This window comes from Pseudomonadota bacterium (genome assembly GCA_039193195.1).
Classification (GTDB): domain Bacteria; phylum Pseudomonadota; class Gammaproteobacteria; order Steroidobacterales; family JBCBZW01; genus JBCBZW01.
This window is the reverse complement of sequence record JBCCWS010000029.1, coordinates 1-57,671: the sequence shown is the minus strand read 5'-3', so window position 1 is coordinate 57,671 and position 57,671 is coordinate 1. Positions and strand designations below refer to the sequence as shown.

The 57,671-nt window shown below is 62.7% G+C and carries 52 protein-coding genes and 1 pseudogene (1 of these 53 running past the window's edge); 26 read left to right on the top strand and 27 right to left on the bottom strand.

What is annotated here, in order from left to right:
- Positions 1–870: the 5' portion of an alpha/beta hydrolase gene (locus AAGA68_19170; protein ID MEM9387192.1), read on the bottom strand. Its footprint begins 108 nt before the window's first position; only the first 870 of its 978 coding nucleotides appear in the window; its start codon is at positions 868–870; its stop codon lies off the left edge, out of view.
- 51 nt (positions 871–921) lie between these two features.
- Here AAGA68_19170 and AAGA68_19165 point away from each other — a divergent pair, with 51 nt between their 5' ends.
- The 4 genes from AAGA68_19165 (at position 922) to AAGA68_19150 (ending at position 4,194) form a co-directional block, all read left to right on the top strand.
- A complete protein-coding gene (locus AAGA68_19165) occupies positions 922–2,463 on the top strand; it encodes a gamma-glutamyltransferase (GenBank protein ID MEM9387191.1) in 1,542 nt (513 codons plus the stop codon).
- A 34-nt stretch (positions 2,464–2,497) separates the two neighbouring features.
- Positions 2,498–3,157 carry a pyridoxamine 5'-phosphate oxidase gene (gene pdxH / locus AAGA68_19160; GenBank protein MEM9387190.1) on the top strand — a complete coding sequence of 220 codons (660 nt, stop codon included), beginning with the start codon at positions 2,498–2,500 and terminating at the stop codon, positions 3,155–3,157.
- 18 nt (positions 3,158–3,175) lie between these two features.
- Positions 3,176–3,361: a CPXCG motif-containing cysteine-rich protein gene (locus AAGA68_19155; GenBank protein ID MEM9387189.1), complete on the top strand. Its 186-nt coding sequence runs from the start codon at positions 3,176–3,178 to the stop codon at positions 3,359–3,361.
- 281 nt (positions 3,362–3,642) lie between these two features.
- A complete protein-coding gene (locus AAGA68_19150) occupies positions 3,643–4,194 on the top strand; it encodes a cob(I)yrinic acid a,c-diamide adenosyltransferase (GenBank protein ID MEM9387188.1) in 552 nt (183 codons plus the stop codon).
- A 7-nt stretch (positions 4,195–4,201) separates the two neighbouring features.
- Here AAGA68_19150 and ampE read toward each other — a convergent pair whose 3' ends face one another.
- Together ampE and ampD are read right to left on the bottom strand one after the other, a co-directional pair.
- Entirely contained in the window at positions 4,202–5,131 is a 930-nt protein-coding gene (ampE, locus tag AAGA68_19145; protein ID MEM9387187.1) for a regulatory signaling modulator protein AmpE, read from the bottom strand.
- Positions 5,122–5,724 carry a 1,6-anhydro-N-acetylmuramyl-L-alanine amidase AmpD gene (gene ampD / locus AAGA68_19140; GenBank protein MEM9387186.1) on the bottom strand — a complete coding sequence of 201 codons (603 nt, stop codon included), beginning with the start codon at positions 5,722–5,724 and terminating at the stop codon, positions 5,122–5,124. Before ampD ends, ampE begins: the two co-directional genes overlap by 10 nt.
- A 121-nt stretch (positions 5,725–5,845) precedes the next feature.
- On the opposite strand from ampD, the gene AAGA68_19135 reads away from it, so the two are divergent.
- Positions 5,846–6,739, top strand: coding sequence for a 16S rRNA (uracil(1498)-N(3))-methyltransferase (locus AAGA68_19135; GenBank protein MEM9387185.1), 894 nt, complete (start codon positions 5,846–5,848; stop codon positions 6,737–6,739).
- A gap of 152 nt (positions 6,740–6,891) precedes the next feature.
- The gene (locus AAGA68_19130; GenBank protein ID MEM9387184.1) at positions 6,892–8,274 is read left to right on the top strand and encodes a sodium-dependent transporter; all 1,383 of its coding nucleotides are present in this window, start codon (positions 6,892–6,894) and stop codon (positions 8,272–8,274) included.
- Between the two features lie 19 nt (positions 8,275–8,293).
- On the opposite strand, the gene AAGA68_19125 is transcribed toward AAGA68_19130, so the two are convergent.
- From AAGA68_19125 to AAGA68_19100, 6 genes are read right to left on the bottom strand one after another with little or no spacing between them, the layout of a single operon-like run.
- Positions 8,294–8,782: a chemotaxis protein CheW gene (locus AAGA68_19125; GenBank protein MEM9387183.1), complete on the bottom strand. Its 489-nt coding sequence runs from the start codon at positions 8,780–8,782 to the stop codon at positions 8,294–8,296.
- A gap of 2 nt (positions 8,783–8,784) precedes the next feature.
- Positions 8,785–14,199, bottom strand: coding sequence for an Hpt domain-containing protein (locus AAGA68_19120; GenBank protein MEM9387182.1), 5,415 nt, complete (start codon positions 14,197–14,199; stop codon positions 8,785–8,787).
- Position 14,200: 1 nt separating this feature from the next.
- Entirely contained in the window at positions 14,201–16,273 is a 2,073-nt protein-coding gene (locus AAGA68_19115; GenBank protein MEM9387181.1) for a methyl-accepting chemotaxis protein, read from the bottom strand.
- Positions 16,274–16,327: 54 nt separating this feature from the next.
- Entirely contained in the window at positions 16,328–16,918 is a 591-nt protein-coding gene (locus AAGA68_19110) for a chemotaxis protein CheW (GenBank protein ID MEM9387180.1), read from the bottom strand.
- Positions 16,915–17,289 (bottom strand): response regulator, encoded by a 375-nt coding sequence (locus AAGA68_19105; protein MEM9387179.1) that lies wholly within the window; start codon positions 17,287–17,289, stop codon positions 16,915–16,917. The genes AAGA68_19110 and AAGA68_19105 overlap by 4 nt, the downstream gene beginning before the upstream one ends.
- A gap of 19 nt (positions 17,290–17,308) precedes the next feature.
- On the bottom strand, positions 17,309–17,731 hold the full coding sequence (locus tag AAGA68_19100) for a response regulator (GenBank protein MEM9387178.1): 423 nt from the start codon (positions 17,729–17,731) through the stop codon (positions 17,309–17,311).
- 251 nt (positions 17,732–17,982) lie between these two features.
- On the opposite strand from AAGA68_19100, the gene gshB reads away from it, so the two are divergent.
- The 5 genes from gshB to AAGA68_19075 are packed head-to-tail and all read left to right on the top strand — an operon-like array spanning position 17,983 to position 21,866.
- On the top strand, positions 17,983–18,954 hold the full coding sequence (gene gshB, locus AAGA68_19095) for a glutathione synthase (protein ID MEM9387177.1): 972 nt from the start codon (positions 17,983–17,985) through the stop codon (positions 18,952–18,954).
- Positions 18,951–19,820, top strand: a complete 870-nt coding sequence (locus AAGA68_19090; protein ID MEM9387176.1) for an energy transducer TonB — start codon at positions 18,951–18,953, stop codon at positions 19,818–19,820. Before gshB ends, AAGA68_19090 begins: the two co-directional genes overlap by 4 nt.
- 50 nt (positions 19,821–19,870) lie before the next feature.
- The gene (locus AAGA68_19085) at positions 19,871–20,443 is read left to right on the top strand and encodes a YqgE/AlgH family protein (GenBank protein MEM9387175.1); all 573 of its coding nucleotides are present in this window, start codon (positions 19,871–19,873) and stop codon (positions 20,441–20,443) included.
- Positions 20,444–20,448: 5 nt separating this feature from the next.
- Positions 20,449–20,895: a Holliday junction resolvase RuvX gene (ruvX, locus tag AAGA68_19080; protein ID MEM9387174.1), complete on the top strand. Its 447-nt coding sequence runs from the start codon at positions 20,449–20,451 to the stop codon at positions 20,893–20,895.
- Entirely contained in the window at positions 20,892–21,866 is a 975-nt protein-coding gene (locus AAGA68_19075; GenBank protein ID MEM9387173.1) for an aspartate carbamoyltransferase catalytic subunit, read from the top strand. The genes ruvX and AAGA68_19075 overlap by 4 nt, the downstream gene beginning before the upstream one ends.
- 9 nt (positions 21,867–21,875) lie before the next feature.
- Here the strand turns inward: AAGA68_19075 and AAGA68_19070 are convergent, their stop codons facing one another.
- From AAGA68_19070 to AAGA68_19060, 3 genes are read right to left on the bottom strand one after another with little or no spacing between them, the layout of a single operon-like run.
- Complete coding sequence (locus tag AAGA68_19070; protein ID MEM9387172.1) at positions 21,876–22,931, bottom strand: PilT/PilU family type 4a pilus ATPase; 1,056 nt, start codon at positions 22,929–22,931, stop codon at positions 21,876–21,878.
- A gap of 37 nt (positions 22,932–22,968) precedes the next feature.
- Positions 22,969–24,198 carry a PilT/PilU family type 4a pilus ATPase gene (locus tag AAGA68_19065; protein MEM9387171.1) on the bottom strand — a complete coding sequence of 410 codons (1,230 nt, stop codon included), beginning with the start codon at positions 24,196–24,198 and terminating at the stop codon, positions 22,969–22,971.
- Between the two features lie 59 nt (positions 24,199–24,257).
- Positions 24,258–25,298: a type IV pilus twitching motility protein PilT gene (locus tag AAGA68_19060; protein ID MEM9387170.1), complete on the bottom strand. Its 1,041-nt coding sequence runs from the start codon at positions 25,296–25,298 to the stop codon at positions 24,258–24,260.
- A 103-nt stretch (positions 25,299–25,401) separates the two neighbouring features.
- Here AAGA68_19060 and AAGA68_19055 point away from each other — a divergent pair, with 103 nt between their 5' ends.
- The 4 genes from AAGA68_19055 (at position 25,402) to AAGA68_19040 (ending at position 27,940) form a co-directional block, all read left to right on the top strand.
- Positions 25,402–26,094, top strand: a complete 693-nt coding sequence (locus AAGA68_19055; protein ID MEM9387169.1) for a YggS family pyridoxal phosphate-dependent enzyme — start codon at positions 25,402–25,404, stop codon at positions 26,092–26,094.
- A gap of 80 nt (positions 26,095–26,174) precedes the next feature.
- A complete protein-coding gene (locus tag AAGA68_19050) occupies positions 26,175–26,720 on the top strand; it encodes a YggT family protein (GenBank protein ID MEM9387168.1) in 546 nt (181 codons plus the stop codon).
- 220 nt (positions 26,721–26,940) lie between these two features.
- The gene (locus AAGA68_19045) at positions 26,941–27,450 is read left to right on the top strand and encodes a DUF4426 domain-containing protein (protein MEM9387167.1); all 510 of its coding nucleotides are present in this window, start codon (positions 26,941–26,943) and stop codon (positions 27,448–27,450) included.
- Between the two features lie 139 nt (positions 27,451–27,589).
- Entirely contained in the window at positions 27,590–27,940 is a 351-nt protein-coding gene (locus AAGA68_19040) for an HU family DNA-binding protein (GenBank protein MEM9387166.1), read from the top strand.
- A gap of 55 nt (positions 27,941–27,995) precedes the next feature.
- On the opposite strand, the gene AAGA68_19035 is transcribed toward AAGA68_19040, so the two are convergent.
- From AAGA68_19035 to AAGA68_19025, 3 genes are read right to left on the bottom strand one after another with little or no spacing between them, the layout of a single operon-like run.
- Positions 27,996–28,457, bottom strand: coding sequence for a TerB family tellurite resistance protein (locus AAGA68_19035; protein MEM9387165.1), 462 nt, complete (start codon positions 28,455–28,457; stop codon positions 27,996–27,998).
- Positions 28,454–29,104: an alpha/beta hydrolase gene (locus tag AAGA68_19030; protein MEM9387164.1), complete on the bottom strand. Its 651-nt coding sequence runs from the start codon at positions 29,102–29,104 to the stop codon at positions 28,454–28,456. The genes AAGA68_19035 and AAGA68_19030 overlap by 4 nt, the downstream gene beginning before the upstream one ends.
- A gap of 20 nt (positions 29,105–29,124) precedes the next feature.
- Complete coding sequence (locus AAGA68_19025) at positions 29,125–30,972, bottom strand: cation:proton antiporter (protein ID MEM9387163.1); 1,848 nt, start codon at positions 30,970–30,972, stop codon at positions 29,125–29,127.
- A gap of 40 nt (positions 30,973–31,012) precedes the next feature.
- Between AAGA68_19025 and AAGA68_19020 the strand changes: the two genes are divergently transcribed.
- Complete coding sequence (locus tag AAGA68_19020; GenBank protein ID MEM9387162.1) at positions 31,013–32,227, top strand: BON domain-containing protein; 1,215 nt, start codon at positions 31,013–31,015, stop codon at positions 32,225–32,227.
- Between the two features lie 4 nt (positions 32,228–32,231).
- Positions 32,232–32,615, top strand: a complete 384-nt coding sequence (locus AAGA68_19015; GenBank protein MEM9387161.1) for a hypothetical protein — start codon at positions 32,232–32,234, stop codon at positions 32,613–32,615.
- Between the two features lies 1 nt (position 32,616).
- Here the strand turns inward: AAGA68_19015 and AAGA68_19010 are convergent, their stop codons facing one another.
- The gene (locus AAGA68_19010) at positions 32,617–33,372 is read right to left on the bottom strand and encodes a hypothetical protein (protein MEM9387160.1); all 756 of its coding nucleotides are present in this window, start codon (positions 33,370–33,372) and stop codon (positions 32,617–32,619) included.
- Between the two features lie 198 nt (positions 33,373–33,570).
- Between AAGA68_19010 and AAGA68_19005 the strand changes: the two genes are divergently transcribed.
- Positions 33,571–33,717, top strand: a complete 147-nt coding sequence (locus AAGA68_19005; protein MEM9387159.1) for a hypothetical protein — start codon at positions 33,571–33,573, stop codon at positions 33,715–33,717.
- A gap of 8 nt (positions 33,718–33,725) precedes the next feature.
- Here the strand turns inward: AAGA68_19005 and AAGA68_19000 are convergent, their stop codons facing one another.
- From AAGA68_19000 to AAGA68_18960, 9 genes are all read right to left on the bottom strand, one after another.
- Positions 33,726–33,863: a hypothetical protein gene (locus AAGA68_19000; protein ID MEM9387158.1), complete on the bottom strand. Its 138-nt coding sequence runs from the start codon at positions 33,861–33,863 to the stop codon at positions 33,726–33,728.
- A complete protein-coding gene (locus AAGA68_18995) occupies positions 33,857–34,243 on the bottom strand; it encodes a hypothetical protein (GenBank protein ID MEM9387157.1) in 387 nt (128 codons plus the stop codon). The genes AAGA68_19000 and AAGA68_18995 overlap by 7 nt, the downstream gene beginning before the upstream one ends.
- On the bottom strand, positions 34,240–34,443 hold the full coding sequence (locus AAGA68_18990) for a hypothetical protein (protein ID MEM9387156.1): 204 nt from the start codon (positions 34,441–34,443) through the stop codon (positions 34,240–34,242). Before AAGA68_18990 ends, AAGA68_18995 begins: the two co-directional genes overlap by 4 nt.
- Positions 34,409–34,753 carry a hypothetical protein gene (locus tag AAGA68_18985; protein ID MEM9387155.1) on the bottom strand — a complete coding sequence of 115 codons (345 nt, stop codon included), beginning with the start codon at positions 34,751–34,753 and terminating at the stop codon, positions 34,409–34,411. Before AAGA68_18985 ends, AAGA68_18990 begins: the two co-directional genes overlap by 35 nt.
- A 73-nt stretch (positions 34,754–34,826) precedes the next feature.
- The gene (locus AAGA68_18980) at positions 34,827–35,345 is read right to left on the bottom strand and encodes a DUF2505 domain-containing protein (protein ID MEM9387154.1); all 519 of its coding nucleotides are present in this window, start codon (positions 35,343–35,345) and stop codon (positions 34,827–34,829) included.
- A gap of 71 nt (positions 35,346–35,416) precedes the next feature.
- Complete coding sequence (locus AAGA68_18975) at positions 35,417–36,325, bottom strand: alpha/beta hydrolase (GenBank protein MEM9387153.1); 909 nt, start codon at positions 36,323–36,325, stop codon at positions 35,417–35,419.
- Between the two features lie 16 nt (positions 36,326–36,341).
- Complete coding sequence (locus AAGA68_18970; GenBank protein ID MEM9387152.1) at positions 36,342–36,608, bottom strand: hypothetical protein; 267 nt, start codon at positions 36,606–36,608, stop codon at positions 36,342–36,344.
- 30 nt (positions 36,609–36,638) lie between these two features.
- Positions 36,639–37,043 carry a DUF4332 domain-containing protein gene (locus AAGA68_18965; protein ID MEM9387151.1) on the bottom strand — a complete coding sequence of 135 codons (405 nt, stop codon included), beginning with the start codon at positions 37,041–37,043 and terminating at the stop codon, positions 36,639–36,641.
- Positions 37,044–37,111: 68 nt separating this feature from the next.
- Entirely contained in the window at positions 37,112–37,687 is a 576-nt protein-coding gene (locus AAGA68_18960; protein MEM9387150.1) for a hypothetical protein, read from the bottom strand.
- A 331-nt stretch (positions 37,688–38,018) separates the two neighbouring features.
- On the opposite strand from AAGA68_18960, the gene AAGA68_18955 reads away from it, so the two are divergent.
- From AAGA68_18955 to AAGA68_18925, 7 genes are all read left to right on the top strand, one after another.
- Positions 38,019–39,941 carry a PrkA family serine protein kinase gene (locus AAGA68_18955; protein MEM9387149.1) on the top strand — a complete coding sequence of 641 codons (1,923 nt, stop codon included), beginning with the start codon at positions 38,019–38,021 and terminating at the stop codon, positions 39,939–39,941.
- Positions 39,942–39,950: 9 nt separating this feature from the next.
- The gene (locus AAGA68_18950) at positions 39,951–41,213 is read left to right on the top strand and encodes a YeaH/YhbH family protein (protein ID MEM9387148.1); all 1,263 of its coding nucleotides are present in this window, start codon (positions 39,951–39,953) and stop codon (positions 41,211–41,213) included.
- Positions 41,210–42,709 carry a SpoVR family protein gene (locus tag AAGA68_18945; GenBank protein ID MEM9387147.1) on the top strand — a complete coding sequence of 500 codons (1,500 nt, stop codon included), beginning with the start codon at positions 41,210–41,212 and terminating at the stop codon, positions 42,707–42,709. The genes AAGA68_18950 and AAGA68_18945 overlap by 4 nt, the downstream gene beginning before the upstream one ends.
- A gap of 140 nt (positions 42,710–42,849) precedes the next feature.
- A complete protein-coding gene (locus AAGA68_18940; protein MEM9387146.1) occupies positions 42,850–43,377 on the top strand; it encodes a hypothetical protein in 528 nt (175 codons plus the stop codon).
- 149 nt (positions 43,378–43,526) lie between these two features.
- The gene (locus AAGA68_18935; protein MEM9387145.1) at positions 43,527–44,153 is read left to right on the top strand and encodes a sigma-70 family RNA polymerase sigma factor; all 627 of its coding nucleotides are present in this window, start codon (positions 43,527–43,529) and stop codon (positions 44,151–44,153) included.
- Positions 44,154–44,156: 3 nt separating this feature from the next.
- The gene (locus AAGA68_18930) at positions 44,157–44,639 is read left to right on the top strand and encodes a cupin domain-containing protein (GenBank protein ID MEM9387144.1); all 483 of its coding nucleotides are present in this window, start codon (positions 44,157–44,159) and stop codon (positions 44,637–44,639) included.
- Positions 44,640–44,722: 83 nt separating this feature from the next.
- The gene (locus AAGA68_18925) at positions 44,723–45,958 is read left to right on the top strand and encodes an IS256 family transposase (GenBank protein ID MEM9387143.1); all 1,236 of its coding nucleotides are present in this window, start codon (positions 44,723–44,725) and stop codon (positions 45,956–45,958) included.
- 1,244 nt (positions 45,959–47,202) lie between these two features.
- Here the strand turns inward: AAGA68_18925 and AAGA68_18920 are convergent.
- Together AAGA68_18920 and AAGA68_18915 are read right to left on the bottom strand one after the other, a co-directional pair.
- Positions 47,203–53,850, bottom strand: a complete 6,648-nt coding sequence (locus AAGA68_18920; GenBank protein MEM9387142.1) for an RHS repeat-associated core domain-containing protein — start codon at positions 53,848–53,850, stop codon at positions 47,203–47,205.
- A 1,030-nt stretch (positions 53,851–54,880) separates the two neighbouring features.
- Positions 54,881–56,362: a sulfotransferase gene (locus AAGA68_18915; GenBank protein MEM9387141.1), complete on the bottom strand. Its 1,482-nt coding sequence runs from the start codon at positions 56,360–56,362 to the stop codon at positions 54,881–54,883.
- A gap of 386 nt (positions 56,363–56,748) precedes the next feature.
- Between AAGA68_18915 and AAGA68_18910 the strand changes: the two are divergent.
- Positions 56,749–57,395: pseudogene (locus AAGA68_18910) on the top strand (helix-turn-helix domain-containing protein).
- Positions 57,396–57,671: the final 276 nt, after the last annotated feature.

The window sequence follows — 57,671 nt, the reverse complement described above, 5'->3', positions numbered from 1 at the left end:
TAGCGCCTGCGGGTCGCGCAGAAACGACAACACCAGATCGTTAAAGACGCGCGGCTGATCGTAGGGAGTCGCGTGGCGGCTGTCTCTGACCAGTTCGAAGTGCGCGTTGCGCAGCTGACGAACCATGTCGATGCGCTCCTCGGGTGGCACGAAGTCCTGATCACCGCTCACCACGAGCACAGGCATCTGCAGCTCGCGTAGACGCGGCACCACGGACCAGCCCGCCAGAGCCTGGATCGCGGCAAGATAACTCGGCTTGTGATTACGCAGGTGTCGACGCGACATCTCCTCGCGAAGCGCGCGCTGCTGTGGAGCCGGAAAACAGTGGCGATTGAGCAGCTTGGTCATGCGCTGGAGGCCCCGTTCACTGCCCATGCCAATCCGGTAGAGCTTCATCAGCTGCTCACGCCAACGCTCGATCTCGAAAGAGGCTTGGGCGTTGACCAGGGTCACAGAGGCCGCGCGCTCAGGTCGCTCTACGGCAAGTTGGAGCGCGACGGCGCCCCCCATCGAGTGGCCGAGTACGTGAGCGCGCCGCACCTGAAGCTCATCGAGCAGTCCCAGCACGTCCTGCGCGAAAGCTGGCACCGTGTAGCAACCGGATGGCTTGTCTGACCGGCCGAAGCCGCGCAGACAGGGCATGATCAAGCGATGGTGCGGGGAGAATGCTGGCACCTGCAGGTCCCAATCCTCGCTAGAACACCCCAGCCCGTGAAGCATGAGCACGGGCGCCTCTTCAGGATCACGGTCCCGACCGAGGTAACGATAATGCAGGCGGATGCCGTTGACGGCTGCGTAAGGCATACCAAATGGAAGCACGACGCGGCACACGTTGCGCTCTGCTAGATCACACGCGCGCAAGTCCAACATCCCGGGCCGCCAAGGAGCTCGTGGTGACAGCACTGCTGTTAACATGCCGCCATGACAGAAGTCGCAGTCGCATCCAGTTCACAGCTCTCGGCGCAGGCCGGCAAGCGTATCGCGGACGAGGGCGGCAACGCCGTCGACGCTGCCATCGCGGCATCGCTCGTCTCCATGACGACCGAACCCGGGGTTTGCTCCCTCGGCGGGGGCGGCTTCGTGACGGTCAGCGCGCCAGGCGAGGCGCCGATAACCATCGACGGCAGCATCGCCATGCCAGGGCGCGGACTACGTCCCGAGGAGCTTGGTAAGGGTGTGCACGATGCGGTCATGGGATACGGCGGTGGCCTTCGCACCATCGTCGGCCATGGGAGCGTGGGCGTCCCCGGCGCCCTCGCCGCACTCGGTCTAGCCTCAGAGCGTTTTGGTCGCTTACCGTGGCACGCGTTGGTGCAGCCTGCCTACGAACTCGGGCGTGATGGCTTCCCGCTACCGCAACCGGCCCACGACTACCTGGTTCACTCTCACGAGGTGGTGTTCGGCTGGCATCCCCTGAGCCAAAGGGCGCTGCATCACGCTGATGGTAGCCTGAAGGGCCGCGGTGAGCTGATCGTGGTGGATGACCTCGGCGACAGCCTGGAGCGGATCGCGAGGCTCGGCGTAGGTGACTTCTATCGCGGCGAGATCGCCGCGCGCATCGCCAGTGATAGCCGCGCCCACGAGGGCATGCTGTCGGCGGAAGATCTAGCTACGTATGAACCCGTGGTACGCACGCCCCTGGCCGTCTCTTTGGGCGATTGGGACATCGCCACCAACCCACCACCGGCGATCGGTGGCACCACGTTATCGGCGATGCTGCTCGCGGTGCGCCGAGCCAAACTTCAAGGCACAGACGCCGAGTCTATCTCCCAGCTGGTCGACATCCAGCGCGCCGTGTTCGCCTTTCGCCGCCACACACTCGATCTCAGCGACCAGGTCGACGAAGACGCCCGTGCCTTGCTGGAAACGGCCAGTGACGGCGCTCTGCAGCCCAACGCACCGTCATCGTCCACGGTGCACGCCTCGGCAGTCGACGATCATCGGGGTGCATGCGCCATCACCATGTCTGCAGGCTACAGCGCCGGCGTAATTCCCCCAGGCACCGGAATCTGGATGAACAATTGCCTGGGTGAGATCGAACTCAATCGTCGCGGACTGATCGCTGGCCCGCCCGGCACCCGCATCTCCTCGAACATGGCCCCCACCGTCGCCACCCACCGCGCAGGCCACGTGCTCTCGATCGGGTCGCCCGGTGCTGATCGCATCACTAGCGCGATCCTGCAGACGCTCATCAACTTCGTGTATCGCGATATGAACTTACGCGATGCCATCAACGCACCGCGTTTGCACACAGAAGTGAGCGATTCGGGCGGTGAGAAGGTGGCGGTGGAGCCGGGCATCGACGCCTCGAGCGTGCGCATCCCCGTGCGCAGCTTCGACGAACAGTCAATGTACTTCGGGGGTGTCGGTGCCGCTCTGCTTCGCGCTGACGGCCGCCTCGAATCCGCAGCAGACCCGCGCCGCACCGGGGGAGCTGCCAAAGGGGGTACTCCCCAAGACTAGCAACGCCGCTAGGCGCGGCATCCTGGAAACCCCGATGACCACGAGCACACCGCTACTGCCAGACCCCCTCCCAGCCGAACCCTTCGCCACCTTCGAACGTTGGTTTATCGAAGCCATGGACGCCAGGGCGACGGCGAATCCAAACGCCATGTGCGTCGCCACGGTCGATGAGACCGGACGTCCGCGAGCCCGCATCGTCCTATGCAAGCTCATCGACAGCACAAGCGGCCACGTAGTGTTCTTCACCAACTACTCCTCTGCCAAGGGTCAGCAGCTCACCGCGACCCCGTGGGCCGAAGCCGTCCTACTGTTCGACGCGCAAGACAGGCAGGTGCGGCTGCAAGGCCCCGTCGTACGCTCGCCGTCAACCGAGAGCGACGCCTATTTCGCCTCACGCGACCGCGATAGCCGAATCGGCGCATGGGCGTCCCAACAAAGCCAACCGGTCGATTCGCGCGATGCGCTAATCGATCGATTCACAGCGACTGGCGATCGGTTCGCCAACGGCGACGACGTGCCACGACCGCCGCACTGGGGGGGCTGGCGCCTGTGGCCACAGCGCGTGGAGTTATGGGTATCCGGCCCTGCCCGCATTCACGACCGTGCCGTCTGGGAACGTCAGGTCACGCCTCACACGGACGAGCAGGGAAGCGCGGATACAGGACCCTGGACCGTGACTCGCCTGCAGCCCTGACGCTCGAGCACTTGCACGATGATGGACCTAGAACAGCTGGTGCAGTGTCCCGCGTGCTGGGAGACTCACTCGGTGCTGATCGACCCGATCGAAGGCGAGCAGGAATTCGTGGAGGACTGCGCCGTGTGCTGTCGTCCCATGAGTATCCGCGTGAGGGTAGAAGACGATGCCGTAGTCAGCGTCGAGGTAGAGGATGCCAACTAGGTGGGCTCGCACTAATGCGCTGGGTCGCGGGGCATCGTGACAAGGCGCATTTCGATTTCCGCCCCGGGGCCGCTGGCGCTCTTTCCAAGGTCCCCGTCTGCGGACCAAGCTTGGCCAATCGGCCCCGATCGCTTCGTGCTGCCGCCTAACGGCGCCGCACCTCAGGTAGAATCCCCACCCTTCTCCACGGCGCGCGATGCGACCCTCGCAGGTCACGGGTGCGCCGCGACTCATTCGCGTCGCCGCGATACGACGATGGCAACGGGAGCTTGCTGAGGTTTATGGGCAATCGACTCACGAAGATTTATACGCGAACCGGCGACAAGGGCACCACAGGCCTCGGCGATGGGTCTCGCGTGCCGAAGGACGATCCGCGGGTGGAGGCCTACGGCTGCGCCGATGAGCTGAACAGCCATGTAGGCGCATTGCTCGCCGTAACGAACTTGCCCGAACGCGTCGTCGAAACGCTCACGGACGTGCAGCACGACTTGTTCGACCTCGGCGGCGAGCTGTGCCTGCCCGGCTACACGGCTATGACCCAAGCCCATGTGGACCGCCTGGAGCACGTCCTCGATGATTTGAACGAGGAGCTGCCGCCTTTGAAGGACTTCATCCTGCCGGGCGGTGGCCCGGCCGCTGCTGCAGCGCATGTGGCGCGCACTGTGTGTCGACGCACGGAGCGACGCATTTGGACTTTGGCGCGGGATGCGGACGTCAACCCACTTCTCCTCACCTACCTGAATCGCCTGTCGGATCTGATGTTCGTCATCGCCCGCACCCTCGCCCGTCACGAGCGTGGCGGCGACGTGCTGTGGTGCCGGGATCGCACCTAGACGTCGTTCAGCGTACGGAGCCTGCCAGGGTCATCAAGGCGATGACGGTCAGCCACACCCACAGGGCCCTGTCGACCAGCGCCAGGGCGTGCTCGACGCTCTGCGCCAGATCCATCTGCTCGTCGTCCGCCTCAGCTCCTAGGGCGCCGCACCCTACGCGGGCGAGCAACGTCTCGTTGGCCACGTAGAACGACATCGCCGGTACGCGGCGATGCTCGCGCCAAGCTGCCAGGGCCCGATCGAAACTCCCCGCCAGCGCTAGCGCCAAGGCCAACAGGCGAATCGGCACCCAGGCCAACACGCCGTGCACGCGCCGAACGGCCTGCAAGAACGCCGGCAAGTCGTCACCGTCCGCACGTCGCCGATCTGCCTCGAAGGCCGCCCGCCGGCGCAGGAGATCGCTGATCCGGAATGCCCAAGCGGCGGCCGCGCCGAAGGGCCCAAACACGATGAACCAGAAAATCACTCCGAACAGGCGATTGTCCGCCTGCACGAATATCGCCTCCCGGAGCTGGCGGCGGGGCAAATCGCCTTCGTCCCCCTGCCCTGTGGATCGCACGTCGTGTTCGACCAGGCCCTTACCTAGGCGGCGCGCTTGCTCCGCCTCTCCTGTGCGCAGCGCCGTCGCATAGTCCTGTACGTCTTCAGCTAGATTCCTCGGCCCGAGGGCCACTAGCAACATCAGCACTGAAAACCCTACGTAAGGGGCGCCAAACAGCCAGTTCTGCGCCAGCAGGTGGCAAGTCCACGCCACGGGCGCCACCGGCAGGGCGACCACGGGAAGGGCCAGTAACAGCGCGACCCAACCCTGGCAGCGCGACAGCACACCGAGGGCAAGATCGAAGTAAGCGTCGAACCAGCGCAGCTCGCGAAGGGAGAACAGGCGCGTAAGGCGGTACTCGAGCACCAAACCGAGCAGCAGAGCGATTAGGTGCATGCTCGCCCCACCGAACAGTGTCCAGCAGCCACCATGTCGAGCGACGTCAGGCGAGTGAACAACCCCAGCCAGTCGAAGGCCTCGCCAGGGTCGGTCTTGCGCCCGGGGGCAATATCGCAGTGCCCCACGACGCGCTGCGTCCCGAGGGTGGCCGGCCAGGCAGCGAAAATGGCGCGCAACGCGTGGACTAGCGTGTCGTACTGGGCCGAGGCGTAGGCCGTGTCGTCCGTACCTTCGAGCTCGATGCCGATCGAGAAATCGTTGCAGGCTCGGCGACCGAAGTAGCACGAAGGGCCTGCATGCCACGCCCGCGCGGTCAACGGAACGTACTGCAGCAGACGACCATCGCGCTCGATGAGCAGGTGCGTGGAGACACGGACCTCGGCCAGCTTGGCGATTTCCGGCTCAGGGTGGCCTGCCAGGCGATTGGTAAACAACGCCTCTACATCGCCAGTGCCGAATCTCCCTGGCGGAAGGCTGATCCCGTGCAGCACCACTAACGAGGGCACCATACCCTTAGGACGCAGGTCCTGATTCGGCGAGTGGCGCTGCTCCGCCCCTGCGACACGCCCGCTCTGCGGATCGACGTGCAAGCGGCCACCAGCGCCCTGGTGAGGAGTGGAATTCACCAGTCGATTCTAGCGGTTACGGTCACTGCGCGCTGCTTCGCAACTTGCGCCGGCGCAGCGTGCTCGCGAGAATCGATCGATTGCGATGATCGGACGGCCCGCGGATTGGACTGCGCCGACGGTCAGCCTCACCGTGGAGCCACTGCGACACCCCATGCGTATCCCTCGAGTGCTGGTGCAGGGGCCGATTAACGGACGCGAGTCTCTGGACCTCGAAGAGCCTATCGCTCACCACATACAGCGCGTGCTTCGCCTTCGCCCCGGCGAGCCGCTGGTGCTATTCGACGGTCGCGGCGGGGAGTACCAGGCCACGCTAGTGCAACGAAGCGGTCGCCTCGCCGCCGACATCCATCAACATCGAGAGGACGATCGAGATGCGGGGGGACTGGCGGTCACCCTTTGGCAGGCGGTGTGTCGCGGGGGCCGCATGGACACGGTGGTGGAGAAGGCCACTGAGCTCGGCGTGCACCGCATCGTCCCCTTGCTCACCCAGCGAGCCGTGGTGAAGCTGCAGGGCGAGCGAGGTGAGCAGCGTCGGGAACACTGGCAGCGTGTCGTACACGCGGCGTGCGAACAGTGCGGATTGAACCGCGTGCCAGAGGTGACCTCACCCACCGCGCTCGAACAGGCTGTGCGCGCGCTCGATCAAGCGCCACAGCCAGGCGCCCCCTATCGCTGGTGGCTGGATCCGCGCGCCGGGCAGCATCTAGGCCAGCGCGCTGCCTCGCTGCGCACGGCCCCTGGCACGATCATCTTGCTGGTCGGCCCGGAGGGCGGCTTCGATCATCGCGAAGACAAGCTCCTCGATGGCGCCCACTTCGAACGCTTGTCGCTTGGCCCCCGGGTGCTGCGGGCAGATACGGCAGGGCTCGCCGCCCTGGCCATGCTCCATGGCGCCGTGGCCAACGCTACCAATGGCACCTCCCTGCCCGCCGTCGACGAGTCGCCACCGCCCCTATCAGAGGATCGCGCCGAATGAGCAATGCGGTACCCGGCGCGCTGGCCGGCCTTTGCCCAGGATGGCGATGAGAATCCCCGGCAGCATCGGCGGTTTGCTAATGTCCCCCCTCGAGCCGCCACGCGGGCGTTGAGCGAGCACCCGCCAAGCCACCTGCACTCACGGACGAATACATGTCAGCGACCGCCACCAGCAGCGCCCCAGCCCACGAGCATTTTAGTTCCCGCCTCGCCTTTTTGCTGGCAGCCATCGGCACCGCCGTGGGCCTCGGCAACCTGTGGAAGTTCCCGTACACGCTTGGGCAGAGCGGCGGCGCTGCTTTCGTCGTTATCTACCTAGTCGCAATCGTGCTCATCGCCACACCGATCATGTTGAGCGAGATGATCATCGGCCGACGCACCGGACTGTCACCGCCACAAGCCCTGCGCCAGCTGGCTGGGGACCGTGGCGGCAGCGTCTGGGCAATGCTCGGCTGGGCTGGGATCATCGCCGTGTTCATCGTCCTGAGCTTCTTCAGCGTGGTGGCCGGATGGTCCCTCGCTTACCTAACTAAAGCAGTCACTGGTGCCTTCGTAGGCCTCTCCGCTCAGGGCGCAGGGCAGATGTTCGGCGACTTTCTCGCTCGCCCCGCAGAGCTCGTATTCTGGCATGCCCTGTTCATGGCGATCACCGGCTACACCGTATCGCGGGGCATCACCGGCGGCATCGAACGTGCCCTGAAGCTGCTCATGCCCGCCCTTTTTGTGCTGCTGATCTTCATGGTGATCTACGGCATGGTGGCAGGCGACTTTCCTAACGCTATCAACTACTTGTTCGTGCCCCGGCTGGAGCAAGTTAACTTCGATGTGGCCCTCGATGCACTTGGGCAAGCCTTCTTCTCCGTCAACGTTGGAATTGGGTCAGTGCTGGTCTACTCCGCGTACCTGCCCGCCAACGTGCACTTGCCTAAGGCAGCGCTTATCGTGGCCACGGGCGATACGCTGGTGGCCCTACTCGCGGGGCTTGCGATCTTTCCAATCGTCTTCCAGTACGGCATCGATCCCGCTGAGGGGCCGCAGCTCATCTTCGTTGCCTTATCTACGGCCTTCGGCCAGATGGCGGGCGGTTCGATCATTGGCGCACTGTTCTTCCTGCTGGTGTTCGTGGCGGCGCTCACCTCCGCTATCGGCATGCTCGAGCTCATGACCTCGCGGGCGGAAGAATCGCCCAGGCTCAATCGCCGAATGATGGCCCCGCTGCTGGCAGGGGCCGCCTTCCTATTCGGCTTGCTGACCGTGTTCTCCTTCAACCTACTAGGCAACTTCCACCCGTTAGCGTTCATCCCACGCTTCGAAGGACAGACGATATTCGGCCTACTAGACTTTTCGGTGACCAACGTGATCATGCCCCTGGGAGGCATGCTCTACGCGCTGTTCGCCGGCTGGTGGATCTCTAGTGCGGTGACTAGTGCAGAGCTCGAGTTGCCGCCGTTTTGGTACCGGCTCTGGCAACTGTTCACGCGCTTCGTCGCGCCGATCGCGATCGGGTTGGTCTTCGTCTTCAGCCTCGGGGGCTAGAGGCCTGGGGCGGCGGCGACTAGGCCGCCGTCTCGGCGAGCTGGTGCTCGAGCAGTTCGAGATCTGGAATCACCGGCGACTGTCCTACCATACGCAGCTGACACAGCACGGGCGCCGATGCGGGCCAGTTGCTCTGCTCATCCGCCACCAGCACTTCCGCGCTCACGCGCACGAGCTGGGGAAAACCAGCCGTCAGAATGCCGAAGTACCCCGGCGAGAAGGCATCCCCCAAGCAGCGCATGAGCACTACGCGGGCGCGGTGGGCGGGAGGCTCCACGTTGATGCCGCAAAGCCCCTCGAAAGAAATCACCGGCACTTCGACGTCACCCCACGGCAACTTGCCCATGAGCCAGGGGGTATGCGCGTCGCGTCGCGCATGGCGGGCAGCGTCCCAACCCACCACCTCGGCCACGCAGTCGCGCGGCACGATCAATCGCATCTGCTCTAAAGGGACGAGAAGGCTGTACAGGGCACCACTATCGATGGATAGCTTGTGGGCATCGCTCATGGCTAGGCTCCTCCACCCGCACCGGCACCGCCAACGCGGGATCGATTTAAGAAGGGCTCCAAGGCGGTGAGCAGCTGTGCCTCCTGGTAGGGCTTGCCCAGGTAGTCGTTCACTCCCAGGGCCAGCCCGTGGGCGCGGTGCTTCTCGCCAACCCGCGAGGTGATCATCACGATGGGGATGCCGCGCAGGCGATCCTGCTTGCGCATGTGGGCGACCAGCTCGTATCCGTCCATACGGGGCATCTCGATATCGAGCAGCAGCACATCCGGTAGGTGCTCTTCCATCACAGAGATCGCGTCGATGCCGTCGCGCGCCGTCAGCACTCTCACACTGTTGCGCTCAAGAAGACGGCTGGTGACGCGGCGTACGGTGATCGAGTCATCCACCACCAACGCCAGGGGCTTGTGGTGCTCGGCTGGCGGCAGCTCCTCCGCCTGGGCAGCGCGTACGGCCCCACCGCGCACAAGGGCACCCACATCGAGGATCAAGCGCAGGGCACCGTCGCCGAGCACGGTCGCGCCAGCGATGCCGCGGATCGCAGCGATCTGGGGGCCCGCCGTCTTCACGACGATCTCCCGGTTGCCGTTAAGAGCATCCACGACGAGGGCCGTGCTGCGCTCACCGGCGCGCACTAGAATCACTGGCGTGGTGGTGGTGTCCGGTAAGGTCGCCGTCTCATTGCCGAGGAGATTTCCAAGCAGCGAGAAGCGGTAGCGCGTACCGCTGTACTCGTAGACAGGGCCAGACTCCTCCAAGTGTCGCTCAACTTCGGGCGTCGGCAGCCGCAGTATGCCCTCCACCGCTGGCAGCGGAATGGCATAGCCTTCGCCTCCCGCCTCGACTAGCAAAGCCTGTGTGATGGCGAGGGTAAACGGCAGGCGCACTTCGAAGCGCGTGCCTTGGCCTTGCGAGGACTCGAAGTCGAGCGTACCGCCGAGCTTACGCACCTCACTGGCCACCACGTCCATGCCGACGCCGCGCCCGGCGGCCTGCGTCACCTCGGAGGCGGTACTGAAGCCTGGGCGGAAAATCAGCTGCATGAGATCGCGATCGCTGAGCTGATCATCGCTACTGATCAGGCCCTGGCGCAGGCCACGCTCTCGAATCGCCTCAACGTCCAGCCCTGCCCCATCGTCAGACACGCTAATCACCATCTCCGCGCCTTCGCGGCGCAAGCTGATCGTGATCTGCGCCTGTTCCGGTTTGCCGGCGTCGTGGCGCTCAGCGGGCGACTCGATACCGTGCACAACCGCGTTTCGCAGCATGTGTTCGAAGGGCGGCAGCATGCGCTCCAAGATGTGGCGGTCGAGTTCCCCTGCACCTCCGTCGATTCGTAGCGCCGTTAGCTTGCCTTGCTCATCCGCCGTTTGTCGCACGATGCGCGTTAGTCGCTGCGTATGCTTCGAGAAAGGCACCATGCGCGTTCGCATCAAGCCCGCCTGCAGATCGCCCGTGGCCCTAGCCTGCTGGACGAGTAGGTTCTCGGACTCGTTGTGCATGCTCGAGAGCATGTCGCGAAGGCTACCGAGATCGTTGACTGACTCAGCAAGCGCGCGGGAGAGCTGTTGAATCAGCGAGTAGCGATCGAGCTCAAGGGGATCGAAATTCGTGCGCTCGCGCGAGCTGTCGTCTTGGTGACGGAAGAGTATCTGCGCTTCGGTCTCCAGCTCCAGCTTGCGCAGCTGAGCGCGCAAGCGATCCACGGTCTGGCCAAACTCCGCGACGTTGAAACCCATCGAGGAGATCTGCTGCTCCATGCGGGAGCGGAAGATACTGATCTCACCGGCATCATTCAGAAGGGAGTCGAGCAGATCCGCGCCGACACGGATCGTCTCGCGACGCTTTGCCAGCTCGGCACCCGGAGGCACCGGTGTCGCCCGAGCAGCTACCGAAGCGGCTTCCGTGGCCGCACGCGCCAATCCCTGCTCGACAGCGCTCGCGCTCGATGCCGCATCGTCAGAGCCAAGCGGTTCCGCGGGTGCTGTGAATTCTGGCTCGTCTTCCGCTTCCAGACCACCGCCCGCGGCACTGCGAATTTTGCTGAGCGCGGCGGCCGAGCCGCGCAGAGGCTCGCGGGCGAGGAGTGCATCGCGCATCCCGTGCAGGCTGTCTACGGTGCTCTGCGCTAGGTCGAGAATTTGCTGATCGCCGGTCGTATCGTCTCCATCGCCCGCCCGGATTAGCAGGCTTTCGAGTTCATGGCTAACGTCACCGATAGGAGTGATTCCCGCCATGCGCGCACCGCCCTTGAGGGTGTGCAGGACTCGTTTAAGCTCAGCCACGGCAGCAGCGCTGTCGCCCCCCTTGTGGCGCCATTGCTGAAGACTGCTGTCCGCCGCCTCCAGCAACTCGCCGGCCTCTTCCGTAAAGATCTCGACGAGTGTGTCATCGTAGGCAGGCGCGTGGACCTCATCATCGGCCTCGCTCGGGACCGAGTCGTCCGCACGGGGCGCGGTGAAGTTGCCAGTCGCCACGCCCAGCTGATCTTCCGGTACTGCTTGCGGCGACGCGTCTGGTTCCGGTAAGTCGTACAGCTGTTCCAGCAGATCGTCTAGGGCATCGATCGAATCAGGCGCGTGCAGCTCAGCCCGATCTTCCATCCAGCGCTCAGCCGTGACCGCCGAGACGCCCAGTACCTCAGCGGCCGCATCGGGAAGGCAAAGGCCTTCGTAAGCTGCCGTCTCCAGGTAGCGCCAAACGCTCTCCGCCAGACGCTCCAACGGCTCCAGGCTGGCATCGCTCGCTAAGCGTTCCACGCATCGCCAGGCCTCCACTAACTGCGGATCGACGGCGGCAACGCCAACGCTCGTACACGCCCCGGTGGTGAGCGTGCCCACCTTGCCGACGGCCGCATCGATCGCCTCGCGAACCGCATCGTCGAGCTCGTGCACGGGCGCCACTACGAGGTCGGGGTTCGCCACTGACCCTGAGGTTGCCTCATCGCCGAGCTCCTCGTCCCCGGCCACATCGCGCAGCTCCAACAGCGTGGGCAGGCTCTCCGTGGGGTCGCGACGCGCATGCATCGCGTCGGCCGCCGCTTCCCACTCCCCGAGATGGGTGGTGGAGTCGGGGCGTTCCGAGTCCTCCTCTTCCGCGGCGATCTGCGCAAGCGGCGGCGCCTGCGCATCGAAACTCTCATCGCTCGTTGGCGCATCCTCTCGATGCGGCGGCGCGGCGGCTTCCGGTACCGCCAAGTTACCGAGCTCAGCTCCGCGGCGAATCAGTGCCTGCAGCGGCTCGTCGATCGCCGTCCCCTGCTCAAGGCAGACGACGAATCGAGGCAAGGCGCGCGCCGCGTCATCGATGTACTGACGTAGCTCGTTGGTGGCCGAGAAACGCTTGTTCAACAGACCGTTCAGCAGGTGCTCGACGCCCCAGGCGAAATCGCCGATCTCCATCGCGCCGACCATCCGCCCACTCCCCTTCAGCGTATGGAAGGAGCGACGCAGGGCCACGATCATCTCGGGGCTATCCGAGGCATCACGCCACGCCGGGAGGTAGGCATTGATCGACTCTATCTCCTCCCGCGCCTCCTCGAGGAACAGATCGAGCAACTCCGGATCTACATGAACGCCGGCACCCGTTAGCCGCACGGCCTCCACGTCCTCTGCACCACCCTCATCGCTTGCCGTAGGTTCCGAGGCGGGCTCCGGGAGTAGCTCCTCGGGTGCCAGCACGTCCAAACAGGTCGCGGCGTTGTCCAACATATAAGCTGGATCTGGCCGACCCGCGCCTATCGTCTCTAGGTAGTACTCGAGTCCGACAAGCGCGTCCGCTAAGCGATCCAAATCGCTGTCAGCAGGTGGTGATGAGCCGTTGAGGAGGGGACCCTCCACCACCGTAACGAGCCGGCGGGCGATCCTTGCGGCCTCATGCTTCTCGAGCATGTGTAAGGCCGCCGCCACGGTGCGCTGAAGCGGACCGAGGCGTTCGAAGTTCTGGCGGTCGCGCCGATCGCGCGAGTAGCGCGCGAGGATTTCCTTTATCTCGCCAAGGCTAACGTTGCACTCGCGGACGACTGCCGCGACTACCTTTTGAAATTCTTGGTTAACCCCGGTGGCCTCATCCTCCTCGCGACCGGAGGAGAGCGATTGGGATTCCAATGCATCATCTAGCGCATCTTCGATCTCGAGCAAGGCCGAAGCCACGCCGAGGAGAGCCTCGGCATCCACCCGGTCGGTCTCGATCAGCGCCTCTAGCGCATCGCGCTGTCCCTCGATGCGCAGTGACAGGTCGCCGAGACCGAGCACGCGCAGCGTGTCACCGATCTTCTTGAACTGCTCAACATTCCCTGCGAGGGCCGACGAGTCGGCGCTGTCGCCGCTGGCCAGATACTGCTCCAACAGCTCCTTGATACGCGAAAGATCACTCTTGATCGCCTCGCCCACGGTGCCCATGAGCTCCGCGCTGGGTCCGCCTAGATCGGCGCGGGCCGAGTCGAGCTCCTCGTTTTCAGGCAGTAGCTCGCGCAGCGCGAAGGCCTGCTTCACTGCACCGACCCGCTCACCCGTAGAGCCCGCTCGGGCCACGTAGTACAGCAGGTTGCTCAGGAGCTCCTCAGCCGGGGCGGCTTCGAAGTCCCCTTCGCCGGCGGTGACCACACGACGCAACTGACGCTCAACTTGGCCCATAAGACGCTTTATCGAGGCCCCGGTGGGCAAGCCACCGTCCTGGAGCGCCTCAATCACTGCACACACGACCCAGAACAGGCGGGCGAGGGAGGAGACGCGAGTCAGATCGATCACGCTCTCCGAGACCACGTTCATGCGGCTCAGACACCGCTCGGCGTCGCGTCCGCGCAACCAGCCGAGCAGGGACACCTGGAAGTGAGGGTGCAGCTTGCGCACGACCTGGGAGATGTCTTCGGCGGTCGCCTTGCCGCCAAACGTCTCCGGCATGGTCTCGGCGGGGATATTGAGGATAAACAGCGTACTCTCGGAGAGCAGCGGGCTACCGCGTACGGCACGCAGGTCATTTAGCAGAGGCAGCAGCAGGAGCGGGATATCGCGCTCGCCGGCCGCCACGCGCTCGACGTAGGCAGGCAGCTGCACAACCGAACGGGTGAGGGCGTCGAGGCCATCGTCAGCGCTGAGCAGCGTGCCCTGCTCGATGCCCTCAGCCACCACCTCCATCTCCTCGACGAGCAGGGTAGCGCCCTGGATATCCACCATGCGCAGGGCGCCGGCAGCGGTGTGCATCAGATTGGCGAAGCGGCGCATCAAATCGAGCGCCTCGCGATCCTCGGCGAAGCGCTCTAGAAGCGCTCGAGCATCAACAATACTGTTAGCTAACTCGCGTTTTACCCATTGCACGGTCTCGTGCGACCACGCCGCTCCAGCCCCGCGGCGTGCCGGCCGCGGACGGGTTCCGCTGCCGCCGGCGGCGCTCGCCGTGGGCCCTGCCGGAGGCTGCGTCATCTCAGGCTGCTCCCGCCGTGCGTTGCGCCGAGGCACTCGAGGATCTGCGGCCGCCATCACCGTCCGCCGCGCTCGATATATCGATCGCGCCAGTGTTGGTGCTCGGGCCGCTGCTGCCGCTCGCACGGTCAGGCAGGGTGAAGCCGGCAACAGACTTGCGCAGACCGCTCGCGAGCTTGGCAAGCTTGCCGATGGCGGTCGAGGTGGCCCCCGTTGACTCGGCGGTCTGCGCACTGATCTCCTGCAGCACGGCCATGTTGCGGGTCACACCGCCAGCGGCGGTGGCTTGCTGACGCGCAGTGGCGGATATGTTCTGCACCAAGGAGGCGATCTGGTTGGACACTTGTTCGATCTCATCGAGGGACGCGCCCGCATTCTCCGCCAAGGTAGCGCCGCTGACCACATCCGTGGTGCTCTGCTCCATGGAGATCACGGCCTCGTTGGTGTCGGCCTGAATCGTCCGTACCAACACTTCAATCTGCTTGGTCGCGTTAGCCGACTTCTCAGCCAGACGCTGCACCTCGTCTGCCACCACAGCGAAGCCGCGACCCGCCTCGCCGGCCATGGAGGCCTGAATCGATGCGTTCAGGGCGAGAATGTTGGTCTGGTCAGCGATATCATTGATTAGCTCAACGATGTTGCCGATCTCCTGCGAACTCTCTCCCAGACGCTTGATCCGCTTGGAGGTCTCCTGAATCGTCTCGCGGATCGTGTTCATGCCGTCGATCGTGCGCCGCACGGCCTCACCGCCCTTGTGCGCCACGTCCACCGAGTGGCGCGCCACGTCGGAGGAGCGCTCGGCGTTGCCGGAAACCTCTTCGATCTGCTTGGCGATGTTGGCGATCGATTCCGTCGCCGACGCAACGTGCCGCGACTGGTTCCCGCTGGCGGTAGCCAAGTGAGCCGCACTCGCCTTGGTCTGGCGCGCAGCAGCGTCGATTTGAATGGCGCTTGCATCGATGGTCTCTACCAGCCCACGCAGCGCTTCGACCGCGTAGTTGATGGAGTCGGCAATGGCACCGGTGATGTCCTCGGTGACGGTCGCCTGCACCGTCAGATCACCGTCGGCCAAGCTACCGAGCTCGTCGAGCAATCGCAGGATCGCCGTTTGGTTGCGCTCGTTTTGAGCGGCCTGAGCCTTGGCAAGACGCTGAGCGCTCGCCGCACCACGCTGCAGCACCAGCGTCACCAAGGCGAGCACGAGGGCCACCCCGAGGGCCACCGGCATCATCAGAGAGCTGAGACCGCCGGCCACGGTGGTGCCGGTCACGGCGGGCAGAGCCTTGAACCACTGCTCGGACGCAGCGGTCAGCAGGTCCGCTCGGCTCTGCATGAAGATCAGTCGGTCCGCCGCTCCCACGGCGATGCGCACCGCTCCGGCCAGCGTCTCGAAGGTGCTGGACACACGCGACAGCTGCGCGCGCGTCGCGCCGTTCGACACGTCGGGCACGCCGAGCGCGTTATTCTTCTCGCTCAGGCCTCGAATCATCTGTCCGAGGTACTCTTCGCCCGAGCTCATTCGCTCGACCACGAGCGCGATCGTGCCGAAGCCGCCATTGAGTGCCGCGGCGTCCTGCTGCATGCCTTTCGCGGTGAGTTCGAAACGCTCGATATGCGGTTCCAGCGTGGCCCGATCGGCCGAGGACAACATGCCGAGGAGATCGCCAAGCTGGTCGAACAGCTGATCGACCTGCGCGTCGATCTGCGTGGCCGCCTCACCTACCTCCTCCAGGGCTGAACGTGTCTCGAGCACGGCGCTCGCGTGCCGCGCGACCTTGTCGCGCGCATCGGCGATCGCGGAGGACTCGTTCGGCAGGGGTTGCGTCGACTTCAGCTCCGCTACCAGTGAGCCCAGCGCGTCGAAGGCCTCGGACTCGTGGCGCCGAGTGGCCCCAGCGGCAGCGATCAGCTGCTGCGAAAGCACTCCCTGCTGCTGCACCGCCGCTGCCAGACGTAAGCCGCCTGCCTCCTCTTGAACGCCGAGGAAGTGGCTCGCGGCGGCCACCGCCAAGGACGCCACCAGGGCGATTCCGAACAACGGAAGCAAACGTTCCGACAGGCTTTTTTCAGACATGATCGACTCTCATATGACTCCGCGCCAGTGCGCGGTCGGTAGGATCGCGAGGCGCTAAACCGCCGGATCCAGGAACTTATCGCTCTCAATCAGCGTGTGCAGGCGTACGGCAGGCCATACCTCGTCGTCCACCAGGAAGCCGCCCTCCACGCAGGGTCGGATGCGCGGTGGCAACCCGTCCAACTCCACCCGTCGCCGGCGCGTGTCCGGTATTCGCCGGAAGCCGTAGACCTCGTCCACGATCAGTCCCGCTGGGATCTGCCGATGACTGGACACCAACACACGAGTACCACTCAGGCCTACGGGCACTGGCGCGTCGAACAAATAAGCGCGCAAGTCCGTCAAGGGGATCAGCTGACCGCGCAGCTGGGTGATGCCACGCAGCCACGGCTGTGCGCCCGGCACGCGAGTGACCTCCGGCGGCATTAGGACTTCCATGATCTCCTCGCGCGGGGTGAGCAAGCGAAGGTCACCTACGCGCAGAGCGATACCGTTCCACTCCTGCCCTGGCGCGCCGTCCTCGCCAGGCCCTAGGCGCGCCTCGCGCGCTCGACGCTCCATCTCTAGCAGCAGCCGGTAGGGATCGTGGCGCAGGCTCAGGAGCGAGGACGGCTCGGCGGGCCCCGACGGCGGCTGCTCGCTCATGCGGTATGGCGCTCGAGAGCCGCGCGGGCCGTATCGAGTAGCTCGCGCTCGGATACGGGTTTCACCAGGTAGTCGACGGCGCCCTGGCGGATGCCCCACACCCGATCGCTCTCCTCGTCCTTTGTGGTCACCATGACAACGGGGATCGCTGCGGTTTCCGGGTGCCGAGATAGCTCGCGCGTCGCCTGAAATCCGTTCAGATGCGGCATGATCACGTCCATAAGAATCAAGTCTGGGTGCAGTTCCTGCGCCTTGCGTACGCCATCCTGGCCATTGACTGCTGTGGCGATATCGTAGCCGTGCTTCTCCAACGATGTACGCAGGGCGTGCGTTTGCGTTGGAGAATCGTCCACGATCAGAACCAGTGCCATGGCCATTGCTCCATCCGAGTTACCGTTCTACGTGCCGTTCGATTGCTTCAAGAAGTTCGTCCTTGGTGAAGGGTTTGGTCAGATACTCCTCGGAGCCGACAATGCGCCCGCGAGCGCGATCGAACAAACCGTCCTTGCTCGACAGCATGATCACCGGGATGCTGCGAAAGGCCCGGTTATTCTTGATCAGTGAACAAGTTTCATAGCCGTTGAGACGCGGCATCATGATATCGACAAAGACGATATCCGGTTCATGATCCGCTACCTTGGCCAGAGCGTCGAAGCCGTCTTCGGCGGTGACCACGTCACAGCCCTCGCGCTTCAACAGCGTTTCGGCCGTTCGGCGGATCGTCTTACTGTCGTCAATAACCAACACCTTCAAGCCCTCGAAGGATGAGGCGACGGCGTCGGACGTGGTGGCGCTGCTTTCGTTACTGCTCACGTGAGCCCCTCTTTCGGAAGGTCCAGAGGCAATCGGTGCGACCTTGTTATCATCGGACCTCCTGTCCTCGATATGGGAAATCCTTCCCTATTTCTGTATCCCGCAGCGGCTGTATACCACAGCTGCGGGCGAAATCGGGATGTGTCGGGCCGAGCGCCCCAAATCTGTGACGCTCCCGACGCTGGCGTCGGGGCCATTCCAGGGCCCTGCTATGATCCCGTTCCTTAGTCGCAACGGGGTCGAAATCGGTCATGTCGGTAGAGCCGCTACGGGTCGGAGTGATCATGGATCCCATCGAGGCCATCAAGCCGCAAAAGGACAGCACGCTGGCTATGTTGCTGGCGGCGGCTCGCCGTGGCTGGCGCCTCTACTACATGCAGCTGGACGATCTGCAGCTGCTGGACGGCCAGGCCAGCGCCACCGTGCGCCAACTGGAAGTCCAAGACGATACGCGTCGCTGGTGGTCACTCTCTGACCCAGATCACATTCCCTTGAACCAGCTCGATGTCATCCTCATGCGCAAGGATCCTCCCTTCGATATCGAGTACGTGTTCACAACTTACATCCTCGAACGCGCGGCGATTGACGGCGTGCTGGTGGTCAATGACCCGCGCAGCCTGCGCGATATCAGCGAAAAGGCATTCACTGCGTGGTTCCCCGAACTATGCCCAGCCACGATGATCAGCCGTGACATGAATCGCCTGCGCGAATTCGCCCTCCGTTACGATCGCGCCGTCGCCAAGCCTCTCGACGGGATGGGCGGCAAGTCGATCTTCGTGATGTCGCGTGAGGATCAAAACAACAGCGTCATCTTGGAAACACTCACTGACCACGGTAAACGCTTCACCGTGCTCCAGGAGTACATTGCGGCGATTGCGCAGGAGGGTGACACGCGCGTGCTCCTGATCGACGGCAAGGCGGTGCCCTACGGTCTCGCCCGCATCCCGGCGAAGGGCGAGCTGCGAGGCAACCTGGCGGCGGGAGGGCGTGGTGTGGGCCGGCCCCTCACCGACGCGGAGTTCGAGATCTGCGCGCGCGTGGGCCCCGAACTCAAGGCACGTGGCATCTTGTTTGCGGGACTGGACGTGATCGGCGGCAAGCTGACGGAGATCAACGTCACCAGCCCAACCTGTATCCGTGAACTCGACGCTCAATTCGGCCTGGATATCGCCGGCGATCTGATGCAGGTGATCGCCGACCGCCGCGGTCACGCCTCCTCGTGAGCAGCTTGAGTACTGGCGGCAGCGCCAGCAGCAGCGACGCGCTGGTCTGGGCGCTGTTCGTCGCGACGCTGCTGCACGGACTCATCATCCTCGGCATCACCTTCGACGACTCTAGCCCTGCGAGAAGCAGCAGCCAACCGCTCAAGGTGGTACTGAGCGATCCCCAAGCCGAGGAGCTCGACTACACCCCGGACGACGCCGTGTACGCGGCCGCCGCCAATCGCCTTGGCTCAGGCACTGAAAGGGCGCAGGACAGCGGCGGCATCGTCATGCCCGCGAACGCCATGGATGCACTCGGCGAGACCGACGGCGACGCGGACCAAGAGCAGGAGCAAGCCGCTGAGCAGGTTCCCCAGGATCAACTGGTGACGCCCAACGAGGCGCAACGCGAGATCAATGCGCCACCGGAGGCGGCGCCACAGCCGGCACCCGCACGCCTTAGCGCGCGTATCCAATTCGCCTCTCCGACGACGACCTTCCAGCGACGAGATCGCCTACAAGCCGAGGGTGAGATCCGCGAACTCGAGATCTCTGTGTCTACCCAGGCATCGGATGTAGCCGAGTACATGGCGCAGTGGAAGGACCGAGTGGAGGAAGTGGGCACGCTGTACTTCCCGGACGCTGCCCGCCAGCAGGGGTTATCCGGATCGCCGCTCGTGGAAGTCGCCATCAGTGCTGACGGAGGCCTGCGCAGCATTCAAGTGGTGCGCCCGTCTGATCACCCGCTGTTGGATCAGGCAGCGCTCAGAATCCTTCGCCTGGCGGCTCCGTTCGCTCCCTTCCCCGAGCACCTACGGCGCGACTACGACTCCCTTCGTTTCGTCTACGAATGGCGTTTCGCAGGTGGCCGGATCATCAGCCCCTGAACACTCAACAGCCCCAAGCGACGCCGCACGGTTGCGGGCCGTCCGCTACAATGGCGACAATGGGCACCACCTCCGACATGAGCAATCAGTTCCTGATCGCCATGCCAACGATGACTGACCCAAATTTTCGCCGCACAGTAACACTCATCTGTGAGCACAACGCCGATGGCGCCCTGGGCATCGTGATCAACCGCCCGCGCCAGATGCGCCTGCGAGAAGTGTTCGATCAGCTCTCGCTAGAGAACGCCGCGGAGGGCGTCAGCAACCGCGAGGTGCTCGACGGCGGCCCAGTCCAACCCGAGCGCGGCTTCGTGCTTCACGATGGGGCGAGCGAGTGGGAGTCCACCCTGAAGGTGGCGCCGGGCCTGTCGGTGACGACCTCGCGCGACGTGCTACAGGCGATGGCGGCTGGCGATGGCCCACACCACGCCCTCGTCGCCCTCGGCTACGCAGGATGGGATGCGGGCCAACTCGAAGATGAGATGGGCAACAACGCCTGGCTATCTGTGCCTGCGGACCAAGCCATCATCTTCAGCACACCCTTCGATCGACGCTGGGAGAGCGCCGCGCAGTTGCTCGGCGTGGACCTGTCCCTGCTTTCCTCCGACGTGGGGCACGCTTAGGCCACATGACGACGGAGCTATTGCTCGGCTTCGACTACGGCGCACGACGCATCGGCGTCGCTGTCGGACAGACCCTCACGGCCTCCGCTAGCGCCGCAGCCACCCTCCACGCTCACGGGGGCGAACCTGACTGGGCCGCCATCGACGCCCTGATCGCCCAGTGGTCCCCAACGCGGCTGCTCGTGGGGCGCCCGGCAAACATGGACGGCACGAACTCCGACATGACCGCTGCCGCCGAGACCTTCGCCGAAACCCTCGGCGAGCGCGCCGGCCTGCCCGTAGAACTGGTAGACGAGCGATTGACCTCCTTCGAAGCGCGCACGCAACTGCGCGAGCAACGTCGCTCCGGGGTGCGCAAGCGTCGCGTACGGCCAGGCGATCTCGATGCCCACGCCGCCCGCCTGATCGTCGAGACATGGCTGGCCAACACAGGAGATGATGACCGTTCATGAATGCCCAGTACGACGCCGACGGCAACCTGCGCCACCTACTGACCTTACAAGGTATGTCAGCACCCATGTTGCGCGAACTACTGGACCGAGCCGAGCAGTTCGCACCGGCCCGCAGCGAGCCGCTGCCGGAGTACCGACTTCTCGCCGGCGCGACGGTGGTAAACCTGATGTGTGAGCCCAGCACCCGCACCCGCGCATCCTTCGAGTTGGCGGCCCGGCGCCTCGGCGCTACCGTGCTCGATTTCGACGTAACCACTTCCTCCCAAAGCAAGGGCGAGACCCTGCTGGATACGGTGCTCACGCTGGAGGCAATGCGCTGCGATATCTTCATCATTCGCACCGGGGATAGGGGCATCCTGGCGCAGGTCGCCGAGCAGGTCGACCCACGCGTTGCCATCGTCAACGCTGGCGAGGGCAACCTCGCCCATCCGACGCAGGGCCTACTGGATGTGATGACCATTCGCCGCCATCACCCGGACATGGCATCACTGAAGGTGACCATCGTGGGTGATATCCGCCACTCACGCGTGGCACGCTCAGCGGTAGATGCGCTGCAAGTACTGGGCATTGCCGAGCTGCGTTTGTGCGGCCCTACGGCTATGCTGCCCGAGCCCGATCAGTTCACAAGCTGCCAACGGTACACAGACATCGACACGGCCATCGCCGGCGCCCACGTGGTGATGGGGCTGCGCATCCAGCGCGAGCGCATGCGCAGCGAAGAAATGCCCGAGCCGGACGAGTACTTTCGCGACTACGGCCTCACGTCCGCGCGCCTAGCACAGGCGGATGAGCGGGTGATCGTGATGCACCCGGGCCCGGTCAATCGCGGCCTGGAGATGGAGTCGAGCTTGGTCGAAGACCGGCGATCCACCGTGCGAGAGCAGGTAGCGAACGGCGTGGCCATTCGCATGGCTGTGCTCGAGCGCGTGTGGAAGACCCTACGCCTGGACCGCAGCGCGGTGCACGTCTAGGGCGCACACCTAAGAGAAATTGATGCGGGATTCGAGGTTGGAACGCGAGTCCGCGTTGGATAGCGCCTCTTCGAGACTGATGCGGTTTGCCGCGTAAAGGTCGTAGAGCGCGCTGTCGAAATTCTGCATTCCAGACTCGCGCCCCTCAGACAGGGCCTCCTTCACGGCGGTGATATCGCCCTTCTTGATCAGCTCACTCACGTAGGGCGTTACCAGAAGCACCTCAACGGCTGCTACCCGGCGCCCGTCCCGACCGATGACCAACCGCTGAGACACGATGGCCTTCAGATACTGGGAGAGATCCATCAGCACCTGCGTATGTTGTTCGGCGGGGAACATGTTGACCACGCGATCTAGGGTCTCCGCAGCATTGTTCGCGTGCATCGTCGACACGGCGAGATGCCCTGTGCCCGCTAGGTCGATGGTCGAGCGAAGACTGTCGCGATCGCGTATCTCACCGATCAGCACAACATCCGGCGCCTCGCGCAGCGCACTGCGCAGGGCCCGTGAGTAGGACACGGTGTCGAGCCCCACCTCACGCTGATTAATGATGCAACTCCTGTTGGAGTGCAGGTACTCGATTGGATCCTCGATCGTCAAGATATGATCACTGGCGTTGCGGTTACGATGATCGATCATCGCCGCCAGGGTGGTGGACTTCCCCGAACCGGTAGAACCCACCATGAGCACTAGGCCGCGCTTGAGCATGGCCAAATCCGCCAACACCTCAGGCATCTTCAGCTCGCTAAGGGCGGGCACACCCCCGGTGATGTAGCGCAGGCACATTGCCACGTTGCCGCGCTGATGGAAGACGTTGACGCGGAAACGCCCCCACTCGGGTTCGCTGACCGCGAAGTCGAGCTCCATCTCGCGACTGAAGCGATCCACCTGATCGGCGGACATGAGGGAGATGGCCGCTTGGCGAACGTTGGCTGGATTCAGCACCTGCTTGTTCACGGACATGATCTTGCCCTCGATCTTGATCTTGACCGGGGCACCGGCGGTGAGGAATAGGTCTGAGGCCTTGCGCTCAGCCATCAGCTTCAACAGCGGCCGCATGTTCATCGGGTAAACGCCTTAACGCGGCTAAGCGCAACGCCGATCATTCGCCAGCACCTTCCTGGCGGCCGCCAGCCCCGCGAGCCAGGCCGCTCATGCCCTTGGAGTCAGGCTCAAGGATACGCAGCTTATCCGCTTCCGCACTGTCGTCATCGCGCGCACGTTGACTCTCGAGCTTGATGCGCAGGCGTAGCTCGTTCTTTGAGTCGGCGTTACGCATCGCCTCAGCCTCGCTCACGAAGCCCGCTTCGTAGAGCATGAACAGGGACTGATCGAAGGTCATCATGCCGAGGCGATTGGACTTAGCCATGACCTCCTTGATCTTGTGAAACTCACCCCGGTGGATGAGATCGGCAATGAGCGGCGAGGTGGTCATGATCTCCATGGCGGCGACACGCCCGTTGCCGTGCTCACGGGTCAGCAAGCGCTGGGAGATTAGGGCGCGCACGTTCAAGGACAGGTCCATGAGCAGCTGCGGCCGGCGCTCTTCGGGGAAGAAGTTCACGATCCGATCGAGCGCCTGGTTGGCATTGTTCGCATGTAAGGTGGCGAGACACAGGTGGCCGGTTTCGGCGAACTGCACGGCGTACTGCATCGTCTCCTGATCGCGAATCTCGCCGATCAGGATCACGTCCGGCGCCTGGCGCAGCGTGTTCTTGAGCGCCGTGTGCCAGTTGTCCGTATCCACACCCACCTCACGCTGGGTGATAACGCAACCGTGGTGCGGATGAACGAACTCGATAGGATCCTCGATCGTGATGATGTGCCCGCGCGTGTGGTGATTGCGGTGACCGATCATCGCCGCGAGGCTCGTGGACTTACCCGAGCCGGTGCCCCCCACCACGAGCACTAGGCCGCGCTTGGTCATAACAACGTCACGCAGCTGTGAGGGCAGATCCATCTCCTCGAAGGTGGGGATACGCGTGTTGATCGTGCGCACCACGCAACCCGCATTGCTCTGCTGAACAAAGGCACTCACGCGGTAGCGACCGTTGACCTTGTCACCGCCACGGGTGGCCACATTGGCCAGGGAGATCGCGAAGTTGCACTCGCTGGTCGCATCGAATTCCTTCAGCTGCTTGTCGTTCATCAGCGTGCGAACCACAAGGCTCGCCTGCTCTGGCGTCAACGGTGTCTCCGAGACCGTCCGGATCTTGCCATCGATCTTCAGCGCCGGGGGAAACTCCGCCGTGATGAACATGTCCGAGGCGCCAGTGATGATCATCTGACGCAGCAGATCCTTGACCAGTTTCGAGGCCTGTTCTCTTTCCATCTCTGATCACTCCCCGAAAGGCGTCATCCCGACAAGCTGCCGAGCGTCTCGCCTAGGTGTTAGAACTGATCCTTCTGTGCCGCCTTCAAGCGCGCTTCGTCACGGCTTACCACCCCTCGCTGCACGAGGTCTTGCAGGCACTGGTCGAGGGTCTGCATGCCCATGCCCTGGCCGGTCTGGATCGCCGAGTACATCTGCGCGATCTTGCCCTCGCGGATGAGGTTACGGATGGCGGGCGTGCCGATCATAATCTCGTGCGCAGCCACGCGCCCCCCACCGGTCTTCTTCAAGAGCGTCTGGGAGATCACCGCTCGCAGCGACTCGGAAAGCATCGAGCGCACCATGTCCTTCTCCGCTGCGGGGAACACGTCGACCACGCGGTCGATGGTCTTAGCGGCCGAGCTAGTGTGCAGGGTGCCGAACACCAGATGCCCGGTCTCCGCGGCCGTGAGCGCGAGTCGGATGGTCTCCAGATCACGCATCTCTCCGACGAGGATCACGTCGGGGTCCTCGCGCAGGGCAGAGCGCAAGGCTTCCGCAAAGCCCATCGTGTCTCGGTGCACCTCGCGCTGATTGATCAGGCTGCGCTTACTCTCGTGCACAAACTCGATCGGATCTTCGATGGTGAGGATGTGGTCGGGCTTGGAGTCATTAATGAAGTCGACCATGGCAGCGAGGGTGGTCGACTTACCGGAGCCCGTAGGCCCCGTGACCAGCACGATGCCGCGCGGGTACATGGACACCTCTTGGAAGATCCGCGGCGCGTCCAGATCCTCTAAGGTCAGAATGCGCGAGGGAATGCTGCGGAACACGGCGCCTGAGCCGCGGTTCTGGTTGAAAGCGTTCACCCGAAAGCGCGCCACGCCCGGCAGCTCGAAGGAAAAGTCGGTCTCGAAGAACTCCTCGTAGTCCTTGCGCTGCTTGTCATTCATGATGTCGTACACCATGGCGTGCACCTCCTTGTGGGAGAGCGACGGCATGTTGACGCGCTTCATGTCCCCGTCCACCCGAATCATCGGCGGCATGCCGCCGGAGAGGTGCAGATCGGACGCATTGTGCTTGACGGCGAAGTTCAGCAGCTGGGAGATGTCTACAGCCATTGGGTCATCCAGGGGTCGCGGCCGGCGATGCGCCATTGCGCCGGAGCATAGCAGGGCCGTATTGGGCGGTGTTGGAGTATAGCCAAGGGAATGCGGGGCAAACATGACCGAGGTCACAGCGAATCTTGATGTGGTTCTCGAGCGGATCCGCAGGGCCGCCGAGCGCTACGGCCGCGATCCGTCCGGCATCACCCTAATTGCCGTCGCTAAGCGACACCCGGCAGAGGCGGTGCGCGCCCTAGCCAGGGTCGGCCATCGACACATCGCTGAAAGCTACGCGCAGGAAGCCGAAGAGAAGCTAGATGCCCTGGGGGATCTGCCCTTGTGCTGGCACTTCATCGGGCGCCTCCAGCGCAACAAAACCGCCGCCGTGGCCGAGCGATTCGACTGGGTGCATTCGGTAGATCGCCAGGTGATCGCCGACCGCCTCTCTGCCCAGCGGCCACACGACGGCCGACCTCCTTTGCAAGTGTGTTTACAGGTGGACTTCACCGGTCAGGACGGCCGCAACGGCGCACCTCCCGAGCACCTCCCAGCGCTCGCCGAACACGTGGCCAGCCTGCCCCAACTCGCCCTTCGCGGCTTGATGACCCTGCCGCCTCCGGAGACGAGCGAGGAACGCCAGCGCGAGCACTTTCGCCACTTGCACCGGCTGCAACGTCAATTGAATGACGCTGGCCATGCCTTGGACGTGCTCTCGGCGGGCATGTCCGGCGATTTGGAAGCGGCGATCGCCGAGGGCGCCACGCACGTACGTATCGGCACCGCGATCTTCGGTCCTCGACCCGCCACCTGAGTACTGGTTCGACCGCCGGGGCGCGGCTATGCTGGGCGCCGCCCAGCGTTGCATCGGCGCTTACGAGGAGACTCGCCCGCATGGCCGCATTGGTTTTTCTGATCACCACCGCCTTCGACCTGCTCGCGCTGGTCTTCATTCTGCGCTTCCTGCTTTACGCCGTGCGCGCAGAGTTTCACAACCCCCTTTCTCAGTTCGTGTATCGGGTCACCAACCCTGTAATCGCCCCCCTGAGGAAGGTGATTCCAAACGTCGGTGGGATGGAGCTCGCGACCGTGCTTGCGGTGATCGTCATCGAGGCCGTATCCCTGGTAGTGGTCTACACGGTCCTGCGCGGCATCCCGTTGCCAGTCTCGGGCGTACTCCTCGGTGCTGTACTCGGGGCCGTGCTCTCCACCTTGCGATGCCTCGTCCTGGTACTCATCGTAAACGCCCTGCTGAGTTGGGCACCTGGCATGGCGGCACATCCTGCGGCGCGACTGCTCGGGCAGATCGCAGACCCCGTTCTGCGCCCCATCCGCTCCGTATTGCCCCTCGTTGCAGGCATCGATCTGTCCCCCCTGGTGGCAATCATCGCGCTGCAGGCCATCACGATTCAGCTCGAACAGATCCGCCTTCTGGGCTGAGGAAACGGTCTCTAACCCTGCCAGCAAATCCGATAGGCGAGATGAACGACGGACGCTGTTCGCGCACCGATTAGCGGTCGAAAAACGCCTATTCCTGCTGAAATTCTCCGATTTCGCGCATCGAGCATGCAAAAAACCCTTAAAAAAAGGTGTTTTTCGATGACTTGCAGGTAACCTTGCACTATAGTGACGGCCAATTGCGCTGACCGGAGACCGCCGAATGAGGCGATGGGGTGTTGCCACAACGACAAGTGCGCTCCTGCTTGCACTGGCAAGCGGCTGCAGCGACACCGCCGACGGCACCCGCATCCCCGCACCTCGCCAAGCCCCCGCCACCGCCCTTGGTGCTGATGTTTCATCCCTCGATACGGGTGACTACGTCATCTACTTCAACAGCTTCACCACCGATCAGCTCACGCCAGAAGTGGCTCGCAGCTACGGCATCACCCGTGGCCAGCGCCGCGTGCTGTTGAACGTGTCGGTGCTGAAGAAGAACGAGAATGGGCAGAACACACCGGTGAAGGCCGAGGTGGTCTCGAACGTAGCCAACCTCTCGGCGCAGCGGAAGGACCTGACCTTCCGCGAAATCGACGAGGGCGGAGAGGCCGTTTACTACATCGCGGAGCTGCCCGTCAGCAGCGCCGAGACGTTGATGATCGAACTGGACGTGACGCCGGAAAATGAGTCTGCCTCGCAGTACTTGAAGTTCCGACGCACCTTCAGGTTCTGAGCGAATCGCTGCCTCGCCCAGCGACTCCGATGCCGAAGGGCGAGGGGTCAAGGCGAGTACATATCGACGCCGTTCGCAGACGCGCGCCGGCGTGAGTTCAATCGTCACTCCCACGGGGAGTCTTTAGGGGGAACCACCCATGGTAACGAAGAAAAAGACCACTACGCGCAAGGCTGCTGCAGCGGCGCCAAAGCCGCCCACCAAGAGCGAGATCCTCGCGCACATCGCCGAGGAAACCGGCATGGCACGCAAGGACGTCAACGCAGTCTTCGAGAGCCTGCAGGGCCTGATGAAGAAGAACCTCGGCCGCCGCGGCCCCGGCATCTTCTCCATGCCCGGCCTGATGAAAATCAAGGTTCAGACCAAGCCGGCCACCAAGGCACGCAAGGGCATCAACCCCTTCACCGGTGAAGAGCAGATGTTCAAGGCCAAGCCGGCCCGCAAAACCGTGAAGATTCAGGCGCTGAAGACCCTGAAGGACATGGTCTGAGGCAACTGGGGCGACCGTCGCAATGAGCGGTCGCCCGCGACGCTCCAGGACGGGGCTACTCGTCCTGAGCGTCCACCACGGCTAGCTTGGCGCGAATGTAGCTGGCGTGGGGAACGTAGAGTAGGTCGGCCACCTTGCGCACCAGGTACTCCTCGTACTTGTCCAGGTGACCGTCGGCAAGCGCGACTCGCCACAGCAGTTCCAACACCTTCACGCGCTGCTCATCATCCAGCGCCTGATTCAGCGCCGCCGTATAGTCGTAGAGAGAAATCGCGCGGGCGGTCTCTCGCTCAGCCTCCTCCAGGAGCGCGCGCGCTTCATCTGCGGCCAGAGAGAAGTGGCTCACCAGGGCCTGCTCCACCGTCGCCCGTTCGCCCTCGGTCTGTTGATGATCGGCGCGGGTCATCTCCACTAGCAATGTCGCGGTCGCGAGGGGCAGATCCTCGCTGCTTAGGCGAACGCTGTCGCTGGGCGTGCTCTGGTCCAGACCGAGCAGTGCCTTCAGCGCTTGAATCATGGTGCCTCCTTCGCGCCGAGCGCTTCGAGCAAGCGGGTTCGAAGCGAGACTTGGGCACCGTGAAAGAAGTGCCCCACATCTTCGAACTCCAATACGGTCACCCCACCTTGCTGGCGGTGCGCCCACTGCAGGGCAGCCTCCGGGCTGACCACATCGTCAGCCAGGCCCTGTGCGAGCACGATCGGTACCGAGACGCTAACCTGCGCCATGCCGTATCGATCCGCCGCGGGTGCGACCAACGCTAGGCGCTCCGCCCCGACCTCGTCCGCAGCCGCTGCTGCCATACAGGCGCCGAAGGAGAAGCCAGCCAGCCATAGGGGGCGTGCGGGAAAACGCGCCGCCGCCCATCCGGCCACGGCCAGCACGTCCTCCCGTTCCCCGTGCCCATCATCGTGCATCCCCTCACTCTCGCCTACGCCGCGAAAGTTGAAGCGCACGGCGGCACGCCCGAGTAGATTCATCGTGCGTGCCAATGTGTAAGTCACTTTGTTGTCCATCGTACCCCCGTGCAACGGGTGGGGGTGACACACCACGGTGACGCCCACACCATCGGTCTGCGCAGAGGACGGGGCGGGCGGCTCCACCAAGACCTGTAGCGCTCCGCCGGGGCCCTCGATAGACAAGCGCTCAGGTGTTGTGGATGACATCGATCAGTGCTTCCCTTAGGTTAGTTCTTCGGCGCGTCCGTGGCCGGCGCCGACGTTTCCTCCCGCGGTGCCTCGCCCCGCTTGGCCTTCTCGCGTGCGGGCGCCAGGTACACGATGACGTCGTCCTCACCGCCGGGCGTGCTCTGCTTGCCATCACTCACGGACAAGGTGCCCTGAGCCTTGCGCACGACCAGCTCCAACCCACCCTCAGGTAGGTCGCGGCGGAAGGCCTCGTAGTCGTACGTTTTGCTCAGGCGCGAAGATCCAAACTCCCATCCTCTCGCGTGCAAACGCCACAGGCGATCGAAATCGACCTCAGCGCCGAAGGCCACACGACCACGCAGGGGGCGCGCCACGTGTCGCGGGTCCTCCTCCTCGCGATCCATGGCGAGTTGGAACACGTTGTTGCGGCCGATCGCCGGTGCCATCGCGGTGCACACAAGCGCGTTGTACATGTCGTTGTGGGTGACCGCCAGCACCGTACTCACATGCGCGATTTCCACGGAGTCGACGGCATTCTCCGACAGAATCTCACCGAAAAAAACCGGCAGCTCAGCCATACGCGCACGCTGCAGGCTGCGCCAGGAATCGTCCGCCATCACCACCCGCACGCCGAGCGCCTGTAGCTTTCTCGCCAGTTCGATACTCCACGGTGAGGCGCCGACAATGAGCAGCGAACCCACCTCCTTCGACACCAAACCTAAGCGACGCGCCAGCCATCCGACGGTAGCACCGTGCAGGGTGACGGTGGCGAAGATCACGCCGAACACCAGCGCCAGCATGGACTCAGCACCTGCGTAGCCCGCCGCCTGCAGGCTGGCAGCCATGAGGCCGGCAGTAGCGGCGGCGACGATTCCGCGGGGAGCGATCCAGGAAAGGAACAGGCGATCGCTGAGCTTCATTCCCGCCCCCGCCGTCGCCAGCATGGTTGCCGCCGGTCTGGTGACGAACATAATCGTCAGCACCAAAGCGAGCACCCGCCAGTCGACCGCCAACAAGGTCTCGCGCGAGATGTTGGCGCTCAGCAGTATGAACACCACTCCGACCAGAATGACGACGATGTACTCCTTGAATCGTCGCATGTCTTCGATGCTGGCGAGCCCCATGTTGCCGAGCACGACACCAAGGGCAGTCACGCCGAACAGCCCGGCTTCCTCGTGCAACCAGTTACCAATTTGGTAAACCACGAAGACCGACATGAGCATGATCGGCGCCTTGAGGTACTCGGGCACGCCGCCCGCGCGGAAGACTTTGCCTACGGCGTAGCCAAGGCCCACGCCTAGACCACCGGCCAGCACGGATCTACCGAGCGCGAGCGCCAAGCCCCCCACACCACCGTGACCGTCTTGGGTAAACAGCTGCAAGGCGAGCACGGCAAGCATCACGCCCACCGGATCGTTGACGATACCCTCCCACTTCAAATACGAGGCGGTGCGGCGATTTAGCCCCGCCTGGCGCAGCATGGGCAAGATCACGGTAGGCCCGGTCACGGTCATGATGGCGCCGAACACGGTGGCCACAGGCCAGGAGAGTCCGCCTACGTAGTGCCCCGCCAGCGTGCCGAACAGCCAATTCAGCGGCACTCCACGGATCACCAGGCGCCGCACGCCCGGACCGGCGACCCGCAGGTCGCCGATGTGTAGATGCAACCCGCCTTCGAACAGGATGATCGCCACACACAAACCCACTATCGGGTGTAACGACGCTCCAAACACCTCGTGCGGGTTTAGACTGAGCGTCACGGGCCCGGCCACCAAGCCCGCCACCGCCAGCAGAATGATCGAGGGCACTCTAATGCGCCACGCCACCCATTGGGCCGCCACGGCCAGGGTCAGCACAGCAACGATGTAGGTTCCGATGTCATGCATCGCCTGACACTCCCCCCTCCAAGACCACGGCGCGACGCCGATGGCTGAATCGCGCCGCCTGCGCGCCATATCCCGGGGCATTCGACCGCATTTGAGCCAGCGGGCGGACCGGGCCATGCGCGCCGCAATGGGGCTGCATACTCGCCTGCTCAGCGCCCTCGAACGCAAGCCTGGCGACCTGGATGACCAGCAACGGCTCGAGCGCAACACGATCGCGCTCGCGAGCGCCGGACTGCTCGCGATGTTCTGCCTCTGGTGCAGCTTGCGTGCAGTACCGGTGATCGAGCGCGACGTGACTGCGCAGGTCGATCGCGTGCTGTTGCGAGAGCTGGCCAACACCTGGGTGCAGGCCGACGTGCTTGGGCGCGAGGTGCTGCTGTTTGGCGTCGCGCCCAGTGATCTCGACCAGGCGCGGATCCGGGAGGCGGTAGGTGAACTGGCCGCAGTGACCCGGGTGCACGATCATCTGGTAGTGGCCATGGCCCCTGGTCAACTCGCCTCGGCGCGGGCCTCGCGCGAGCTGAACGCCGGGGCGGCGCCGGGACTGCCGCGTAGCCTGTCGATCGTGTTCGATGGTTCGGAACTCCGCCTGGTGGGAGAGGTGGGTGATGCGCAGACTACCACGGCATTAGTGCACGACGCGGAGCGCCGCTTCACTGCGCAGGCCGTTAGCACGGAGCTGTCGCTCACGCCACGCACAAGCACGCGATGGAAGCAGACAGCGGCGGCGGCAGTCTCCACCATCGCCTTGCTCGACATAGCCAACGCGGAGCTTCGCCGGGACCGGGACGGGCGCGCTTCGCTCACGCTCACGGGGGTGGCTGCGGACAGCACCACGCTCAGCGCCGTGCGCGAGTCCCTGCGACAGCGTGTCCCCGCGCAGCTGCCAATACAGGTGGATCTGATCTCCATCTTTCGTGACGGCCGCGCGGACCGCAGCGCCTGCAACAATGCCCTCGAGTTAGTGCTCGATGCAGGCGAGTTGCTCCCGGATGGCGATTTCACCGGCCTCGACCGTCGCAGCCGCCTGACGCTAGACCAGGTCCGGGCACTCGTGCAAAGCTGCGGTGCAGGGCTAGTGATTGCTGCCCCCGAGGTCGCCCCAAGAGGCTTCGCCACCTTTGCGGACGACCTGCGCGCGTACCTCATCGAGGCTGGCGTCGATGCGCAGCTCGTGGCCGTCGCGCGCGTCGCGGGCCGGCGCGAGTCCGTGAAGCTGCAGCTCGTGTTCCAGCCGACCGAGCAGGAGAATTAGCCTCGTGTTGTACATCATCGGCCAGGTGCTGGTCTGCCTGATGCTCACGGCCGCCCTCGGTGCGCTCGCCGGATGGCTAGTGCGCGGCTATCACGCTCGGGCCGAGCTCTCCTCGATGCAACGTCAACTACATCGCCAAGCCCGTGATCTGCGCAGCCGCGGCGCCTCGGCCAGCGATAAGGCGGACCCGCGTGTGCAGCAGCAGCTACGCCATCAGTTAGTACGCTTGCAGGGTCAGTTGGAGCAGCGCGAGAAGGAGATCGCCGCGCTGCGACGCGTGCTCGGGGATGAGCGCCCCGCGTCGAGCGGGGAACAAGGAACGTCGCCGACCGCGCCGCGGCCGACTACCGCAGCAGCCCGAGCCGCCCCGCAGCGCAAGCCGGGCTAGCTCAATCCTCGATCGGCACCTCGTCGCCCTCGGGCGTAAGGCGCCGCACGCTAAGCTCCACGCTACCCACTTCGGAGCGCACGATGTAGTCGTCGTGTCCGCCCGCATTACCCACCACGACAGCCCCCGGAAGCGGTCTGCGCAAAGGCAGGACCACCCCATCCAGAGTGACCCGTGCATTGCCCGTTCCAGTCATGGCCGAGAGGCGCCCTGGAGAGGACGCGAAGGCGTCGATCGACGCATCCCCGTAGGAGACGCGAGCGTCGATCCCCGGCCCTCGCGTAGAGGCCCTGATGGTGCCAACGCCTAGGTGTAGATCCAGGCGTCCATCCACGTCGCGCGCGTAGAGTCGGCCGGCCGCCATCTCCACCTCAGCATCGATGCCCGGCGGCAAGGTTACGGTCCACTGCTCACGCACCAGAGTGGGGTCCGTAGCGGTGGGGTAGCGTACCTCCAGATACAGCCAGCTGCCCTTGTTCTCCACCTCGAGTCGCGCGGCGGCGATGGCGGCACTTGCCTGCGTCCGACCCGCCTCCACGGCGCCCGGTTGTAACGCCGCCTCGTTTTCCGTCAAGCGCACGGACACGAGAAGCTCAGCCTGATCTGCCGCCCCCTGCAGCGCGACCACGCCAGTGCCCGCGTGCACGTCCACGGCTTCGATGCCGCTGACCGACCGCGTGCGCACCAGCACCCGCCCCTTGTTATCGCTGGGGTTCTGCCATCCGTCCAAGGATTGCCCCTGAACAGTCAGGCTCACCGCCATTAGCGCTAGCCCGGCAAGGCTACGGCCCGATAATTTAATGCAGTGCAGCATTCGACGTCGACCTTCTTTACAGACATATCGCCATGGCGCTCCGCTCTCGCCGCATGTCACTGAATCCTGGCCCCTTGGTAGCGTGGCACGCAGCTTGCTCCTCTGTGTAGATACGGATCGCAACAAAAGGTGCCCACGATTATGGAACGCATCGACGAGCAGGCATCTGCCAACTCGCGCAAGAGCGGCGCACCCACCCCGGAACGACCGCGTCGTGTACCGGCTTACTTCACCCTCTACCTGTTGAGCGAACTTCTCTCGACCCTGCGCTCGCGCTCGAAAACGTAGCACAGCCCCTACGCTGGCGACGCCTCGGACCATAGGCGCCGGCCGTACTTGGCGAACCCCAAGGCGTTCGCCAAGCGCGGATCCGCACCCTCGTTCGCCAGCACCACCTCACCCCGCAACGCTGGCGCCAACCACCATGCTAGCAAGGGCCCACCACCTGCGGTGAGCAGCATCGCATCCAGATCCCATTCATCGCTCCAGTGTCGCTCGAGCAAAGCCGGGCGATACTGGCGGCGAGTTCCTCGTAGGCCTGCTCGGCGATCCGGCGCAGATCGTGACGCGTGCCGTGGATACGGATGCTCGCCGCCTGCAGCACCGCGGCCAGACCGTGCGCCTCGACTTCTACCCCGCTCACCTCATGAAGACGTTCGCCAATGAGACCATACGCACGGGCGAGCCCGTTCGGCGCGGTGGCGCTGGCGCGCCGCGAATAGTCACCACAGTGGGTCACGGCAAACCCCATCGCGTGTAGTAGGCCCACATCGATCACTCCGATCTTCTTGTCGAGGACTTCTCGATCAATCACTTGCCCGTCATCCCCCAGCATGAGGTGCAAATGCCAAAACCTAACGGCTGCGGCAACACGCGGACTTCAGTGACGGTCACCGCCACGCGCTTGCACTCGCCTCCTCGCCCATAGAGCTCCACCCGATGCTGGCCGGTGAGCATATCCATGAGGCGTTCGCGGTGCTCAGTGAGCTGCGCTGTAGGCAAACCTACGACCACGCCCAGCGGCTCCACGTCGCGGGCGAGAAGCCAGGGCGAGACTGACTGGGGCGAGGGAGGGAGCGTACTCGTCGAAGAACTCGTCCGCCTCTAGGGTGGCCTTCGGCCGGTCGCTCTCGCGCTCTGCCAGCTCGCCGAGGTAGTAGCGCCGACCGCTGTCGACCAAGGAGAATTCACGATGGCGATCGCTCGCGTCGGAAAGCGCAAGGTCGTTGCTAAGCGGCCGTTCGCTAGCCATGCCCACCACGGACTTGAACACGTCTGACCGCGCTTCGGTGACCGCTTTAGTGAAGCCGCAGCCGAGGTCCACCGACTACCTCCATCGACTTACCGATTGCAGGCGATGGGTGCGGTGCACTAGTGGCGAAGGCACTAGCAGACGCTCAGGGGGACGCGGACTGGTTCTGCGCCAGGTACTCGCCGATCACCCGATGCTCGTCGGCCAGGCCACGCTGCGTATTTTCGGCGACGAACTCCACGAGTTTGCCACCGACGAGCGGGACGGCGCAGGCCACCTCCATGTGCACCTCGTTCACGCAAGTGGTGTCGCCGCTCGCCTCGCCTGGCCGCAGCATCATGCTGCCGGACAGATCCACGGGGACACCCGCGGCGGTGATCTTCAGCTCGTTGAAGTACTCATCACCAGCCCGCTCCCAGCGCTCGCTCTGATGAATCTTGTTCCACGCGCCAAGGAAACTCTTCAGCACCCCCGGCACGCCCTCAAGCGGCACTTCGCGCTCGGTGATGATCACGTAGCTGTCCTCGCCGCGCTGCTCGTCGATTAGTTCGATATTGCGCGCACCAACGGCGGTGAACTTGCTGCGGTAAAAGTCGGCGCTCATGAATGCCGCAATCACCTGATCTAGCGGATAGGAGTAGGGATGGACCGCACTGACTTCCATGCAGGAGCTCCGGGGTACCGCAACGCTCAGGAGTTGCGCTGCTGAGGTGAACCGAGGGTGTCTCGCGAAGCTTACCGCGAGCCGGGCGGCAAATGGGCACGCAGGAACGCGTCTGACCGATCGGCGACGGAAATCGCCGCTGACCCCATGTGCAGGTGATGGCGGCCCGGAAGACTCTCGTGCGTGAGCTTCGGATGGGCCGCAAGGCGCGCTGCGTAGCGCCCCTCCGGCAGGCTGTGCAACACGCCCTCATCGGCTTCCACAAGTAGCGTCGGCACGCTCATCGCACGAATGAAGGCTAGGACCGTGTCCTCGGTAAGGCGGCCAAGCGACGGTCGCCCCAAGCGCGGATCGGCACGCCAGGCAATCGATCCTTGTGCGGTGGAGCGCGTTCCGCGTCCACATAGGACACGCGCCGAGTCGCGATCGATCCGAATCCGAGAGGCAGCTCGCACGGCTGAGGCCTCTTCAAGGTCTCGCATCTCACGCGAAGGCGGTGTCGCACGCGCACGCTCGGCCAGCGCGCTCGCCGCCAACGACGGCCCCTTCGCCGGTGCCATAGACACGGGGCCCAGTCCGTCGATCAGCAAGGCGCTGAGTAGCCGGTCGGGTCGCGCACCACCAAGTAGGGTCGCAATGCCCGCCCCCAGGGAATGGCCGAGGATCACGAATCGGTCCCAACCGAGGGCGTCTGCGACAGCAAGCACGTCGGCCACGTAGTCCATGATGAAGTAGCCGGCGCCTGACGCCCGCCAGTCAGACCTACCATGCCCTGGCAGATCCAGGGCGAGCAGTTGACTGCACAAGCAGTCTCGACGATGAAGCCAGGCGGTCGCGAGGCGATCGAAGCTGGCCGCATTGTCCTGAAACCCGTGCACGGCGAGGATAGGCACGGCGCCCTGTGCGGGCGTCTTCGCTGCCCAAAGACGCGCGGCGAGGGTAAGGCCCGGGGTCGCTAGGCGAAGCTCAGTGGGCTGCACTAGACGTTAAGCCCAGCTAGCGAAGCAGCAGGATGCCGAACAAACCCCCCGCCCCAGCAGCGACGGCGATCCATGCCAGCACACCGGCCAGGTAGCTCCTGGCCGGTGTAAGCAAGCGCATGACGAGCACCGCCACCAGCGGCAGGGCGAAGGCGAGCAAGCCCGCCAACACGTACTGCCCCACGGCGTTGGTGGTCGCCCCCTGCTCCACCTGGAAGATCAGGAAGAAGGCTGCGGCCAGGGCGGAAGACCCAGCCGCAATCAGGAACAGAGAAAACTTCATCGTGCGCGATGCCGCCGGGCTTCTCGCCTGCTAGTGCGTGACAACGCGCGGCAGATCTTTGGCCTGATCGATCCAACCGGAGACTGTGTCGGCACTCGGCAGCTGGCGAACCGCCTTCTTCTCTTCGTTCACTTCGGCCATCTTGGCGTGCAGGTTGGACGCGTTGCGCTGAGCCAGCTCGGGCACGGTGTCGACGCCCGCGAGCTCCAGCAGATCCGCGTACTCCTCGCCGATGCCCTTCACCCGCGCAAGGTCAGCACGGTTGACCCACTTCAGCACGAGCTTCTCGCTGATATCGCACTGGGTGGAGATCTTCTTGCGACCGGCCTTGGTGCAGCCCGCCTCGAGCAGCTTCTCGGTGGTGCCGATGCCGTCTGCGGACAGCTTCTCCGCGTACGCCGCGCCGATCCCCTCGATCTCGGTAAGCTTGGTCATGCTTTTCCCCCGTATTGTTGTTTCCTAGGCGGCAGATCCTTCGACGAGGTCTGCCAAGGCCAAGACTATCAAGGGAAATCCAGCACTTCGAATCGATTCGTATGATCGCCGCGGGCATGGCGCAAGATTGCGTCTACAATCAGGCGTTCATTCCAAATCACGACATCGTCAACAAGTGTTTCGAGGGCTTTTGGAAACGTTTGGGCCCCGGAGGCGCGCAAGGCAACGACCGGTCGGCGATGGCGGCGCGCCAGGGCGATCTGCATCTCGACCAGGGGAGCATTCTCCTCCCACACGGGCACCAACACGATCAAGATCTCCCCCGCCTCGATCTGCGTGGCGAGATGCTGCTCCACGTCCAACCGCGACATTGGCGGCTCGGCCAACGGCCGACTCAGGTTGCTGTAGAAGAACGTGTCGACCTCGTTGATGTACTCGAAAAATCGATGGTAGTCGTCATGCTCTGCCCAGTTGTGGCTGACGCAAATCCGGATCGGGTCTGATTCGCTCACGGTGCCTCCAATACCGACGCCTTCATCCTTTGCTCGCCAGTGTAGCGCGCTGCTGGGCGTGCCGTCGGGCTCCTCCTGGCGGGCGATCTTCGGATGTGACATAGCGGTACGACAGAGCGTGATTCGTGTCACAGCGCCCCTCCCCCCTGCGGCGTACGGTCGAAGCGTAGGTCACCCCACGACGACACCGCTTGTGCGCGCCCAGATATCGTCTTGACACCCGCGACGATGTGTAGCATCAAGAGTGTTATCCAAGGTGACGAACGTGCGCCGCCCACGGAACTAGGTTTACCTGGAAGGCGTCTCAGCCAACAGGGCGACCTCAGGAGTGGTGCTTTCGTTTTCACCCTCGCCTTAAAACCCATGCAACCGCATCGATCGACACGCGTGCGCGCTTAACGAGCCAGCTGCCCGACGATCGAACCGGTGAGTCACGTCTTCGTGCTAGAGAGGTAAGGTCCTAATGGACATTTTCGAGCGGCATCAGCAGCGGTACAAAGGCACGGAGGAGGAGGTGATGAGCCTCCAGGATTACCTCCAACTGTGTAAGCAGGAACCAGCGACCTACGCCAACGCCGCCGAGCGCCTGTTGATGGCGATCGGCGAGCCACGAATGGTCGATACGCGCGATGATCCGCGCCTATCGCGCATCTTCCAGAACAAGATGCTGCGCCTGTACCCAGCGTTCGAAGATTTCTACGGCATGGAGGAGACCATCGAACAGATCGTCTCTTACCTGAAGCACGCCGCCCAAGGACTCGAAGAGCGCAAGCAGATCCTCTACCTGCTGGGCCCCGTGGGCGGCGGCAAGTCCTCCCTCGCCGAGAAGCTTAAGCAGCTGATCGAGCACATGCCGATCTACGCGCTCGAGGGCTCGCCAATCAACGAATCTCCCTTAGGGCTGTTCGACCCAACTGAGGACGCCGCCATCCTGGAAGAGGATTACGGCATCCCACGCCGCTACCTGAACACGATCATGTCGCCCTGGGCCGTGAAGCGCCTGCAGGAGTTCAACGGCGACGTCACCCGCTTCCGCGTGGTCAAGCGCTACCCCTCACGCCTGGCGCAGATCGGTGTAGCGAAGACAGAGCCTGGCGATGAGAACAACCAAGACATCTCTTCGCTGGTTGGCAAGGTCGACATCCGCAAGCTCGAGAACTTCGCCCAGCACGACCCGGATGCCTACAGTTTCTCCGGCGGCCTGTGCCTCGCCAACCAAGGCGTAATGGAGTTCGTGGAGATGTTCAAGGCACCTATCAAGGTGCTTCATCCCCTGCTCACGGCCACGCAGGAGGGCAACTACAACGGCACTGAAGGCATGGGTGCGATCCCCTTCGAAGGGCTGATCCTCGCCCACTCCAATGAGTCGGAGTGGCAGGCCTTCAAGTCGAACCGCAACAACGAAGCCTTCCTCGATCGCGTGTACATCGTGAAGGTGCCCTACTGCCTGCGCGTCTCCGACGAGGTAAAGATCTACGAGAAACTTCTCACTAGCAGCAGCCTGAGCGAGGCGCCATGCGCCCCCGACACGCTGGAGATGCTCTCCCAGTTCTCCGTCCTGTCCCGCGTGAAGGAGCCAGAGAACTCAAGCGTCTTCTCGAAGATGCGCGTGTACGACGGCGAGAATCTGAAGGACACGGACCCCAAGGCGAAGTCTATCCGCGAGTACCAGGACTACGCCGGCGTCGACGAAGGCATGGCTGGGCTTTCCACCCGCTTCGCCTTCAAAATCCTCTCGCGCGTGTTCAACTTCGACCACACCGAAGTGGCGGCGAACCCCGTGCACCTGCTCTACGTGCTGGAGCAGCAGATCCTGCGCGAGCAATTCCCGCCAGAAGTGGAGGAACGCTACCTAGGTTTCATCAAGAACTACCTGCAGCCGAACTACGCCAAGTTCATCGGCGAAGAGCTGCAAAAGGCCTACCTCGAGTCCTACGCCGAGTACGGCCAGAACCTCTTCGACCGCTACGTGACCTACGCAGACTTCTGGCTCCAGGATCAGCACTACCGCGACCCGGACACCGGTGAGCTCCTCGATCGTGCCGCCCTCAATGAGGAGCTGGAGAAGATCGAGAAGCCCGCGGGCATCTCGAACCCGAAGGACTTCCGCAACGAGGTGGTCAACTTCGTGTTACGCGCCCGCGCCAAGCACTCGGGCAAGAACCCGAAGTGGACCAGCTACGAGAAGCTGCGCATCGTCATCGAGAAGAAGATGTTCTCGAAGACCGAAGACCTCCTGCCGGTGATCTCCTTCAACGCCAAGGCGTCCGACGAGGATCAGAAGAAGCACCAGGACTTCGTCGACCGCATGGTGGATAAGGGCTACACGCCGAAGCAAGTGCGTCTGCTCAGCGAGTGGTATCTGCGCGTTCGAAAGACCAGCTAAGGAAGCTACGTGTCACTGATCGTCGACAGGCGAGCCGATGCCAAGAAGAAAAGCATCGTCAATCGCCAGCGCTTCCTTCAGCGCTTCAAGCATCAACTGAAGAAGGCCGTGAACGACGCGGCCTCCGGCCGCAGCATCACGGAGATCAACAAGGGCGAGAAGGTGACGATTCCCGCCCGCGACATCTCCGAGCCGCAGTTCAAGATCGGCGACGGGGGACGGCGCGACATCGTGCACCCGGGCAACAAGGAATTCACCGCCGGCGATCGCGTGCAGCGACCGAAGGGCGGCAAGGGCGGTCGCGGGGGCAAGGCGAGTAAGGACGGCCAGGGCGAGGATGACTTCGCCTTCGAGTTGAGCCGCCAGGAGTTCCTCGACTTTATGTTCGAGGATCTCGAGCTGCCCCACCTGGTAAAGAAGGAGCTCACCCGCCTCCCCGACTACAAGACCGTGCGCGCCGGCTACACGCTGGACGGGGTGCCAGCCAACATCAACGTGGTGCGCTCCCTGCGCGGCTCCCTCGCCCGACGCATCGCCATGGGCGGCCCGCTGCGCGGCCAGCTAAAGGTCTTGGAAGCCGAGTTCGACGCACTGAGCGACGACGACAAGGAAGGCGATCGCGGCCAGGAGCTCGAGGAGCAGATGCGCTCCCTGCGCACGCGCCTGCGTGCTATTCCGTTCCTGGACACGGTGGACCTGCGCTACAACCACCGTATCAAGCAGCCGCAGCCGAGCACCCAGGCGGTGATGTTCTGCCTGATGGACGTCTCCGGCTCCATGACCCAGGAGCGCAAGGACCTCGCCAAGCAGTTCTTCATCCTTCTTTACCTGTTCTTACAGCGGAATTACGAGCGCATCGATGTGGTGTTTATTCGCCACCACACGGTGGCCATCGAGGTGGAGGAGGACGAGTTCTTCCACTCGCGCGAGACTGGCGGTACGGTGGTGTCCAGCGCTTTGAACCTCACGCGTGACATCATCCGCGACCGCTACCCCTCGAACGCGTGGAACATCTACTGCGCCCAGGCCTCCGACGGCGACAACTGGCCCGACGACTCTCCCGGCTGCCGCGCCATCTTGAGCGAGGAGCTGCTGCCGCTAATGCAGTACTTCGCCTACATCGAGATCACACCCGCGAGTCACCAGCGCTTGTGGCAGGAATACGAGATCGTGAAGGAAGCCCACCCGAACTTCGCCATGCAGCAGATCGACGGCGCCAATGATATCTATCCCGTGTTCCGCAAGCTCTTTGCCCGTCAGCTCAGCTCATGACCCATCGGATCATCTCGGAAGACTCCGACTGGACCTTCACGCTTATTGAGAAGTACGACCACGTACTCGCCGAGCTTGCCGCCGAGTACGGCTTGGACACGTACCCGAACCAGCTCGAGATCATCACCGCCGAGCAGATGATGGATGCCTACTCTTCCGTTGGCATGCCCATCAACTACCACCACTGGAGCTTCGGCAAGCAGTTCCTAAACGTGGAGAAAGCCTATCGCCGCGGCTTCATGGGCCTCGCCTACGAGATCGTGATCAACTCCAACCCGTGCATCGCGTACCTCATGGAGGAGAACACGCTGCCCATGCAGGCGCTGGTGATCGCCCACGCCTGTTACGGCCACAACTCCTTCTTCAAGGGCAACTACCTCTTCCGCGCATGGACCAATGCGGATGCGATCATCGACTACCTTGAGTTCGCCCGTAACTTTATCCATGACTGCGAAGAGCGCTACGGCCAAGAGGCGGTTGAACTGCTCCTCGACTCCTGCCACGCCCTGATGAACCAGGGCGTTGACCGCTACAAGCGTCCCTCACCGCTCTCCCTGCAAGAAGAGCGCGCCCGCCAGCGTGAGCGCGAAGACTATCTGCAGCGTCAGGTCAACGAGCTATGGCGCACGATTCCTGAGTACGCGAACAAGGGCAACGCCTCGAAGGACGACAAGCATCAGCGTTTCCCCGCGGAGCCGCAGGAAAACCTGCTCTACTTCATCGAGAAGAACGCGCCACTGCTGGAGCCCTGGCAGCGTGAAGTCGTGCGCATCGTTCGCAAGGTGGCGCAGTACTTCTATCCACAGCGCCAGACACAAGTGATGAACGAGGGTTGGGCCACCTTCTGGCACTACACGCTGCTGAACCGCCTCTACGACGAGGGCTACTGCAGCGACGGCTTCATGATCGAGTTCCTGCAGTCCCACACCAACGTGGTCTACCAGCCGAGCTTCGACAGCCCGCACTACTCGGGCCTCAACCCGTACACGCTGGGCTTCTCGATCTTCACGGATTTGAAGCGCATGTGCGATGACCCGACGGACGAGGATCGCTACTGGTTCCCGGACATCGCAGGAAGCGACTGGCAACCCGCGCTCGACTTCGCGATGCGCAACTTCAAGGATGAGAGCTTCATCGCGCAGTACTTGAGCCCGCGGGTGATGCGGGAGCTGCGGCTCTTCGATGTGCTGGATGATGAGAGTGAGGAGACGCTGGAGATCGCGGCCATCCATGATGAGGCAGGGTATCGGCGGTTGCGGACGGCCTTGGCGGACAACTACAACCTGCACAGCCGCGAGCCGAACATTCAGGTGTATGAGGTGAACCACCGGGGCGATAGGAGCCTGACGGTGCGGCATCAGCAATACAACGATCGTCCGTTGAACAAGGACGCTGCGTTAGAGGTGACCCGTCACCTGCGGCGGTTGTGGGGCTTTCGGGTGCGGGTGGATACGGTGGGGTCTAGCGGGAAGGCGGAGACGATCGCCGAGATCTGAGCGCCTCGGCGCGCCACCCCTACGACAGCTCATCGAAATCGCATCCGTCGACTAACGAGGGGCACCCGTCTACAAACAGCTCGACCTCACACCCGCGCCCGTCACAGTGCACCTTCTTGCCCAACCGGAAGGAGCACTTCATGCGAATCCTCAGCGCTACTATCGCTGCCTGCCTCGTCATCGCCCTGACGTGCGCTACGCACGCCAGGGCGGAGGTTGCGGACAACCAGGTGGACGACCGCGAGATCGCCGCGTTCTTCGATGGCTACCTCGCCGTCTACAACCGAAGCTTCGGACACCCCGAGCGTAGAACCCAGTTTCGCGAGGAGCTCAGCGCGAAGGTGCTCATGCCGATTATGCAGTCCCCTCCCAGCAGAGCGCCCCGCGTGCCTGATTCCATCGAGTCATTCACCCAGGGCTTCGCAGCGTTCGTCACGAGGCTCGAGGGTAAGGGGGTGACGCGACTCGAGTGGGTGAGCCGAGAGTACCAGGTGCTAAGCGTCAACAAGGTGCTCGCCAACAACGTCGGCATTGGCATCACGGCGGACGGCGAGGTCGCCTACGAGACAGCTTCTCTCTACCTGCTCCATCGCACCGAGGGCGGCTGGAAGATCGTAATGTTCAGCCCCTACGATCACGACAAGCTGTTTCAGCTCGGGTGCTCCTAGACCGCCCTCGCGCCCAGCGCGGTATCACGCTACACCTCTCGTTGAGTTCGGTGCCCAGCCGGTGCATCCGGTGGGCTTTCACGCTCCGTATATCCACCAGGATCTTTTGAAGCGCACAATACGCGTGTGTCCCGCAGACGGAGCGGACCGTGAACACAGCAACGGACATGACCCCAAGCAGCGCGCCCCGCGCCGCGAGCACCACCCCAATGGCCACACTGAACGATCTGCTCGCCGGCATCGCCAGCGGCAGCGAGAAGGCGATGGGCGAGTTCTACGAACGTACCGTAGACCGAGCCTACGCCGTGGCACGCACCATCATGTCCGTAGCTGAGGACGCCGAGGAGGCCATGATGGAGGCTTACCTGCAGGTGTGGCGCAATGCGGAACGCTACGATTCCGACCGTGCTAACCCCATGACGTGGCTGCTATTAATGGTGCGATGCCGGGCCCTGGACTTGCTCCGCCGCCGCCGCCGCGAGGGCGACCGGCAGATCCTGATGGACGAGCCCCCAGAGGTGGCCGATGAGCACGATCGACCCGATCGCCTGCTCAGCGCCTTCGACCAGCAGAGCGCCGTCGCAGAGGCCATTCGCCAGCTCACCCCCGCCCAACGCGAGGTGGTGAGCCTGAGCTTCTTCCGAGATCTGAGCCACACGGAGATCGCCGAGACCCTCGACATGCCCCTCGGCACCGTGAAATCCCATTCCCGGCGCGCCATGCGAGCGATGCGCTCGCACCTGGCCACCCATGACCCTGCGCGCACGGAGGCCTAAGCAATGAACCACAACGACCGAAACGACGACCCACGAACAACGCCTGAGGCCCACGACGATCAACCACCCCTCGATGAGATGCTCGACGCCGTAAATCACAACCCGATGCCACAGGAGCGCCGCCAAGCGTTCAAGCGTCGCCTGATGGAGCAGATCAATAGGTCACCGGACTTGTTCATCGTGCGCCGTGAAGAGGGCGAGTGGCATGACTTCGCGCCGGGGATTGAGATCAAGCTGCTGCACCGGGATGCGGATACGGGAGCGGAGACGACCCTGTGGCGGGTGCAGCCTGGCACGGAGGTGGACGCGCACTCGCATGAGATGGATGAGGAGTGTCTGGTGTTGGAGGGGGATTTAGAGATTGGGGGGGAGCTATTGGTGGCTGGGGATTACCTACTTGGGAAGCGGGGGTTCGATCATCCGGTGGTGATGTCGCCTAGTGGGGCGTTGTTGTTGTTGCGGTCGCAGCCCTATCTGGCGGGTTAGATCCCCGGGCACCGCATGCGAGGGTGTAAGAAATTCTGTGTTCTGAGCCATACTGACAACGAACCCCACGGAGGGTCAATGGTATGGCAAGACGGAAGCAGAAGGTCCGCAGCGCAGCGGAAGAAGCAGTTCTTGACGAACTGCTAAAACATGGAGACATCAAGACGACAGGCGATCTCGAGAGTGCTTTCGGCGATCTGAAGAAGGCGCTAGTCGAGCGCATACTAAACGCCGAGATGAACGTGCACCTCGATAGCGAGGATGAGCAAGGCACCGGCAACCATCGCAACGGCAGCAGCCCCAAGACGGTGCTCACGGACGGCAACGAGCGCCTGGTGCTGGACATCCCTCGCGATCGGCAGGGTCGCTTCGATCCAGCGCTTATCGCGAAGTATCAACGCCGCTTTCCCGGCTTCGACGATAAGATCATCTCGATGTACGCCGCGGGCATGAGCACGCGGAGTATCCAGGAGCACATCCTCGAGATGTACAGCGTGGAGATCTCTCCAGCACTTGTATCAGCGATCACCGATGCAGTTCTAGATGAGGTGAAGGCGTGGCGCAATCGCCCACTGGAGCACACCTACGCCCTTGTCTATTTCGACGCCCTGCGGGTGAAGATCCGCGACGAGGGTGCGGTCCGCAACAAGGCGGTCTACCTAGCGATCGGTGTCACATGCGCGGGCCGCAAGGAAGTACTCGGCATGTGGATCGAGCAGACGGAAGGCGCGAAGTTCTGGATGCGCGTGATGACCGATCTGCGCGACCGTGGTACCCAGGATATTCTCATCGCCATCGTCGACGGACTGAAGGGCTTCCCTGACGCCATCACAGGCGTGTTCCCTGAGACGGTTGCCCAGACCTGCATCGTGCATCTCATCCGCTACTCGATGCACTTCGCTTCGTGGAAGGAGCGCAAGCAGGTCGCGGCAGCACTGCGATCGGTCTACTCAGCCCCAAGCGCTGAGGCCGCCACAGAGGCCTTGGATGCCTTCGAGCAAGGCGAATGGGGCCAGAAGTACCCGGCCATTGTTCAGAGCTGGAGAAGGCGCTGGGAGGAAGTGATTCCCTTCTTCGCCTTCTCCTCGGAGGTGCGCAAGATCATGTACACGACCAACGCCATCGAGTCGCTTAAGAGCCGCGTGAGAAGGGCGATCAGGAACAAGGGTCACTTCCCCAACGACACAGCGGCCACGAAGCTGATCTACCTCGCGCTCAAGCGCATCGAGTCGAAATGGAAACGGGCGCCGAAGGAGTGGCATGCTGCGAAGGCGCAGCTGGCAATCCAGTTCGGTGACCGGTCTATCGTTGAGGAATGAGACTGAGGATCGGCTCAGACACAGAAATCCTTACACCGCTCCGCATGCGTCTAGAAGGCGAAGAACGGGATCACCTCTGCAGCCGCAGCTCGAAGCTCCTCGGCGGCGACCGGGTGGACTCAAAGGGAATCAGCCCACCTCCGAACGCGAACGCTTAAGGGCCTCTTCGCCCGGAACCATCTCGACGCGGCCCGCATCGTTGTCCGCGATACGGCGCTTGATCTCGGCTTCCCATGCCCGAGCGACCTTCGTGTCCGGAGAGCAATCTAAATCCTCGATAAGCGCGCGAGGAAGCTCGTTCTCGCATTCGTAAAGAAAATCGTACCGCGGACTTGCTAGTGATTGCGAAACGAGAAACTGTCGAGTCCGCCTGGATTGGAGAACAATCAGGGTCGTCCGCCTCGCAGCGGCTCCGCCACGGAAACTCCGTGCCCCGCTACATTCCCGCAATCAGAGTTCGCAACGCTCGACAGGCTGCGAGCTTCCGCAGCTACCGACCGAACGTGGACTTCGGATACCCAGTTCTTTAGTTGGCTGCCGACAGACTCGCTCGTTGCTAGCACCGGATTGCAAAGCTAGCTGTGCCCACCGCAAGTTGGAATCAGCGAAGCGTTCACATCAAGTATCGAGTGAAATCTCGTCCCAAGCTCCACCCTCAATGGCCCAATCAAGGGCCTTTCGCCTTTCTCTAACTACGTACTCGGGTACGGAACCAGTTACACCAAATGCTTGTTTCTCCCTTAACGCCCAATGCAAACAATAGGCAAGATCAGCGGCGCGTAGCACTTCAAGCGGAGATCGAAGCTCTACGCTTGAACGGAATCCACTAGCACACTCACCCTTGAGTAGATCGGGCAGCCTCGACACAAAATCGCTCGGGCAACTCTCGCGGAAAGTGAACTCACTATCAGACGCTAGTGAGCAACACCAATAGAGCGCCCATAGGGCTTCGATCTGCTGCTTAAATGGATCCGATGATGCGCTACTCCTAGTCAGATACTCCCGCTCCGCCTCAGTAAGCCCCCCAGTAGCTCCATTCTCTTCAAGCCAAGTAAGTCCCCGCTGGGAATCGAATCCATAGGCGGCTGCACCAGCGACGTAGATTGCTAGGGCACGATTGACAAGTGTCTCACGAGAGACTGAGAGCTCATCAACATCAGCAAGCAATGGGAGCGATTCGGGCACATGGGAGCCCAGCAAATGCGCCGATTCCATGGATCTGTCGCGAACTTCCCTCATGATCGTCATGGTTGTCCTCCGAAATGCCGACCGAAGCCACCTATATTATCCGGGTGGAGAATCTCCCGTAGATCCGGGTCTCGATGGACTTCCCGACGAAGTAGCTGCATTACTGCCGGATTATCAAGTGGATGATGCCACTCGGTTCCCGGTGGATTTCGAAGCGCCGATGGACCACGCCGCATGAGTGCTGCCACATCATCCACTCCGAGAAGCTGCCCGAGATGACTCGCAAACCGAGCGTCACTCTCCAGAGCAGCGACCAGCGCTCGATTGGCGGACGCTCTATGAGCCGATCGCGTAACGCCAGACACAGACTCCTGAACGAGGACCTCGTGAATTCCATTTCTGTGGCCGAGAATTGGGACGGAGCGTCCCCGTAACACCAGCCGTGAGGCTGAGACACTACCTCCGACCACTGCAGTCGAAAGAGAGCCGACCTCAAGGGACTGCCCGATCGTAGCAGTCTTTCTGCTAAAGAACGCTACGAACGAATCCTGGATCCTCTCCGCACCACCATGCGTCAGATCGTATACCGCAGCACCACCCACTACGGAAACAACGCCAACGGCGCAAACCACGCTTGAAACGCACGCGGCTACAAGGCCCGTCTTGGCCAAGAGAACTCCAACTCCCACTACGCCTGCACCGCCCAGGGCCGCCACCCCAACACGCCCTGGTACTCCAAGGGGGCGATCAAAAAACCCTGTCTCCGTAGTGTAGAGGTCCGAAACGAGCGCGGTGCTTGGAGGCCCGGCAGCAAACTGAATCTCGTCCGCGCGCCCTACCCCGAGGAAATACTCCTCAAGGGCTATTCGCCGTTCGGTCCCGAGGGCGATCTCAAGAACGAAAGCGAACAGGCCACTACTCCCAGAAGTCGGGGAGGCATTGATGAGGGGTCCCTGACCACCACCTCCTTGGCTCCCTCCTCCGGGTCCCGTTCCCCCTCCAGGTCCATCCAGTGCTAAGCCAGTAGGATCTGTGAAGCTTAGGGGACTGTTCTCCACGTACGCGTACGCGTTATGTGAGCGGCTGTCCAGCACATCCCGCATCAGCGGATCCACGCTCGTGAATCGTCCCACGGTGGGGTCGTAGACGCGCGCATTCATCTGCACTAGACCGACGAGATCCCTCTGCTGGTGACCGGTGAATCCGGGTAGATCCTCAACCTCCTGACCAAACAGCAGACTGTCGGTCACATCGGCTTCGCCGCTCAACATGCGTCGCTTGCCGAATGCATCGAAACGTATCTCTGCATCGAGATTGCCTGCCGCGTCCGTCGTCGTGACAACGCTGTCCAGCAAATCATAATGGTAGTAAGTCACCTCGCCTGACAAGGAATCGGCAGCCCCAATGACGACCCCTTCGACAGGGATGCGGTAGAGGTGCGAGTTGCTGTCCGTGCGGAAAGTGGTCAGGCCGTCCGTGTAGTACCACTGACCTGAAACCCCAGGTTCTTCCGCGGCGTCTTGGGTAACTTGGAGTGGTTCGAGGTCTGCGTTGTAGCCGAGACTCACCGCGTCCGTGCCACGGACGATCTGACTCGGTTGATCGAATGAGGTCCACGTTGTACCCGTATGAACCGGAGTACCGACTCCTTCATCCTTCGCGACGACATTGCCGTTGTCGTCGTAGTCGAAACTCAGCGCGCGTGGACCCTCAACTACCGAGCTGAGGCGCGAGGGAGTCCCTGACGCGTACCGATAGTCACCTACATCAGATTTTCGCTGGATATTCCCAATCGCATCGTAGTCAATCTCGACTGTGGTGAGCGTGTTACCACCTCGCACAGTACGCACCGACGTGAGACGATCCAGATAGTCGTACTGGGCAACGTCAAAGATGCTCCGCCTGCCGTCGTACTGAGTGTCCTTTCGCTCAACTAGGTTCAAATTATTGTCCCAGAGGTTTGCGCGCTCCCTTTGGACTAGCACCCCACTTCGATCGCTGCTCTTTGACACGACCTGAATGCCCGACACGTCATCGAAGTCAAAGGTAGTGGACACGCCGTTGCCCAGAGTGAAGTTGCCCAACTTGCCGCTGAAGTCGAAGGGCCAGCGATCGGCGATCTCGAATACTCGTACCCCTTGACTGTCGTCGACGTGTTTCACACGACCGCGCGAGTCATATGCGTAGGTGACTGAGTACGGTACGTCACCATTCAATTCCGGATAGGTGATAGACCGAAGTCGCGAGTACTCATCGTAGGAAAAGGAAGTACTGGCTCCCATGGCTTCGCTTGTCAATGCGATCTGACGCCCCAGGTTGTCGTAGGCGTAGGTTTCCGTCTCCACCAATCCCGGGGATGGCTCGTAGGAGATGGTGTGAATCTGCCCTCTGCCAGCACCTTGGGCACTGTCGTAGCGCCACTGGGTCCAGAAGTCGGGATAGTCTCGAGATATCAGCCTCCCAACATCGTCATAGTCAAAGATCGCAACATGGGCCTTCGGCGAGGTTTGGTGAGTTAGCTGGCCAAAGACGTTGTAGTCGAATGACCAAAGCCCTGAATTCGGATCATCGAGGGTACGGTTGTGCCCAAGGCCGTCGTACGTGAAGGAGGTCACGTTACCTAGGGGATCTGTAATTCTCTGGAGCTCACTGAACGCGGTGTACTCGTAGTGAGTTGTGCCAGAGGTTGACAGCAATCCAGTGTAGGGATCCGGGTCGGTGACGGAGCGAATACGTCCGAGCGCGTCTAGGGTCATCAAGCGCTGGGCCCCGATTCCGTCGGTCACCAGCACCTCGTCCTCTTGGTACTGGACGGTGCTCTCGGCTCGACGACCGTACTGATCCACCGGTCGGGTGCTGCGCACGATGCGTCGGATCAAGTCGTACTCAGTATCAAACCAGTGGGAAGGTGGATTGCTTCGAGCGGTTCGTGCTGATCGCTGCACCGCGTCGCCGCGCTCGTCGTAGCGGAAAACGACGCCCGGGTACTTGGTAGCTGCACCGCCTTGGTTGGTGTATTCACCAACCACCCGCCCGAAGGTATCCGAGATCACCTGGACGTCCACTTCCGCGATACCGCCGGGAAAACTGGGTGAGAAGCGCGTTTGGCGAGTTAACGCTACGCCCGACTCTCGACAGGCATACGGGTTTCCGTTGGCACCTCCACACCAATCGTAGACAGTACTCACGTAGGACCCGTCAGGAGCGATCGCGTGGACCTGGCGACCGAAACTGTCGTAGCGAAATTCCGTCCACAAACCTGCGTAGTTGCGCACTCTACTCAACGCGCCGAGCGCGTAGTCCCACTCCATCTCTCGCTCGAGCGCCGCACCCATCGGATCATCGGTGATCTTTCGTGGCAATTGACCAAGGTCGTCGTAAGCGATCATCGTCACTCGCCGCGGGCCGTTCGACTGCTCGCCACCATCGCCGCCCCACACTTCCTGGCGAACGACATTGCCGAAAGAGTCGCGCTCGAACCGAGTCTTTCGAACCTCTGGTCCATTCTCTACGTTCTCGTGAAACTCCACGACTTGACACGTCTCCCAGTTCACTTCAGTTGCTTGGGAGATGCGCGTGTCACTCATGCCAGCCGACGAGCGCGTGATAGCGATACGGTCCGGCAGCAAGCAGGGGGAGTCGGTACGCGACTGGAAGGACGTTTCGAAAACGGCACTGTGCTGCGCGCCGGCGAAAACAGGGTCAACGGTCATCGTCGTCCGATGAACCTCCCCGAAACCGTCAGGATCCGTATTGATGTCCGACTCAAGTATCTCGACTACCGTATCGGTCACTTGGAATCCGTTTCGCGCCCCACCTACTTCATAGCGTTCAGTCTCCTGCTTACGTCGCCACACCATGTGCGTTCTACCACCATCATGCTGCAGTGGAGCATTGGCGTAGGTGGTGAGCATGCGCTCAATTAGCTTACCGCCTAGTTTCTGCGAGATACCCTGTTCTTCAGGCAGACCGATATAGGGATAGTCCTGTCGATACACGGCCCAAACATCGGGTACGTCGCGCGTGTCGCGCACTTGATGGAAGGCGAAGCCGAGAAAGCCACGTCCCTGCGTACTGAGCTTGCCCCCGTTGTATGAGTACGTTTGCGTGTAGTCACCGCCGACTCCATCGTTGCGAGTGACCGTCGTTACCAAGCGCATCGGACCGCAGTAGTTTCGCTGCGTGGGGAAGCTTGCGTCTTCAGAGAAGTAACCCGGGACGTCTGGCAAGGGCTCGTAGGCGATCTGCACCGCGTTGCCCTCGCCGCCACCTGGCTTAGCGAAGCCATCGGTGATGCGTACCAGAAGATCCGCGGGGTCAGAATCGTGCGTATGCACCGTCCATTGCGATAGAGACGAGTCGTAGTAGGCAATATCACGGTAGCCGTCGCCGTTGCCATCGAAGATGCGTATGCGACCAGCATCGTCATAGTTGAGGATATCGTCGACGCTGAACTCATCGTGTTGTTCAGCAAGACTATCGCCGTCTGATCTGAGCGAAACGAAGTTGATCATGTTGCTGCCGCGGAAGTAGTACACGATGTCCTCGCGGCCATCACGATCCGCATCCACAACATAGGCGTTCGCCGATAGGGCACTTGAGAAATCGGCGTTGACCTCCTGCGTCAAGCCCGTACCTGTGCTCAGACGCGTATGCCATTCCCCTCCTCGCCCGTAGGCGAGATCCGTGAGCCCGTCTCCGTTCAGATCGATCGGCAAGGGGTTGTCGATATCGCTGAGCGTGATCATAGGCTCGAATGCGCCACCATCCGGTGCACCCACATAGCGGAGCACGGTCCAATCCCCGCCCACTTTGCCACGCGGGCTTGGGGTCACCGGCGGCTCGTTGCCGTCGCAGCCATTGGGTTCTGTGAAAATGGAGAGTGGGGGAACACTCCAACCGCCGGCGATGCCGATGACGTTCTTTGCACGCACCTGATAGTCGAACGTGCCAAGACCCGCTTGGTGCGTATACGAGAGGTCAGGATGGTCTTCAAGCAACGCAGTCCAGCTAGCCCCTTGCTCGCGCACTTCAACATCCCATGCCACCCCCTGCGCCGAGGACCAGCGAAGATCGATGGAGAAATCGTGGCAACCACCCGATGTGTTCCAAGTGGGAACACCAGGCACAGGCAATGCGCTGGTTCTCAAGATCAGGTCGTTGCGACCATCGCCATCGAAGTCAATGAGCCTGGCATCACGCAGGTGCGTGTAGTAGGAGGCCATGTCATCGACCAGAAACTGGCCACTGACGAACTCGGCTGACGTAAAGGTAGCTTCGGGGTCGCGATACCGTAGATACAGGCCATCGTCCAGACCGTAGAGCAGATCGTCCAGACCATCGCCGTTGAAGTCAGCGACGCGTACACCGAGGGAGAGCCCTTCCGCCACGATCCCCGTGTCGACAGGCATGGGACTAAGCCCCAAATTTCCATCCGCCAGATACACCTTCCAGGTGCCATCCGGCACCATGAGGTCCATCGCTGCATCGCCGTTGTAATCGATCAGGTAGGAATCGGCGGCATTGTCGGCGCTGATCGACGTGGTGTTCTCGATCAGAGCGCTGCCGTAGGACACCATGACGCTCCATGTCGGCGAAGGTCCGTCGCTGGCGATCAGAATGTCCTGACGGCCATCGTTGTTGATGTCGCCGACACGGGTCGTTTCCACCTGATCTGCGCGGCCTTGGGAACTGGCGCCGATACTCGGCCATCCCTCCATGCCCCGCTGCCACTCAAAGCGAGTGACGGGCATACAGTCCGCACCGAAGTCGTTGCACACCTGCACCGACGCAAGGCGGCTGCGCCCGGAATCCTCAGCGGCGATCGCTTCATACGCGAGTTTGTAGATGCGCGTGAACTGGTAGCCACTGCCGTCATGACGCTGACTGCGGATAGATCTAAGGCGTTTCGAGATGGTGCTCTTGGCCCCCGCGCGGTACGCCTTCCAGCTATCTGACGCGGGGCGGTCGCCCCACACGAAATGCAGCCGATACCGAAGCTCAGGCGAGTCACCGTTGGGAACGACCTCATCTCCCCAATCGACTCGGCGTGGGTGCACCTCGCCCGTGGTAATGTCCTCTGTGTAGCGATACTGGACGCGGTTGCCGAAGGCATCGTAGGCCGTATCGATGAGCCAGCTGCGCACAGGCCCGCTCCCGCCGGTTCCCTGCACCTCAATGCGTGTGCTCGCCTCCACGCCGTAGGTGACCTTGCTGCCGTCCCGCCGCTCAACATCAAAGTAAGCAGGTACCTGCTCACCCTCGGCACGAGCCGTAATGCGCAGGAACTGATCAACCTCTGTGCGGTAGGTGGAGTTCGCGGCTCCATAGACACCGGACTCCAGTACGAGCCGAGCGCCGTCAAGGCAGTAGCGATCGTTCACCGAGTACTCAACGGCGGCGATCGAGCCGTCCTGCGCGAGCGTTTTGGCACACCTCTCAATCGATGAAAACCCTGTGAGACCCCAGCCCTCACCGGCCCAACCTCGGGTGGCACCGCTCGCGTATGCAAGGCTGATACCGGGACGAACGCCACCGGCGCCTGGCACCGCGAAAACCGGGATCGCGTAGTGCGCCACCCCGCCTTGATCTACGCGGAAAGATCCACCCACGGAGCCCACGAGCTCTTCGGCGTTGACTAGAAAGGGCAGCGAAACCCAGGCGAGCAAAGCGCACGCGAAGCGTGCGAGGCGAGTGAGAGACATAGCTAGCACATCCGATGGACGGTGAACCGAAGCCACACCGTACAGCGATCGGATTAATTAACGTTTGACTCTATCCGAGAGATCCTGCCAGAAATGAGCAACACTGCGATCAGGAACACTCATTTCCGGCGGAACATCCAAGTAATGCCGGGGCCACGGGCCCAACATCAGCGACTTCTTCTCAGCTGAGGAGCCGAAGCGAGACACTCGAAGAATCCTTCCTGGATCAGCTAGCCTTCACACCCGAACGGTGTAGAACTGGGATCCCCTGCAATGCTACCTCTCCTATAAGGCACGATTCGAACCAGGCCCCGGCGCCGGACTTCGACCTCTTTTAGCAGCACTTCGAAACTTGGCAACCGTTATCCGCAAGCTAGTGGGCCGCTTGGTAAATAAGGTAACGCTCAGTCTGCGTAGGGGCAGCGTCAGCAAGGCGCGTCGCGCAGCCAATGGCATCGCCATGGGCAAGCGATGCAACGCCGCGAACGCTGCCCCTGGGCAGACCCGAAGAGCGAGTAGCACGGGCGCCACCCCATTTACCAAGCGGCCCACTAGGCCGTCCACTCTGACTATCGGTGTTGCTTCACCTTCGCAGTTCGAGTTCCTCGCAACTCACATAGGCTGCGGGGTGGATCACGTCCAATTTCGCGCCGAGCTCTTTCAGAGAGGGCAGCTGCACCAACAAGAGCTGGTCAGGTCTGTCGTCCACCCGAGAGCCATCGACCCGATCGCGCCCTCGAAAACGGCACCAGATGCCAGCGATCTTCGCTGTCAAGGATCGAAGACTCGGGGTTCGACCTGGCATGGAGCTCCAGCGTGGCGCAGCTCGCGCCTGTCCGGACCTTCCTGCGCTAGCGCGCGCATCGGATCGACCCGCGTCCTCGACGAACTGGAGCCAAAGCCCTCGAACGCCGTAAGGCGCAAAGCGATCGCGTATCGGACCTAGTGGAATTCATCGGCTCGCCCAGCTACCACTGCAGACGAGTCTCTTGGCGCACCGCCCACAGGATCAGGCGGCCCTCTCCAACGCTCACTGGCGAGGCTTACGATTCTCGCGGATGCTGTAGGTGGCGAGCTCTTCGTACAGTGCGTCCGCCTCTGCCTTGAGCGCGGGGTCTAACGCATCGGTTGGCTCCGCATCGGGCGTGTCACGGAAGTACGAGCGAAAGTCTGTGAGCGCGAGGGGCAAGTCGATGGCATCGCAAAGGGCGCCCATGGTCTCGGCTGGCGCGGCGCGCAAGTCGTCCTGTAGCACGAAGTGGCAATGCGGCGCATGGTCGCGCACGGCACGGAACACGGAAATCCAGTAGTGCAGCCAATAGTCTATGTGCTCCGGTGCCTGCGGCGCATCGCCTACGCCAGGAAAGCACAGGGGACGATGCAGCTCACCAAACTCGAGGTGACCGATGTCCCGCATGTACCGCTTTGTGAACGCGTCCTTTCGGTGTTGCGCAAGGAAATTCTTATGCTGGCGATGCAGGGAAGCCGCGTGCGGACCGGGCCGACGCACAGGCACGATAATCGCCCCTTGGGGAAACATGCGCGGGAGCAGGGCGAGGCGCGCAATGTTGGCGTTGTTCTTGGAGAAGTAGCGCGCCGTGGGCTCACCGTTGCCGTCGACCAGGACGATCTTACGCATATGGCGATCAAAAAAGGCACTCGCCTCGCCGCTTAGCTCCTCTTTACTCCACAGGCGGATGCCAGACTCTTCGTAGTGCTCAGGCCAGAACAATTGCCAGAATACTTCATCGAAGGCCTCGGGCGTGTCGAGATCGATCTCGAGACCATCGCCGTGGGCACGCTGGCGCCGCTCCACTTTACGTTTTTTATAGGCACCCATCCTCTTCCAAAGGAGCGGGGATGCCAGAAAGGGCATCTGACGATAGCGGTGCATCGCGGTACCGGGCACGGCATCGAAGGCGTTGAGCAAGGCGGTGGTGCCGGCACGTGCGAGGGAGGTGATGAATACAGGACGCGGCGGCGGCGTAGCGGCTATCGCTCGGGCGTGCAAGCGGTCGTCGACCCGGGCGAGCCCGTGCAGCATCCTGGGCCCGGAGAAGGCGAGCTCATGGAAGAAGCGATCTGTGGGACTGTAGGCGTCTGCACCTTCCTCAGCGGCATCCGCCTGATCGCCGGCGGGGCGGCGGCGCAACAACAGGGGAGTGAATGCAATAACCGTCACTACCGCCAAAAAGCGAAGGTCCAGCATCCAGCGCCACGTATCCTCCAGTGTCGCCAAGCCGATCCACTGTGCCAGGTAAACTGGCGAGGCAGCGGCAAGAAGCGCCAGGCCACAGCGCCACACGAGATCAAAGCTCCCGCCAAAAAGCGCCATTGCTGACTGTTGCGCCGCCCGCTCCTTGTCCTCGTCACTAAGCTCGGGATCGAGTATTGCCGATACACCCTGGAGCGCGCGGCGGGAGATCAGCTGCGCCCTTTCCAGCACTCGCATGGCGATGAAGACGACAGCGAAGGCGACCACGGCAAGGCTCGCGGCCAGCAGGCTAGGCATCAGGAGGATCCGATGCCGCACGGGCCAGCAGCTTGCCTACCGTCGCGCAACATCCGTTTCAGGGGAAACCAGAGGAACCCAACGACCAGCATGAGGCCGCCGAGGAACAACGCCAGTAACAGGCCGGTGGCGCCGAGCCCCGGGCCCGGACCGATGTAGCCCCAGGCTGGAACGGCACCCAGGAGCACGAGGCAAGGAAATAAGCGCGCCGTTGTCATATCTGTCGTACCGATTACTCGAAGGGTATTGGCGGAAGATCCGCAGGCGCGCAGCCTAGCGCGGAGAGCATGAGAATGGAAAGCGCCACCTAGAGTAGTCTCCCGCGTGTATCTTTCTAAATAGACTTCCTAAAAGGGTACCCTGTTCGCAAAGAGAAGGATGCTCTGATGGGTCGACCGAACCAGGCGATTGAAGTTGGCAAGGAAGATCAGGAACAGCTGGAGGCGATCGCTCGATCACGCAGCCCGCCACACAGCCTGGTAACCCGTGCCAAGATCGTGCTGTATTCAGCTAGGGGCAAAGGTAGTAATGCGGTTGCAGAGCTTGCCATATCAGCCCTCAGACGGTGTCGCATTGGCGTCGGCGCTACCGTCGGTTCGGGGTGGCGGGCTTGCATGATGCGCTCAAGTCCGGCCGCCCGCGCAGCATCGCTGACGAGAAGGTAGCGGCTCTGATTCACAAGGGGCTGGAAGAGAAGCCCGAAGGGTCAACACACTGGAGCTTGCGAGCTGTAGGTGCGCAGACCGGCGTTTCCAAGAGTCAGGTGCAAAGGTACTTTCAGCTGCGGTCTACAACCGCACCGTAGCCGATCCTTCAAGCTCTCGACGGATCCGTTTTTCGTTGAGAAAGTTAGAGACATCTGCGGGTCCGTCGAGGCTCTTGCAAAGGTGTCGGAGATTTGAAGGTTCGCATTAATGAGTTCGTAGAACGATACAACCGTAGCGCCCGACCGTTTCAGTGGGTCGCAACCGCCGATTCCGTCTTGGAGAGAGTCTCAAGAGTAGCGAAAGCCATTTCCGGGACAGCACACTAGCTAGTGTCCTGTCCCGTAAGTTCGTTGAAGAAGTCGCACGGGGCGTTTTGTTCCCAGGCGCCGCGCGAGGACGAGCGTGGCAGGCCCCACGGGAGGAGGAGCAACGTGCCTAGGGGCAAAAAGTACCCGCGAATTCTTCAACGAGCTTAGGGGACAGGACACTAGCAGCCTGTTGAAAAAGCCTGATTGGAGGGATAATAGCCCATCGGCCAAACAGGTGATGCAAGTGCGCGGCGAAGAAGACCCTCAACCCGTGATGTTTAGCTACGTAGACTT

Excerpts from the sequence above, each read along its gene's own strand:
- AAGA68_19165 (MEM9387191.1), top strand. The coding sequence starts at position 922 with ATGACAGAAGTCGCAGTCGCATCCAGTTCACAGCTCTCGGCGCAGGCC.
- pdxH (MEM9387190.1), top strand. The coding sequence starts at position 2,498 with ATGACCACGAGCACACCGCTACTGCCAGACCCCCTCCCAGCCGAACCC.
- AAGA68_19155 (MEM9387189.1), top strand. The coding sequence starts at position 3,176 with ATGATGGACCTAGAACAGCTGGTGCAGTGTCCCGCGTGCTGGGAGACT.
- AAGA68_19150 (MEM9387188.1), top strand. The coding sequence starts at position 3,643 with ATGGGCAATCGACTCACGAAGATTTATACGCGAACCGGCGACAAGGGC.
- ampE (MEM9387187.1), bottom strand. The coding sequence starts at position 5,131 with ATGCACCTAATCGCTCTGCTGCTCGGTTTGGTGCTCGAGTACCGCCTT.
- AAGA68_19135 (MEM9387185.1), top strand. The coding sequence starts at position 5,846 with ATGATCGGACGGCCCGCGGATTGGACTGCGCCGACGGTCAGCCTCACC.
- AAGA68_19130 (MEM9387184.1), top strand. The coding sequence starts at position 6,892 with ATGTCAGCGACCGCCACCAGCAGCGCCCCAGCCCACGAGCATTTTAGT.
- AAGA68_19125 (MEM9387183.1), bottom strand. The coding sequence starts at position 8,782 with ATGAGCGATGCCCACAAGCTATCCATCGATAGTGGTGCCCTGTACAGC.
- AAGA68_19120 (MEM9387182.1), bottom strand. The coding sequence starts at position 14,199 with ATGACGCAGCCTCCGGCAGGGCCCACGGCGAGCGCCGCCGGCGGCAGC.
- AAGA68_19115 (MEM9387181.1), bottom strand. The coding sequence starts at position 16,273 with ATGTCTGAAAAAAGCCTGTCGGAACGTTTGCTTCCGTTGTTCGGAATC.
- AAGA68_19110 (MEM9387180.1), bottom strand. The coding sequence starts at position 16,918 with ATGAGCGAGCAGCCGCCGTCGGGGCCCGCCGAGCCGTCCTCGCTCCTG.
- AAGA68_19105 (MEM9387179.1), bottom strand. The coding sequence starts at position 17,289 with ATGGCACTGGTTCTGATCGTGGACGATTCTCCAACGCAAACGCACGCC.
- gshB (MEM9387177.1), top strand. The coding sequence starts at position 17,983 with ATGTCGGTAGAGCCGCTACGGGTCGGAGTGATCATGGATCCCATCGAG.
- AAGA68_19085 (MEM9387175.1), top strand. The coding sequence starts at position 19,871 with ATGGCGACAATGGGCACCACCTCCGACATGAGCAATCAGTTCCTGATC.
- ruvX (MEM9387174.1), top strand. The coding sequence starts at position 20,449 with ATGACGACGGAGCTATTGCTCGGCTTCGACTACGGCGCACGACGCATC.
- AAGA68_19075 (MEM9387173.1), top strand. The coding sequence starts at position 20,892 with ATGAATGCCCAGTACGACGCCGACGGCAACCTGCGCCACCTACTGACC.
- AAGA68_19070 (MEM9387172.1), bottom strand. The coding sequence starts at position 22,931 with ATGAACATGCGGCCGCTGTTGAAGCTGATGGCTGAGCGCAAGGCCTCA.
- AAGA68_19065 (MEM9387171.1), bottom strand. The coding sequence starts at position 24,198 with ATGGAAAGAGAACAGGCCTCGAAACTGGTCAAGGATCTGCTGCGTCAG.
- AAGA68_19060 (MEM9387170.1), bottom strand. The coding sequence starts at position 25,298 with ATGGCTGTAGACATCTCCCAGCTGCTGAACTTCGCCGTCAAGCACAAT.
- AAGA68_19055 (MEM9387169.1), top strand. The coding sequence starts at position 25,402 with ATGACCGAGGTCACAGCGAATCTTGATGTGGTTCTCGAGCGGATCCGC.
- AAGA68_19050 (MEM9387168.1), top strand. The coding sequence starts at position 26,175 with ATGGCCGCATTGGTTTTTCTGATCACCACCGCCTTCGACCTGCTCGCG.
- AAGA68_19045 (MEM9387167.1), top strand. The coding sequence starts at position 26,941 with ATGAGGCGATGGGGTGTTGCCACAACGACAAGTGCGCTCCTGCTTGCA.
- AAGA68_19040 (MEM9387166.1), top strand. The coding sequence starts at position 27,590 with ATGGTAACGAAGAAAAAGACCACTACGCGCAAGGCTGCTGCAGCGGCG.
- AAGA68_19035 (MEM9387165.1), bottom strand. The coding sequence starts at position 28,457 with ATGATTCAAGCGCTGAAGGCACTGCTCGGTCTGGACCAGAGCACGCCC.
- AAGA68_19030 (MEM9387164.1), bottom strand. The coding sequence starts at position 29,104 with ATGTCATCCACAACACCTGAGCGCTTGTCTATCGAGGGCCCCGGCGGA.
- AAGA68_19025 (MEM9387163.1), bottom strand. The coding sequence starts at position 30,972 with ATGCATGACATCGGAACCTACATCGTTGCTGTGCTGACCCTGGCCGTG.
- AAGA68_19020 (MEM9387162.1), top strand. The coding sequence starts at position 31,013 with ATGGCTGAATCGCGCCGCCTGCGCGCCATATCCCGGGGCATTCGACCG.
- AAGA68_19005 (MEM9387159.1), top strand. The coding sequence starts at position 33,571 with ATGGAACGCATCGACGAGCAGGCATCTGCCAACTCGCGCAAGAGCGGC.
- AAGA68_18980 (MEM9387154.1), bottom strand. The coding sequence starts at position 35,345 with ATGGAAGTCAGTGCGGTCCATCCCTACTCCTATCCGCTAGATCAGGTG.
- AAGA68_18970 (MEM9387152.1), bottom strand. The coding sequence starts at position 36,608 with ATGAAGTTTTCTCTGTTCCTGATTGCGGCTGGGTCTTCCGCCCTGGCC.
- AAGA68_18965 (MEM9387151.1), bottom strand. The coding sequence starts at position 37,043 with ATGACCAAGCTTACCGAGATCGAGGGGATCGGCGCGGCGTACGCGGAG.
- AAGA68_18955 (MEM9387149.1), top strand. The coding sequence starts at position 38,019 with ATGGACATTTTCGAGCGGCATCAGCAGCGGTACAAAGGCACGGAGGAG.
- AAGA68_18945 (MEM9387147.1), top strand. The coding sequence starts at position 41,210 with ATGACCCATCGGATCATCTCGGAAGACTCCGACTGGACCTTCACGCTT.
- AAGA68_18940 (MEM9387146.1), top strand. The coding sequence starts at position 42,850 with ATGCGAATCCTCAGCGCTACTATCGCTGCCTGCCTCGTCATCGCCCTG.
- AAGA68_18930 (MEM9387144.1), top strand. The coding sequence starts at position 44,157 with ATGAACCACAACGACCGAAACGACGACCCACGAACAACGCCTGAGGCC.
- AAGA68_18925 (MEM9387143.1), top strand. The coding sequence starts at position 44,723 with ATGGCAAGACGGAAGCAGAAGGTCCGCAGCGCAGCGGAAGAAGCAGTT.
- AAGA68_18920 (MEM9387142.1), bottom strand. The coding sequence starts at position 53,850 with ATGTCTCTCACTCGCCTCGCACGCTTCGCGTGCGCTTTGCTCGCCTGG.
- AAGA68_18915 (MEM9387141.1), bottom strand. The coding sequence starts at position 56,362 with ATGCCTAGCCTGCTGGCCGCGAGCCTTGCCGTGGTCGCCTTCGCTGTC.